The sequence below is a fragment of the Pelomonas lactea genome (genome assembly GCF_043555885.1).
Taxonomy (GTDB): domain Bacteria; phylum Pseudomonadota; class Gammaproteobacteria; order Burkholderiales; family Burkholderiaceae_C; genus Pelomonas; species Pelomonas lactea.
In genome coordinates this window covers 170,507-228,177 of the sequence record NZ_JBIGHX010000002.1, presented here as the reverse complement: position 1 = coordinate 228,177, position 57,671 = coordinate 170,507, and the positions used below count along the sequence as shown (strand labels likewise).

Genomic DNA, 57,671 nt, shown 5'->3' with positions numbered 1-57,671 from the left:
ACCGGCCAGTGGATCGCGCTGCTGCCCGGCACCATTGGCGTGAACGGCGTGGCGCTGCGTGACAACCCGAACTTCGCCGGCGCGAACGATGCCGAGGTGCTGGCCAAGATCCTCATCAAGGCCCGCATGGCCGGCGACGCCGTGGGCGCCACGATGATGGACCGCCCCGAGTGGACCGGCGCGCGCCCGCGCATCAATGGCTACAGCGACATCGAGATCTACTGCACGCTGACCAACAACAACCGCCGCGGCAGCAGCGCCACGCCCAGCGCCAACGCCGCCGACGGCTCCACCACGGCCGGCTCCGCCCGCCCCGCGGTGGATGCGGCCAACCCGCGCGCCAACAACCTGTACGGCCACATCCTGCGCTGGCGCGAGGACGGCAAGACCGTCACCGCCACCACGTTCACCTGGGACCTCTTTGCGCAGGCCGGCGACACCGCCACCAGCAAGACGCCCAAGGCCCAGTACGAGGGTGCCATCAACGACAGCCCCAACGGCAGCGCCGACTACGGCGCGCCGGACGGCCTGTGGTTCGACCCGTTCGGCCGCCTGTGGGTGCAGACCGACCAGATCGGCGACGGCAGCGGCGACTTCATCAACATCGGCGGCAACATGATGGTCTGCGCCGACCCGGCCACCGGCGAGACGCGCCGCTTCCTGACCGGCCCGAACAAGTGCGAGATCACCGGCATCACGATGACGCCGGACGGCCGCACGCTGTTCGTCGGTGTGCAGCACCCGGGCGAGGACGCGCCCTTCACCAACCCCACGCAGTTCTCCAACTGGCCGCAGAACCAGTGGAGCGTCGAGGCCGATGGCACCACGCCGCTGCCCGCCGGCCGCCCGCGCTCGGCCGTGGTCGTCATCACCAAGGACGACGGCGGCGTCATCGGCACCTGAGCCCCCTCCGATCCCACAACGACAAGGACACTCCATGAAACAGCATCTGATCGCCGCCGCCGTGCTGGCCGCCGCCGCGCTGCCCTCGCACGCCGCGCTCATCAACGCGCCCGCCGCCGTGGGCAGCGCGCTGACCGTCGTCGACTTCGAGGCCTTCGACGGCCTGCTGACCAGCGGCCCCGTGACGCTGTCCCCCGGCATCGTGTTCACCGGCGACAGCCGCGCCGAGCTGGGTGCCGCGTCGCGCGACCTGGGCGACAACGGCCTGTGGACCGTCGTCGGCAACGCCGACCGCAGCGGCCACTTCGCCGCGGGCGGCGTCGCGGGCGAACTGCGCTTCACGTTCACCGGCGCGCTGACGAGCGGCGCGGGCGCCTACGTGAGCCTGTACACCAACGCCGTCCTGCCCTTCCCGCTGACGCTGGAAGTCTCGGCCTACGGCCAGAACAACCAGATCATCGAGACGCACAACATCACGTTCAATGCCGCTTCGGGCAGCTTCGGCTACGACGAGGGCCTGTTCGTGGGCATCACGCGCGGCCAGGCCGACATCCGCTCCATCTCGTTCAAGGGCGTGGGCGTGGTGGCCGACAACCTGACCGTCTCGGCCGTGCCCGAGCCGCAGGGCTATGCGCTGATGCTGGCCGGCCTGGGCGCGCTGGGCCTGCTGGCGCGCCGCCGCCTCGGCTGATCCGGTTTCCACTCTCCCCGACGCCCCACGCCCGTGGGGCGTTTTCGTTGGTGCCGGTGCTGGGAACAAGAAGGCTCGTTGCGCACCAACTGGTGATCCCGGTCGCAAGCCCCTGCGAAGACTCGGTTGTGCCGGGACGCGGGGACGCGCAATTGCTTCGTGTCCCCCGGGCCGCTGCGCGGCCCTCCTCCTTTACCTGCGCAATTGCGCGTCCTCACATCCCGGCTTTTCCACCCTTTGGCTTTCGCAGCGCTAAACAGTTGCAACGCAAAGCAGGAGGCTGGGCCGGCCTGCTGCGAAGGTAAAGGAGGAGGCCGCGCAGCGGCCGGGGGACTGAGCCCGGACACAAACAGTCCTGAGGACTGTTTGAGCCTGGCGAAGGATCGGGCCTCTGGCCCGAGCAACGAAGCAGCAGGCCGGCCCAGCCTCCTGCGCTCAACCTCTGGCGCATGCTGCATCAAGAGACAACACGCAAAGCGCCCACAAAAAAGCCGGCTGCAAGCAGCCGGCTTTTTCACGGAGCGCGGTCGCTCAGGCGCGGCGGCGGCGGGCCATCAGCAGCGCGCCACCGGCCAGCAGCAGCGCGATGCTGCTGGGTTCCGGCACGGCGGCGATGTTGTCCAGCGCGGCGACGCCGTTCAGGCCGGTCAGGTCGAAAGACTGGGCCGAGCCGGCGAAGCTCAGCACCGCCTGCTTCCACGTCGAGTAGTCGCCCGTGGCCGACAGCGTGACGCTGCCCAGCAGCGTGCCGGTGCCGTTCAGGCCGGAGTAGGCGTTGATGACGGCCGCGTCGGTGCCTGCGTAATGGAAGCTCAGGCCGCCGGTGACGCCCGCAGCGACGTTCATGTAGGCGGCCGTGTTGACGACGCCGTCCAGCTGCACGAAGGCCACGCCCAGCGGCGACGGCGCGTTGGTGAAGTAGCTGAAGTCGACGTCGTTGGACAGGCCCAGCACGTTCGTGAAGCTCACGCCTTCGTAGGTGTTGGCAACTTCCTCGCCGTAAGACCAGTTCTTTTCGAAGTCCACGGACAGCGGGGCGGCAGCGAAGGCCGGGGAGGCGAGGCCGAGGGCCAGGGCGAGAGCGGCGAGCTTCATCAAAAACTCCAGGGATTGTGAGGTTGGGGCGGCCAAGGGAACCGCTGCGTTTGAGTCGGGCCGGAGTGTGGGGACGCAAGACGACAGCCGCGTGACGCAATGAAGGCAGCGGGCCGCCACCGCTGCCGCTTCACATCGCTGTCATCGCGCACTGCGATGGTCGCGAGCCCCACCTGCCCCCACGCCACCATGGATCGCCCCCCCCTGCTCCGCCGCCACCTGCTCATCGCGCTGGGCGCCGTCAGCCTGGCCCGCCCGGCGCGGGCCTGCGAATTCTTCAGCGAGCACCTGCGCATCTGGCACCCCTGGGCGCGGGCGACGCGCGTTGACGCCGATACCGCCAGGCTGTGCATGCGCTTCGACGAGGTGCGCCGCACCGACCGGCTGGTGGGCCTGGAGACCCCCGTGGCTGCGGGGGCGCGGCTGGCCGGGCCAGGCGCGCCGGAGCGGGCAAAAGACCTCTCCCTGCTGATCCGCGAAGGCAGCGAGCTGACGCTGACCGAGGACGGCCTGCACATCGAACTGCTGGACCTGCAGCAGCCGCTGCAGGTGGGCCGCAGCTTTCCGCTGCGCCTGCTGTTCGAGCACGCGCCGCCCGTGGAGGCGCTGCTCAACGTCGACTACGCGGCGCTGCGCTGACCCCTGCCGGGCGGCTCGCAAGCCGTCGCCATCCCGTCACGCCGAGGTCATCGCGGCTACCTAGCATCCGCCCCGTTTTTGGCCCTCCCCACCTCCTCTGGAGCCTCCATGTCTCACCTTTTCAGCAAGAGCCAGATCGCCCTGGCCGCCTTCGCCGCGCTGGGCAGCGCGGCGGTCATCGCGCCCAACCTCGCCACCGCCGCCGGCAAGACGCCCGGCAAGTACGTGTCCGGCGACTTCCACAACCACACCACCTGCTCGGACGGCGCCATCTCGATGCAGAAGCTGGTGAAGAAGGTCACCGACAAGACCACCGACTCGCCCTGGGGCCTGGACTGGTTCGTGCAGGCCGGCCACGGCGGCAACGGCAACCGCAACTGCACGCTGGTCGAAGACGCCTCGCTGTCCACGCCCGCCTACCCGTTCGTCGAGGGCAAGGGCCCGACGACGACCTGGGCCAACAGCATCGGCGCCGCCGCCATCAAGGGCAACAACACCGGCGGCACGACGATGTGGCGCTGGCAGTCGCTGCAGGAGTTCCAGTACCCGGTCGTGGAGTACCTCGCGGCGCAGAAGAACCTGCCGCTGTTCGTGGGCCTGGAGTCCGTCGTGGCGGGCCACGAGCACAGCTCGATGTCCGTCATCACGGGCCAGATGCCCACGTCGCTGGACAACGCCACGCTGCCCAACACGCCCGGCTACACGGCGCTGGGCAACGCCAACGCGCTGTCGCAGTGGTCGTACTGCTTCGACCGCGGCGACACCGACACCAGCCGCGGCAACGTGGCCGGCTCGAACACCGGCAACAACTGGAACTGCGCCGTGACGGGCAGCGCCAACGCGGCCGACCCGAGCTGGAACGCCGCCGCCCAGAAGCTCATGCCCACCGGCAGCGGCGTCGGTTCCGGCATCGGCACCAAGGGCCACCTGAAGACGCTGGAAGCGCTCAAGTGGATGAAGGAACTGCACGCCACCGGCAGCTACTACGTGCCCGCCCACCTGGAGCGCGCCGGCCCGTTCAACCCCGACGGCAACAACGGCTTCAACATCGAGCACCTGCGCAACTTCAACAACACCGCGCCGGACATCGCCTTCGGCTTCGAGACCCAGCCGGGCCACGGCGCCTCCGCCGAGCGTGGCGAGTACCGCCAGCTGCGCAACGGCTTCGCCGGCTCGCCCACCAACGTCGACTCCGTCGGTGGCACGACCTACGGTGGCACGGGCATCTACGGCGCCCAGGTCGGCGGCGTGTGGGACGCGCTGCTGGGCGAAGGCCGCAACTGGTGGTTCTTCGCCAGCTCCGACTGGCACAACCGCGGCAGCTTCGGCCCGGATGACCGCCGCTCCACGCAGGACTTCTACCCCGGCGAATACCAGCGCACCCACGTGCTGGTGCGCAACGGCAGCGACAAGATCCGCCCGCAGGCCATCGTCGACGGCCTGCGCAGCGGCAACGCCTGGGCTGCCAGCGGCCAGCTGATCGACCGCTTCGCCATCGTCGCCTGCGCGTCCTACGCCGGCGTCGGCGCGCGCAGCAACGCGTCCGTCGAAGCCCTGGCCGTGGCCGCCGCGGCCAATGCCACCGACGTGGACGCCGCCAACTGCGCCACGATGGGCCAGAAGCTCAAGGTGCGCCCGGGTGCCGAGATCGTCGTCAGCATCGCGCTGCGCGACCCCGCCGGCAACAACTTCGCGCCGTACAGCTTCCCGAACCCGTCGCTGGCGCAGATCGGCGTCAACCAGCCCATCAACCAGCCGGTGCTGGACCACGTGGACCTGATCCGCGGCATGGTCAGCGGCTACCGCGCGCCGGGCAGCGCCGACTACGCCGGCGAATGGCCGCGCAACAACAACTGGCTGAAGGCCGACGGCAGCACGGCCGGCCTGGACGCCGTGCCCGCCGCCGCCAAGAACACGACGGCCGCCATCATCCGCAGCTTCAGCGCCGCCGGCGCCAACCCGTGGGTGCAGGTGCAGTCGGGCGTGGACGGCAGCGGCTTCCTGAAGATGACCTACCGCATCCCTGCGGTCCAGGCCTCGCAGTACGTGCGCGTGCGCGGCAGCAACCTGCCCGCTGCCCTGCCCTACGAGACCGACGCCAGCGGCAACCCGCTGTCCGACATCTTCACGAACGCCACCGTCACGTCCAACCTGCGCATCCCCTGCACGACGGTCGGCACCAACGTGCCCGCCAACGGCGCGGCCTGGGCCAGCGGCACCATCGACGGCTGCCCCAACCACCTGCCCGTCGTGAACGGCAAGAAGATGGTGGCCTACGACGTGGCCGCCTGGTCGGACCTGTGGTTCTACAGCAACCCGATCTACATCGAGGTGAGCGGCTCCACGCTGGTGGCCGGCGTCAAGTAAGCCGCACCGTCGCACGCTGTCGCTGACGGCGTGACGACAACGGGGCGCCCCGCCGTCGGCCGATGGCGGGGCGCCCTTTTCCGTTTGTCGTCGTCCTGTCGCACTGTGTCACTAGCATGACCCGCAGCCCCTCTTCTGCCGTCATGTCTGCCCAGCTCCCCCTCACCCAGGACCGCCCCGCCGCCACCGCTACACGCCTGCCCGGCTGGCTGCGCGAACCGCTGCTGCACTTCCTCGCCATCGGCGCGCTGCTGTTCGCCGTCGACCACGCGCTGAACCGCGGCGCGGGCGACGCGAACACCATCGTCGTCAGCGCCGACGTGACGGCCGAGGCCGTGCAGACCTTCAAGGCCGCCCGCGGCCGCGAGCCCGACGCACAGGAACTGAAGGCCCTGCAGCAGATCTGGCTGGACAACGAGGTGCTGTACCGCGAAGGCATCGCGCTGCAGCTGGACAAGGGCGACAGCGCCATCCGCGAGCGCGTCATCTTCAAGGCACTCAGCATGGTGGACAGCGGCGTCAAGCCGCCCGCCATCGACGACGCCGGCCTGCGCGCCTGGTTCGAGGCGCGCCGCGCTCGCTATGACGAGCCGCCCCGCTTCGACTTCCAGGAAGCCGTGCTGGACGGCCCTGCCGACGAGGCCGCCGTGCGCACCTTCGTCGCCGCACTGAACGCCGGCACGCCGGGCGATGCCAAGGCCGGCCTGCGCCTGTTCAAGGGCCGCCCGCACGGCAACCTCGTGCAGAGTTATGGCGACGCCTTCGCCAAGGCGCTGGAAGCGGCCACGCCCGGCACCTGGCTGGCGCTGCAGGGCAAGGACGGCTGGCGCGCCGTGCGGCTGGAGTCCGCCACCGCCGCCCGGCCGGCGCAGTTCGAGGCGCTGCGTCCCGTCGTCATGCAGGACTGGACCGACGCGACGATGGCCGAGCAGCGCAGCGCCGCCGTCGCCATGCTGGCCCGCAAGTACAACGTCAAGGTCGAGGCTCCCGCCAAATGAAGCGCCTGCTGACCTGGTGGCGGGCCGCGCTGCTGCTCGCGATCGTGGCCATCGCCGCGCCGGCGCGGGCGCACGAGATGAGCATGGCCGAGATGCAGGTGCGCGAGGTGGCGCCCGGCGAGTTCATGTGGCAGTGGGGCGCCAGCGAGAAATACCACCCGTCGCAGGTGCTTCGCGTGACCTGGCCCGAGGGCTGCGAGGCCGACGCGACGCGGCTGCGCTGCAGCGGCCCGGGCCTGGCCGGCCGGCTGGCCATCAGCGGCGTCGGCGAGTCCTTTTCAGCCGCCCTCGTCAAGGTGCACTGGCGCGACGGCCAGGTGCGCGTCTACACGCTGACCAAGGCACAGCCCAGCGTGCAGCTGTACGGCGCCGCCGACGACCCGCGCGGCATGGGCGAGATCGCCAGCGCCTACGCGCTGCTGGGCGTGGAGCACATCCTCGGCGGCATCGACCACCTGCTGTTCGTCATCGGGCTGCTGTTCCTCGTCGGCTTCCGCCGTCACCTCGTCTGGACGATCACAGCCTTCACCGCCGCGCACAGCCTGACGCTGGCCAGCAGCGCCCTCGGGCTGCTGACGCTGCCGTCCGCGCCGGTGGAGGCCAGCATCGCGCTGTCCATCGTGCTGGTGGCGGTGGAGGCGCTGAACCGGCGCGACACGCTGGCGCGCCGCTGGCCGGCGCTGGTGGCCTTCCTGTTCGGCCTGGTGCACGGGCTGGGCTTCGCCGGCGCGCTGAAGGAGATCGGCCTGCCCGAGAACCATCTGTTCGTCGCGCTGCTGACGTTCAACGTCGGCGTGGAGCTGGGCCAGCTGATGACGGTGGCGCTGTGCTGGGGCCTGTGGCGCATCAGCGCGCGCTGGCCGGCCGTGCAGCGCGCGCGCACGGCGCTGCTGTACGGCATCGGCGGCGTGGCGGCGTACTGGTCGTGGCTGCGAGTGGCGGCGGTGCTGTCATGACCGACGAGGTCATCGGGCTGTTCCCCATTCCCGTGCAGCGCTCGCCCGGCGTGCTGCCGCCGCCGCTGGTCAACGCGCTGGTGGACCACTTCACGACCCGCGCGCTGCAGCCCAACAACAGCTCCGACGCGCTGTCGCACACCCGCATGCTGCAGCCGTCCGACAGCCCGCTGCTGGTGCAGGCCGCGGCCCTCATCACGCCGCGCATCGCCGAGTTCGGCCGCCACCTGTTCGGCGAGGCGCTGGGCTGGGCCATCAAGGAAATGTGGGTCAACGTGCTGGACACCGGCGGCCGCCAGGCGATGCACAACCATGCCAACAGCTTCGCGTCCGGCGTGGTCTACCTGACCGAGACGCACGACTCGGCGCGCACCGTGTTCATGAAGTCACCCGGCGGGCATGACTTTGCGCTGAAGAACGACCACGCGGGCGTGGCCACCGGCCCGTACAACGCCGAGAAGTGGGTCAGCCCCGCGCCGAGCCCGGGCGACCTGATGCTGTTCCCGAGCTACCTGATGCACGCCGTGCCGCCCAACGCCGGCAGGCGGCGCATCAGCCTGGCCTTCAACGCGATCCCGACGCGGCTGGAAAGCTGGGGCTACACGCTGAGCTTCTCCGCTTGAAGGCCATCGCGCTGCTGCTGATGGCCGCGTCCGGCTTTGCCGGGCTGGGTTACCAGATCGTCTGGACGCAGCAGTTGGGCCTCGTGCTGGGGCATGAATCGGCCGCCGTGCTGGCCGTCATCGCCGCCTTCTTCGGCGGGCTGTCACTGGGCGCGCTGGCGCTGGGCCGGCGCATCGAGGCCAGCGCCCGGCCGCTGCGCTGGTATGCCGGCTGCGAGGCGCTGATCGGCCTGTGGGGCGCCGTGCTGATGGCGGCCATGCCCGCGGCCAGCCACGCCGCGCTGGCGCTCATCGGCCCCGAGGCGTCGTCCGCCTGGCACTGGAGCGTGGCGTTCGGCGCCAGCTTCGTGCTGCTGCTGCCGGCCACCGCGGCGATGGGCGCCACGCTGCCGGCCATGGCGCGCCTGGCCACGGCCGGCGTGGCGCCGCTGTACGCGGCCAACACGCTGGGCGCCGTCATCGGCGTGCTGGCGACGGCGTTCTGGCTGATCCCGGACTGGGGCCTCACGCGCACCGCCGGGCTGTGCGTGGCGCTGAACCTCGGCTGCGCGCTGCTGGCCGGCACCGCGCTACGGGCCGGGCCGGCCGCGGCACTGCTGCCGAGAACGTCCACACGCCCGCTGTGGCTGCTGGCCGCCACCGGCCTGCTGGGCATCGCCTACGAGGTGCTGGCCGTGCGCGTGCTCAGCCAGGTGGCCGAGGACACGGTCTACACCTTCGCGCTGCTACTGGCCGTGTACCTCGCTGGCAGCGCCGGCGGCGCCGCGGCCTTCGCACGCTGGCCGGCGCTGCGCCACACGCCGCGGCTGCTGCAGGCGCTGGCCGTCAGCACGCTGCTGGGCATGGCCTCGCTGTGGGGCGCCGAGGCGCTGAAGCAGGCGCTGAACCCCGGGACGCTGGACGGCGCGCTGGCCACCGAGGCCTTGCTGGCCGCCGCCGTGTTCGCGCTGCCCACGGCGCTCATGGGCGCCCTCTTCTGCCAGCTCAGTGCCGACGCCGCGGCCGCCGGCCAGCCGTTCAGCCGTGCGCTGGGTGTCAACACGCTCGGCGCGATGCTCGCCGCACCGACCTTCGGCGTCGTGCTGGCACCGGCGCTGGGGCCCAAGCTGGCGCTGCTGCTCGTCGCGGCCGGCTACCTGCTGCTGATGCCCGCGTGGCGCAGCCCGGCCTGGTGGCTGCCCGCGGGCGCCACGGCCGCGGTGGCCGCGCTGGCGCCGCCGCTGGCCTTCATCGACCTGCCCGACGGCGGCCGTGTGCTCAGCTACCGCGACGGCGCGATGGCCGCCGTCAGCGTCGTCGAGGACGACGCCGGCGTCGCGCGGCTGCGCATCAACAACCGCCAGCAGGAAGGCAGCAGCGCCACGCTGCATGTGGACGGCCGCCAGGCGCTGCTGCCGCTGTTGCTGCATGGCGACGCGAAGCGGGCCTTGTTCCTTGGCGTGGGCTCCGGCGTCACGTCGGGCGTGGCCGCGCGCATGCCCGGCCTGCAGGTGGACGCCGTGGAGCTGCTGCCCGAGGTCATCGCGGCGTCGGCGCTCTTCCGGCCCGCGCTGGCGCTGCTCGGCGAAGGCCCCACGCCGCACCTCATCGCGGCCGACGCCCGCCGCTTCGTGCGCACCGCGCCGCAGCGCTACGACGTCGTCGTGTCCGACAACTTCCACCCCGCCCGCAGCGGCTCCGGCGCGCTCTACACGGTGGAGCACTTCCAGGCCGTGCGCGACCGCCTCGCGCCGCAAGGCCTGTTCTGCCAGTGGCTGCCGCTGCACCAGCTGGACATCGCCACGCTGCGCAGCATCACCGCCGCCTTCCTGCAGGCCTTTCCCGACGGCGCCGCGCTGCTGACCAGCAACAGCCTGGACACGCCCACCGTCGGCCTCGTCGGCCGCGCTGGCGGCACGCGATTCGCGCCCGGCACCGCCCGGCCGGCTATGGCCGCGGCCTTCGGCCTTGCCGACGAGTTCGCCGTGCTGGGCAGCCTCATCGCCGACAGCGCCTCGCTGCACCGCCTGGCCGGCGACGCGCCGCCCAACACCGACGACCGCCCCTGGGTGGCCTACCGCGCACCGCGCATCACCTACGCGCCCGACGCCGCGCCCCGCGACCGGCTGCTGGCGCTGCTGGGCCAGGTCAGCCTCGACGCCAGCACGCTGCTGGCGACACCCGAACTCGCCCCGCGCCTGAACGCCTACGCGCAGGCGCGCCGCGGCTACCTGGAGCTGGGCCGGCGCACCGTGCCCAGCGCCGACCCGGCCGTCATGCTGGCCCGCGTGGGGCCCCCGCTGCTGGCCGTGCTGCGCCAGAGCCCCGACTTCCAGCCCGCCGCCGAGCCGCTGCGCCGGCTGGCGCAAGCCCTGGCCCCGCGCGACCCGGCCGCGGCCCGCGCGCTGCTGGACACGCTGGCGCGCATCCGCCCCGATCTGGCAAGCCTCTGAACGCGTGTCCGGCTGACGTCAGCGGGCCGTGGCAAGCTGTCGGGCTATGCGCTGGGCTTTCATCACCGATATTCACGCCAACCGACAGGCCTTCGAGGCCGTCCTCGCCGACGCCCGCGCCCAGGGGGCGACCCGCATCGCGCTGCTGGGCGACTTCGTCGGCTACGGCGCCGACCCGGCCTGGGTCATGGCGCAGGTCATGGCGCTGGCCGCCGACGGCGCCATCGCCATCCAGGGCAACCACGACGAGGCCGTCGCCCACGGCAGCACGCCCGGCATGCACCCCGACGCCCGCGCCGTCATCGACTGGACGCGTGCCCAGCTCAGCGAAGACCAGCTGCGCTTCCTCGCCCGGCTGCCGCTGCAGGCGCACGGCGAGCCGGGCAACTGCCTGTTCGTGCACGCCAACGCCTTCCAGCCCAACGGCTGGGAGTACGTGCAGGGCCGCGCCGAGGCCGTCAAGAGCCTGCACGCCAGCAGCGCCCGCATCCAGGTCTGCGGCCACATGCACGAGCCCATGCTGTACCACCTGTCCGGCACCGGCAAGGCGGGCGACTTCCGGCCGCTGGCCGGCGTGCCCATGCCGCTGCCGGGCCATCGCCAGTGGCTGGCCATCCCCGGCTCCTGCGGCCAGCCGCGCGACGGCAACCCGGCGGCCTGCTACGCGCTGCTGGACCCGGCCAAGAGCGACCTCGACGACGCCCGCATCACCTTCCAGCGCGTGGCCTACGACGTGGAGGCCGCCTGCAACGCGCTGCGCGCCACCGACCTGCCGACACCGATCGTTGAACGTCTGGCCCGCCGCCTGACGCTGGGCGAATGAGCACCGCCCCCACCCCGGCACCGCCGGCCCCGCTGGAGGCCGGCCAGGTGCTGGACGGCTTCCGGCTGGAGGAGCGGCTGCACCAGGGTGGCATGGCCAACCTGTGGCGCGTGTCGCGCGTGGACGGCAGCGTCGACGACGGCCACGAGCTGCTGATGAAGGTGCCGCGCATCAAGGGCGGCGAGGACCCGGCCACCATCGTCGGCTTCGAGGTCGAGCAGATGCTGATGCCGCAGCTCAGCGGCCCGCATGTGCCGCGCTTCGTCGCCCGCGGCGACTGGACGCGCCAGGCCTTCATCGTCATGGAGCGCATCCCCGGCGACACGCTGCGCCCGCGGCTGGACGACGCGCCGCTGCCGCCCGAGGAGGTCGCCGACATCGGCGCCCGCGTGGCCACCGCGCTGGCCGCGCTGCACCGCCAGCATGTGGTGCACCTGGACGTGAAGCCCAGCAACATCATGTTCCGCCCGGACGGCACGGCCGTGCTGGTGGACTTCGGCCTGAGCCGCCACGAGCAGCTGCCCGACCTGCTGGAAGAAGAGTTCACGCTGCCCATGGGCACCGGGCCCTACATGAGCCCGGAGCAGGTGCAGTTCGTGCGCAGCGACCCGCGCAGCGACCTGTTCGCCTTGGGCGTCATGCTGTACCACCTGGCCACCGGCGAGCGGCCGTTCGGCCAGCCGAACTCGGTGCGCGGCCTGCGCCGCCGGCTCTACGTGGAGCCAGTGCCGCCGCGCGCCATCCGGCCCGAGCTGCCGCCGTGGCTGCAGGAGATCATCCTGCGCTGCCTGGAGGTGAAGCCCGAGAAGCGTTACCAGAGCGCGGCCCAACTGGCGCTGGACCTGCGCGAGCCCGGCGGCGTGGCGCTCACCGCCCGCGCCGAAAAGCTGCAGGCCAGCGGCGCGATGCGGCGGCTCAAGCGCTGGTTCTTCGCACTGGGCGCCGAGCCGGCGCCGGTGCCGGCCGTGGCCGAGCAGCTGGCGCGCAGCCCCATCATCATGGCCGCCGTCGAGATCGACCGCGGCACCAACGAGCTGCGCGCGCAGCTGTGCGAGACCGTGCGCCGCATCGTGCAGACCGAGGCCGGCGCGCGGCTGGCCTGCGTGTCGGTGATGAAGATCAACCGCATCGGCCTCGACGAGCTGACCGACCAGCACGGCCAGAGCCTGCATGTGAAGCACCTCATCGCGCTCAAGCACTGGGCGCGCCCCATCAGCAAGGCGCTGAACCTGGCCGACGGCCGGCTGACCTTCCACGTGCTGGAGGCGCCCGACGTGGCCGGCGCGCTGGTGGACTTCGCGCGCCGCAACGGCGTGGACCACATCGTCATGGGCGCCCGCGGCGCGTCGGCCATCCGGCGCTACCTGGGCAGCGTGTCGGGCGAGGTGGTGGCGGAGTCCGACTGCACGGTCACAGTCGTGCGCGAGCCGGCCAGCGGCAGCTGAAAACCCGGGTGCACAACCACCGGCTGCGCGCCCTCTTGAAACCTCGCGAGGCGCTCCTACTTCGGCGCTGATGCCCGCGGCAGCGCGGGCATCCCGACTTGAAAGGAGGCTCGCATGTACTCGTCACTCTGGACTTTTCCTTCCGGCTTCTTCTCCGACTTCGACCGCCTGCAGCGCGAGTTCGATGACAGCTTCGGCGGCTTCGGCGCGCCGTCCAGCATCCGCTCGACCGCGCCCGGCGCCTTCCCGGCCATCAACGTCGGCAACACGCCGACCAGCGTGGAGATCTATGCCTTCGCGCCCGGCCTGGACGCCGCCAGGCTCGACGTGACCGTGGACCGCGGCGTGCTGACCATCGCCGGCGAACGCACCGCGGAGCCGCAGGACGACAACGCGCGCACCTACAGCCGCGAGCGCTTCAGCGGCAGCTTCCGCCGCGCCGTCAACCTGCCCGACGACGCCGACGCGTCGCAGATCCATGCCAGCTACCGCGACGGCATCCTGCGCATCAGCATCGCCCGCCAGGCCGAGGCCCAGCCCCGGCGCATCGCCATCCAGTAACCGCCTGCCCAGGAGTTCCGACATGAGCACCACTGCTGTTCAGACCGACACCGGCCGCGACCGCAACGCGGCCCGCACGAGCGCCGACGGCGACGCCCGGCGCGCCCTCACGCCACGCGTGGACGTGCGCGAGGACGACACCGGCATCACGCTGCTGGCCGACCTGCCCGGCGTGGCGCGCGACCAGCTGGACCTGCAGGTCGAGGGCGACACGCTGCACATCGAGGGCAGCGTGGACGCCACCGCACCGGGTGGGCTGGAGCCGGTCTACGCCGAAGTCCGCCTGCCGCGCTACCGCCGCTCCTTCACGCTGAGCCGCGAGCTGGACGCCTCGCGCATCGAGGCGCAGCTCAAGGACGGCGTGCTGCGGCTGCGCATCCCCAAGCAGGCCCATGCCCAGCCGCGGCGCATCCCGGTAAACGCGGGCTGACATCCCGCGTCACGTCGACACTCACAGGCCCGGGTAATTCGGGTCGGCCGCCGGCGCAGCGCGCTTCTTGCGTGTCGACACGATCTGCGTGTGAACCGTCACCGCGCTGCCGCTGGCTGCAACCTGCACCAGCGTGGGCGTGCCGTCGACAAGCTGGTCCGGGTGCCAGATGCGCACGCGCGCCGGCCCTTCCGGCACGCCCTGAAGCTGGGCGCGGCCGTCGTCGCCGCCCAGCCGGGCCCAGGGCGTGTCGGCCACGTACACATGGCCGCGCATGGAGCCATGGATGTGGCAGCCCAGCAGGTAGGCGCCCGGCAGCGTCAGCACCTTGCTGTCGGTGGCCGGCGGCTTGCTGCCGACGCGGCCGGCCAGACGGAACTGCGTGTTCTGGCCCGGGTCCACGTAGACGCCGCCGGCGCCCATGACGCCCAGGATGACGTGGTGATCCCAGCTGTCCAGGTTGCTGAAGCTGACCTTGGCGCCCAGGCCCACGACGGTGACGGCCGGCACGAAGCGCAGCTTCTCCTGCGCGATGCCGGCCTCCAGCACCGGCGCGGGCCGCGGCCCCTGAACGCTGCTGTCCACGAGGACGACGGCATCGGGCAGCGGCTTGCCGTTGCGGTCCATCACGGTGACGGTGAGATCGGCGGCCTGCGCCGTGGCGGCGGCAAGCAGCAGGGCGACGGTGGAGGCGATGGTGCGCATGGCGGCAGTTTCACCCGCTGCCTACACTGGCGCGATGAGTAGCAACCCCTGTCTGAGCTGCGGCGCCTGCTGCGCGAGTTTCCGCGTCGACTTCGACCGCAGTGAGCTGGAAAGCGAGGGCGGCCGCGTGCCCGACGGACTGGCGGTGGAGTTGACCGGCCGCCTGATGCGGCTGCGCGGCACCGACCATGCGCAGCCGCGCTGCGCGGCGCTCAGCGGCAAGGTGGGCGAGCGGGCCAGCTGCGGCATCCACGAGTGGCGGCCGTCACCGTGCCGGGAGTTCGGCGAGCGCGCACCCATGGGCATCGGCGACGACGCCTGCGCCCGAGCCCGCGCCCGGCACGGGCTGCCGCCAATCTAACCCGCGGCGCGCGCCGCTAGGTGCCGGCCCGGTTCATCAGCGGCTCGCGGCGGCGCTGCTGCCGCTGCTGCTCCTGCTGCTGCTCACGCAGTTCGTTGAGCCAGGCCAGCTTGGCGCTGTACATCTGGCGGTCGTGCGAGGTGGCACTGTTCTCCAGCGCCTTGCTGATCTCGCCGCGTGCGCCGGGCAGGTCGCCCAGGCCGTAGCTGGCCAGGCCCAGCCAGAAGTGGAACTCCGGCACGTAGGCAGCGCGGGCCACCTCCTTGCGGAACAGCGAACGTGCGGTGGCGAACTCGCCGGCCTTCATGGCCGCCACGCCCTCGTCGAAGAACTTGTAGGGCGGCACCGGCTGCACCTGCGCCAGCTGGTTGACGTAGCTCTGCGCTTCCTCGCGGCGGCCCAGATCGCTGAGCACCAGCACGAGGTTGGACATGGCCTGCACGTTCAGCGGCTCGCGCTCCAGCACCAGGCGCAGCGTGTTCTCGGCGGGGCCGTACAGCCCCTTGCGCCGGTACAGCACGGCCAGCGTGTTGTAGGCGGCCAGCCAGCGCGAGTCGGTCAGGATGGCCGCGCGCGCCCACCAGTAGGCGTCATCCACCTTGTCCTGCAGCAGCGCCTCGGCGGCGCGGTTGTTCTGGAACATCGCCAGGATGGTGCTCTCGTCGATGACGCGGGCACGGTGGCGGCGCACCTGGTCGGGCGGCAGGAAGTCGATGGTGAGCATCTCCGGGTCGCCGTAGACCGTCATGCGCTGCAGCGAGGTCTGAGGCCGCCCCAGACTGATGTTGACGTGGCCGGCAACGAAGAAGATGCCGTTGTTGCGCGTCCAGTTCTCTTCGAGGTAGACGCTGTTGAAGCGCACCGGCAGCTTCAGGTGGCGGGCGAAGGCGGCGGTCATCATGACCAGCGACATGCAGTTGCCGCGCCGCGCGTCGAAGGCCTCGGCCGCGGTGCGGGTGATCTCGCTGTCGTAGTCCAGCTGCAGCCGGCCCTTGGTGTAGAGCGCGTCGATGAGGCCGTCGCGCACGCCCTTGGCGCGGATCTCCTGCGCCATCTCGTTCTCGGCGAAGCGCTGCATCGCCGGGCTGAGCCGCATCGCCTCGGCGGCATCCATGGCGACGCTGGGCGGCCGGAAGGCGGCGTCCAGGAAGACATCGGTGCGCGGCGGCGCGGTCGGCTCGACGGCACAGCCGCTCAGGGCGGCGCTGCCGGCCACGGCCAGCAGCACGATGAGGGCACGGATCAGCATGGCGGTCTCCTCGCTTGTCAAGGCCAGTCGTGCGCTGGCCCTGCAACCAGCTTAGTCCCGCCACGCCCTCCTGTCTCCAGTCACATCACCCAGGTCAGGGCAGGACAAACACCACCGCCGAGCGCCCCGGCAGCGTGAAGCGGCCGGTGGCGCTGTCAAAGCTGGCGCCGGTGGCGACGCGCTGGTCGGCCGCGCCGGCAGCCTTGTGCACCGGGTGCAGCTGCAGCGCCTGGCCCACCTCGCCGGGCACGGTCAGCTTCTGCGTGGTCTTGTCGACGTTGAACAGGTAGACGATGCGCTTGAAGCCCGCGCCCGCGTAGCCGTTGCCGTCCAGCGTGGCGGCCAGCACCACCGGGTTCTGGCCCGAGCCGGTGTTCAGGAACTTCAGGCGCGCCTTGATGTCGTCGGCCGTGCGCAGGCGGAACAGCGTGGAGCTGGCGCGGATCTTCAGCACGTCGCGGAAGGCGTCGCGCATCCACGCGATGTCGCCCGGCGCCGGCTTGATGGCGGCGTTGGCCAGGAAGGGCTTGAGCAGCGCCCAGTCCGCGCTGTTGTCCGCCGCCCGCGGCGCGCCGGTGCCGAAGTAGTTGTCCTGGTAGCTCCAGTCCAGCCGGTTGAACCAGTCGCCGCTGTCGTAGCTGTTCTTGTCCAGGCTCTTGCTGCGCAGCACGTCGGTGCCGGCGTGGAAGTAGGCCACGCCCTGGCTGAACGCGTTGACCGCGTTGGCCAGCAGTTGCACGCGGGCGCGGTCCTCGCGGCTGGTGGTGGTGGGCAGGCGCAGCGCCAGCACGTCGAACAGCGTCAGGTTGTCGTGGTTCTCCACGTAGTTGACGACCTCGTCCGGCTGCGTGCTCCAGCCGATGCTGTTGCCCAGGCTCTCGGCCGTGACGGTGGCGTCCCAGTGCGTCGTGAAGGTGTAGCTGCGCAGGCTGCCGGCCAGGCTGGCCTTGAGCTGGTCACCCAGCCACATCAGGTCGGTCTTGCTGCGCGTGCCGGCGGACGGGTTGGGGTCGTAGAACAGGCCGCTGACGAAGCCCTGGTTGCTGACGAGCGCGCTGCCGCTGTCGCAGCAGCCACCGCCGCGCACGGCGTCGCGGATGATGGGGTTGAAGCTGCCGATGCCCGAGCCGTTCAGGCTGTACAGCGTGGCCTGCACGAAGCGGGCGCCGTCGGTCACCTCGCCGAAGTTCCAGCCCTCGCCGATCAGCTGGATGTCGCGGCCCAGCGTGGTCTTCAGGCGGGTCTTCATCGCCTCCATGATTGCGCGCGGCTGGTGGCCCATGATGTCGAAGCGGAAGGAGTCGATCTTGTAGTCGCGCGCCCACTGCAGCACGGAGTCGCTCATGAGTTTGCCCATCATGAGGTGCTCGGTGGCGGTGTTGTCGCAGCAAGTGGAGGTCTCGACGCGGCCGCTGGCGTTCAGGCGGTGGTAGTAGCCCGGCACGATGCGGTCCAGCACCGACTTCTCGTTCTGGCCCGAGGCCGTGGTGTGGTTGTAGACCACGTCCATGCCCACGCGCAGGCCGGCGTTCTTCAGGCCCATCACCATCTGGCGGAACTCGACGATGCGCTTGGCGCCGTCGGCCGCGTCGGACGCGTAGCTGCCCTCGGGGGCGTTGTAGTGGTAGGGGTCGTAGCCCCAGTTGAAGCAGTCGGTGCCGGCCGTGGCGGACACCGCGGCCTGCTGGGTCTCGGCATCGGCGGCGCCGGCCGGCATCGGCGTGGTGCAGCCGCTCTCCGGCACCGAGGCCAGGTCGAACGTGGGCAGCAGGTGCACGTCGGTCAGGCCGGCGTCGGCCAGCGCCTTCAGGTGCTTCATGCCGTTGGAGCCCGTCTCGGTGAAGGCCAGGTACTTGCCGCGGTTGGCGGCCGTCACGGTGGCGTCGTTGGCCGAGAAGTCACGGATGTGCAGCTCGTAGATGGCCATGTCGGTCTGCGCGGCCACCTTGGTGGACGCGGCCAGCGCCTCCCAGCCCGCGGGCTTGAGGTTGGCGGCGCCCAGGTCGGCGATGTAGCTGCGCTTGGAGTCGGTCGTCAGGCTGATGGCATAGGGGTCGGTGACGAGGTTGCGCACCACGCCCACGCCGCGCACGAACACCTCGACGGCGAAACGGTAGTACTTGCCGGACAGGTCGCCCGGCTTGCTGACGCTCCACACGCCGGTGGCGGCGTCGAAGGCCAGCGCGTCCACGGTCTTGGCCTCGCCGGTGCCCGTGTCGTAGGTGAAGACGGAGACCTTCTGCGCCGTCGGCGCCCACAGCTTGAATGTGGTCTGGCCGCCGGCGATCTTCACGCCCAGGTCGTTGACGTTGGCGGCCGCAGCGTAGAGGTCGTCCAGCGCGCCGGGGGTCTGGGCGCTGGTGGCGTTCTGCACGTTGCCGGCGCTGTCTTCCTGCACCAGCAGCAGCTGCTTCTTGTGCAGCTCGCCCAGCTGGGCCAGGTCCGCCGCCTTCACGCCCAGCACGACGCCAGCGCCGATGAACTTGAAGCGCGTCGCCACGGCCGTGGGCAGGCTGCCGGTGAAGCGCTCCAGCGTCAGCGCACCGTCGGCGCCGGCGACCTTGCCGTCCTTGACCGCGGTGATCTGCGCGGTGGCCGAGTGGTAGAGCTTGAACGCGCCGCTGCCGTCCACCTGCGGCCACTGCAGCAGCTGCTTGGTCAGCCAGTAAGCCTTGGCATCGGTCGTGGAGACGCTGCGCGTGTCCGGCGCGGCCGGGTAGACCTGCGGGTCGCCCTGCACCAGCCACACCTCGGCCACCTGGCCCTTGATCGTGAACGCACCGAAGTCCACGCGGATGTTGTCGGCCCGGCCATCCTTGTTGGCCTGGTTGGGCGACATGCCGTGGATGATGAACTCCAGCGACTTGCGCGCGCTGTTGTCCTTGGGGTTGAGCACCGGGATGTCGAACACCACCTCGCCGGCATTCACCGCGGCGTAGCCGGGCATCTTGCTCAGCGCGACCGGGTTGTTCCAGTCGTCGATGGCGACGCCGGCGGGCACGCGAGCCGTGTCCAGGCCGCTGCTGCCCCACAGGTGCAGGCCCCAGCCGGCGAAGTCGCCGTCGAAGCGCTTGTAGTGCACGCGCACGGTCGTCACGTCCGGTGCCGCGCTGCCCAGCGGGTTGGCGGTGTAGGTCGTGCTGTCGCCCTCGACGCGCCAGATCTCGTTGACGCCGGCCTTGAGCACATAGCTCTGGTCGGCGCCGCCGTGATCCTTGGTGTCACCCTTGTGGAACAGATAGCCCACCGAACCCGTCTGCGCGGCCAGCGGCACGTTGTAGACCACGCCGAAGGCGTCGGTGCTGTCGGCGTTGCGGCCGGCGTTCCAGTCCACCGACGCTGCCGCGCCCCAGTGGTGCAGCTGCCAGCCGGTGTAGTCGCCAGCGGTGCGGCGGTAGTGGACGGTCAGCGTCGTCGGGGCGCCGCCGGTGGGCGCGCTCGCGGCGGGATTGGCGGCCTGGGCGCTCAGCACCTTCTGGAAGGCGGTGTCGTTGCCGATGTCCAGCCCCGCGGGCGGCGTGGGCACGGGGTCGGGCGCCGGGGTCGCGCCACCGCCGCCTCCACCGCCGCCGCAGGCCGTCAGGGCCAGGGCCACGAACAGGGTCCAGATGCTGTGTCTCAGGGATCTCATGGTGTCTCCGGGTGGCGCACTGCCCGCGAGTGCCGCGGCGCCATCACTTTTATACAAAGAAGCAAAACTACATTTTTCGCTTGAATTCTCGGGAATTCTCGCAAGGGCCGCGCATTCCCTCACGGCAAACCGCCGAAGTCCACCGGGATTCCACCAACTTCTGTTTGTAGTTTTACTTCAATAGCATTCGCCAACTTCGAAGGAGACAAGGCCATGGAGACTTGGGCGGTAGCTTTCGCGCGGCGTGCGCGACGGGTGGTCGGCGCGGCGGCGCTGGGCTTGATGGGGCTGCTGTCCGCCTGCGGAGGCGGCGCCGACGCGCCTTCGCCCGAACCGACGCGCAGCGTCAGCGCCGCGGCGGACGAGACCGGCGTGGAGCTGCTGGCCGGCGTGCCGGCCGCGCAGACGCCGCGCGCCCGCATCGCCGCGGTGGCCACGCCCGAAGCGCCGGCCACGTCGCTGCGCGTGCACTACCGCCGCGCCGATGGCAACCACACCGGCTGGCAGATCCACACCTGGAACGCGGCCCAGAGCCCGAACTGGAGCGCCGGCTGGAACGCCGCCGGCAGCGACGACTACGGCGTCTGGTACGACGTGCCGCTGGCCGCCACCAGCGGCACCGTCGGCTTCCTGCTGCACAACGGCGACAACAAGGACAACGGCGGCACCGACCAGAGCTACGTGCTGCAGGCCGGCGCCAACGAGATCTGGCGCCTGCAGAACGACAGCACCAACTACACCAGCAACCCGCTGCTGCTGGCCGCGCCGGACATCAAGACCGTGCGCGTGCACTACAAGCGCTTCGACGGCGGCTACAGCGCCTGGGGCCTGCACCTGTGGAACGGCAGCGGGCTGGACGCCGCCGCGCTGCCTGCCGGCACGGCCATCGACAACTGGGGCCAGCCGGTGCCGCTCAGCGCCATGCCCGGCTACGCCGCGGGCGACGGCGAGGTCGTCTTCGACATCCCGGTGCTGAACCCGCAGGGCGACGCCAACCGCAAGGGGCTGGAGTTCATCATCCACGGCCTGGCCCCCAACCAGAACGACAAGGACGGCCGCGACAACAACATCCGCGTCGAGTACGGCGCGCTGGCCATCCAGAACCAGGTGGGCCATGTCTGGCTCGTGGAGCGCGACGCCACGGTCTACACCGCCACGCCCGACCTGCGCCAGGTGTCCAGCACCGACGCCCGCGCCGTGTGGCTGAACAAGTCGCTCGTGAAGTGGCCACGCCTGGCCACCAGCGCGCCGGTGCGCCTGTACCACTCGGCCACCGGCCAGATCAACGTCATCGCTGGCGCCACCGTGCAGGGCGCGGACGGCTACATCACGCTGGACGCCTTCACCGGCACCGTGCCCGCGGCCGATGCGCTGCGCTTCAAGTACGTCGGCAGCGGCGCCGTCTTCAGCGTGCGCAGCGCCGACCTGGCCCGCCTGCCCGCGCTGCACCAGCAGCAGCTCGTGCTGGTGCAGGAAGACGCCGCCGGCAAGGTGCAGAACGCGACGACGGCACAGATCGCCGGCGCGCTGGACGACCTCTACGCCGCCGCTGCCAACGTGCCCGACCTGGGCGCCGTGGCCAGCAACGGCAACACCCGCTTCAAGCTGTGGGCGCCGACCGCGCAGAACGTGTCGCTGGTGCTGACGCAGGCGCTGGGCAGCTCCGGCCTCACCCGCACCACCACCGAGCTCATGGCCCGCGACGCCGCCACCGGCGTGTGGAGCCTCACCAAGCCCGGCCATCTGCAGGGCGCCACCTACCGCTACCAGGTGCAGGTGTTCGTGCGCGGCGTGGGCCTGGTGAAGAACCTCGTCACCGACCCCTACTCGCTGGGCCTGACGCTGGGCGGCCAGCAGAGCGTCGTCATGGACCTGCAGGCGCAGGCCACCAAGCCCATAGGCTGGGACCAGAGCGCCCCGCCCGCCACCGTCAACGCGCCGTCCGACCTCAGCATCTACGAACTGCACGTGCGCGACTTCTCCATCAACGACGCGACCGTGCCGGCCGCGCAGCGCGGCAAGTACCTGGCCTTCACGCAGCCGCAGTCAAACGGCATGAAGCACCTGAAGGCGCTGGCCGACGCCGGCCTGACCGACGTGCACCTGCTGCCGGTGTTCGACATCGCCAGCGTCAACGAGAAGGGCTGCACGACACCCTCGCCCGCCGGCGCGCCGGACAGCGACGCGCAGCAGGCCACGGTCGCCGCCACCGCCGGCACCGACTGCTTCAACTGGGGCTACGACCCGCACCATTTCACGACGCCCGACGGCAGCTACGCCAGCAACGCGGCCGACCCGCTGGCCCGCGTCGTCGAGTTCCGCCGCATGGTGCAGGCGCTGAACGCGGCCGGCCTGCGCGTGGGCATGGACGTGGTGTTCAACCACACCACGTCATCGGGCCAGCACGCGACGTCGGTGCTCGACAAGGTCGTGCCGGGCTACTACTTCCGCTACAACGCGACGGGCGGCATCGAGCGCTCCACCTGCTGCGAGAACACCGCGGCCGAGAACCTGATGATGGCCAAGCTGATGATCGACTCGGCCGTCACCTGGGTGCGCGACTACCGCATCAGCTCGCTGCGCTTCGACATCATGGGCCACCACCCGCGCTCGGTCATCGAGGCGCTGAAGGCCCGCGTGCAGGCCGCCGCTGGGCGCCAAGTGCAGATCGTCGGCGAGGGCTGGAACTTCGGCGAGGTCGCCAACGGCGCACGCTTCGTGCAGGCCGAGATGCTGAGCCTGAACGGCTCGGGCATCGGCAGCTTCAACCCGCTGATCCGCGACGCGGTGCGCGGCGGCGGCTGCTGCGACAGCGGCAATGCCGTCGTCGCCAACCAGGGCTATGTCAACGGCTTCTTCTACGACCCCAACGCCGCCGCCAGCGGCCAGACCCGCGGCGAGCTGATGTGGCAGGCCGACCGGATCAAGGCGTCGCTGGCCGGCTCCATCCGCAGCTTCCAGATGCAGACGAGCTGGGACGCCACGCTGCGGCTGGACCAGATCGACGTCGGCGGCATCCCCGCCGGCTGGGTGCTGGAGCCTGGCGAGGTCGTCAACTACGTGGAGAACCACGACAACCTGACGCTGTTCGACAACAACGCCTTCCGCCTGCCCACCGGCACCAGCAAGGAAGACCGCGCCCGCGTGCAGATCCTGGCCAACGCCATCAATGCCTTCAGCCAGGGCGTGGCCTATTTCCACGCCGGCACCGACACGCTGCGCAGCAAGAGCCTGGACAAGAACAGCTACGACAGCGGCGACTGGTTCAACCGGCTGGACTGGAGCTACCAGGACAACAACTTCGGCGTCGGCCTGCCGCCGTCGCGCGACAACGCCGACAACTGGGCGCTGGCCCGCCCGCTGCTGGCCAACCCGCTCATCAAGCCGCACGCCAACGACATCGCGTGGACCCGCGACGCCTTCCGCGACCTGCTGAAGATCCGCAAGAGCACGACGCTGCTGCGGCTGCGCACCGCCGAGGACATCAAGGCGCGGCTGACGTTCCTGAACACCGGCTCGGCGCAGGAGCCCACCGTGCTGGTGGGCCGTGTGAACGGTGTGGGCTACCCCGGCGCCAACTTCGACGAGCTGGTCTACCTCATCAACGTCGACAAGACCGCCAAGACGCTGACGCTGCCCACGCTGGCCGGCCACGCGCTGGAACTGCACCCGGCCCACACGGCCGACCAGCGCGCCCGCGCCGCCACCTTCGACCGCGCGACCGGCACCGTCAACGTGCCGGCCCGCACGGCCGTCGTCTTCGTCGCCCGCCCCGCCGCCAACTGAGAACTCCCACCATGAACAAGCCACTTCACCGCCTGGCCGCCACGGCCGCCCTCGCCTGCGCCGGGCTGCTGGCCGGCACCTCCGCCCACGCGGCCGACGTCGCCGTGGACGTGACCGGCATCAACAGCTTCGAGCAGGTCGGCGATCCCGCCAACACGGTGCTGTTCGTCAACATCGGCGCCAACGCGCTGGTGACCTGGCTGAGCTGGAACGTCACGCTGCAGGCGTTTGCGCCCAGCAGCGTCGACGAAATGCAGGTCAGCCTGGGCAGCGGCGCCAGCCAGTTGGACATCCCGCTGACGGCATTCAGCAGCTTCACCGGCACGGCCTACACCGGCACGCTGGACCTGACCGGCCTGGGTGTGGGCGCCGGCGCAGACGGCCAACTGCGCATCGAGTTCAGCGAGACCTTCAAGGACCGCGTCGGCGCCGCCGACGGCCAGTGGCTGTCGGGCCGGCTGACGCTGGGCGTCAGCCCGGTGCCGGAGCCGGCAAGCGCGCTGCTGGCGGTGGCCGGGCTGGCCCTGCTGGCGGGAGCACGCGGGCGCCGCGCCCTCTGAGCATCAGCCGGTCCACCGCCCCTGTCAGGGTGTCGGTGTGTGACACACCGCTTCGATGTTGTGCCCGTCCGGGTCGAGGACGAATGCCGCGTAGTAGTGAGCGTGGTACTTCGGGCGAAGCCCAGGGGCGCCGTGATCCTTGCCGCCTGCGGCCAGCGCTGCGTTGTAGAAGGCATCGACTTCTTGTCGAGTGGCTGCGACAAAGGCGATGTGCATCGGAGCCGGCGTGCCCCGCGCCTGGAACAGGCATAGCGAGGCGTTGTTGCGGCCGCATATCTCGATGCCATAGGAGGGATCCCCCTCGCCTCCCGCGGTCACACCAAGCGGCGCCAGCGCCTTCAGGTAGAACGCCTTGCTGGCTGCATAGTTGCTGACGCCAAACTTCACGTGATCAAACATGGGGGACGGTCGTAGACGCGGGCGATTGCGAGGCCCGACGAATGAAGGGGACTTGCCCGCCCGAATCAGCAGCGAGCCACAGGGAGCTGACATGGCGGCAAGGGCAGCCCCTCCTCCACGCCTTCGGAAGGAGAAGCCATGACCATTTTGTGCGTGGACCTGGATCTCGCCAACAGCGTGTTTGCCCGGCAAGGCGTCAGCGAGGCCGGCAAGATCGCGTCGGTGCGGCCGGCCACGCCGCGAGACCCGCTGCACGAGCTGCACCCACAGCCTGCCGCCGGGCGTCATCGGCCTTGAGGCTTGATCCAGCGCCCATCACCGGGCGCGGCTGCGCCAGGCCTTCGCCCACACCGTGCGGGTGCAGCGGCGGCTGGCCTGCGCGGCGCGACCGCAGGGTGGCGTTCACTGCCGCACGAACACCACCGCACTGCGCGCCGGCACCTCGAAACGGCCGGCCGCAAACCGCGCCTCGCGCTTCACCCGGTCGTCTGCGCCCTCGCGCTGCACCGGATGCAGCACCCACTTCGCGCCGCTCTCCTCGGGCAGCGCCAGCACCTGCGCCGTCGGCGCCACGTTGATGAGCGTCATCACGGCCTGGGGGCCGCCCAGGCCGCGGCCATCGATGCGCGTGGCCACCAGCACCGGGTTCTGGCCCGGGCCGCTGCCGGGGAAGCTGACGCGCTTGCCCACCTCCGCCGCGCTGCGCAGCCGCAGCGCAGGCGTCGTCGCGCGGATCTTCAGCAGATCGCGGAACACGTCGCGCGCCCAGGCGATGTCGGCCGGCGATGGCGCGATGGCGTCGCGCATCGCCAGCCGTTCGCGCGCCAGCGCCCAGTCGCGGCCGTCGGCGCCGACGTTGTCCTGCTTGGGCGGCAGGCCGGTGCCGAAGTGGTTGGCCTGGTAACTCCAGTCCAGCCGGTTGAACCAGTCGCCGCTGTCGTAGCTGTTGCGGTCCAGGCTCTTGCTGCGCAGGATGTCCTGCCCCGCGTGGAAATAGGCCACGCCCTGGCTGAAGGCCACCAACGCGGCGCCCAGCATCTGCACGCGGGCGCGGTCCTCGCGGCTCGTGGCCAGCGGCAGCTTCAGCGTGTTGACGTCGAACAGCGTCTGGTTGTCGTGGTTCTCCACGTAGTTGACGACCTCGCCGGGCTCGCTGGCGAAACCGGCCGGCTGGTCGCCGCCGTAGGGCATGGCGTCCAGGCGCCTGGTGGCGCCGCGCCAGGTCGTCAGCTCGACGCTGCGCAACGAGCCGGCCAGGCCCACGCGGATCATGTCGGCCGCGTCCAGCAGCGCCTCGGGCTTCGCCGGCGTGGCCGCGGCCAGCGCGTTGGGCGCGTAGACCAGGCCGTTGAGCCAGCCCTGGTTGCGCACGCTGGCGTCTCCGCCCTCGCCCGCGCCGCCGCCGCGGGCCGCGTCGCGCATGCGGTCGCTGAAGGCGCCGATGCCGCTGCCGTTCAGGCTCAGCTGCGAGGCCTGCACGAAGCGCGCGCCGTTGGCCACCTCGCCGAAGTTCCAGCCCTCGCCCAGCAGTTGCACCGGCCGGCCGGCCTCGGCGTCCACGCGCCGCTGCAGCCGCTCCATCGCTTCACGCGGCTGGTGGCCCATGAGGTCGAAGCGCATCGAGTCGATGCGGTACTCGCGCACCCACAGCGCCGCCGAGTCGATCATCAGCTTGGCCATCATGCGGTGCTCGGTGGCCGTGTTGTCGCAGCAGGTCGAGCGCTCGATGTCGCCGGCGGCGTTGAGCCGGTGGTAGTAGCCGGGCACGAGGCGGTCCAGCACCGACTTCGGCGCCTGGCCGGCCGCGGCCATGTGGTTGTAGACCATGTCCATGCCCACACGCAGCCCGGCCGCGTGCAGGGCCATCACCATCGCGCGGAACTCGACGACCCGCCGCAGCGGATCGGTTGCGTAGCTCCCCTCCGGCGCATTGAAGTGCCAGGGGTCATAGCCCCAGTTGAAGCAGTCGTCGGCGGCGTGTGCCATCACGGCGGCCTGCTGCGCGTCGCTGTCAGGCGCGGCATCGGGCACCACGGGTGTCTTGCAGCCGCGCTCGGGCACGCTGGCGAGGTCGAACACCGGCAGCAGGTGCACGTCCGTCAGGCCGGCCTTCGCGAGCGCCTTCAGGTGCCGCATGCCCTGGGACTGCGCCTCGGTGAAGGCCAGGTACTTGCCGCGCCACGCGGGGCGCACGCTCGCGTCGGTCAGCGAAAAATCGCGCACGTGCAGCTCGTAGATGAGCTGGTCGGTCGCGGCCTTCACGCGGCCGGGCGCGCGGGCCTTGTCCCAGCCGGGCGGCTTCAGCGCGGGCGACGCGAGGTTGGCGACGATGGTGCGCTGCGAGTCTGCCGTCAGCGCCACCGAGTACGGGTCGGTGACGAGGTTGCGCTGCAGCCCGTGCGTGGGCGTGACGACGTCCACCAGGTAGCGATATGCCTGGCCGCCCAGGTCCCCGGGCAGTGTGGCGCGCCAGACGCCGGTGGCCGCGTCGAACGTCATCGCGTCCACGGCCGCCGCGGGCGCGTCCGGGCCGGCGTAGCGGCACAGCTGCACCCGCTGCGCGGTGGGCGCCCAGACGGCGAAGGTGGTGCGCGCCTTTGCCGGGTGCGCGCCGAGGTCGGTCACGCGCTCGGCGGCGGCGTAGAGGTCATCCAGCGCGCCGGGCAGCTGCACGCCGGTGGCGGCGATGACGCGGCCATCCGCCGCCTCATGCACCAGCAGCAGCTGCGAGCGCAGCAGCGCCGCGACGTCGGCCCCGGCGGCGTCGAAGCGCGGCCCGTCGCCGATGAAGCGGAAGCGCGCCGGCAACGGCGCCGCACTCGGCCGCAGCGCGACGGCACCGTCGCCGCCGGTCACCACCTCGCCCGGCAGCGCCCGCAGCCCGGCCGCGCGGGCGTGATGCAGCCGCACCTGCTCGCCGGGCTGCAGCACCAGCCCCGGCCACTGCAGCGTGCGCGCGTCCAGCCAGTAGGCCTGGGCCGCCGGCCGGGCGGCGGGCGATGGCGCCGGCACCGGGGCATTGCAGTCGTCCAGGTCCGCGGCGCGGGCGGCCGAGGCCGCCAGCATCAGGCCCAGCAGCGCGAGCAGCGTGCGGCGAGTCATTCAAGTCTCCTTTGTTTAAGTGCATGGTAGCAAAACTACATTTACAGAAATCCAATCGGAACTCCCTCATGAAGACCGCTATGCTTCGCGCCAACTAGACGAGTAGTTTGATTACATGACTCGCATTGGAGACAAGATTTCGCAGACGGGCGCGGGCCTGGCGCTGAGCCTGCTCGCGGCCTGCGGCGGGGGCAGCGGCGGGGGCAGCGGCGGGGGCAGCGGCGGGGGCAGCGGCGGCATGGCCGCACCGGCGCCCGCGCCGGCCGCGCTGCCGACGCCGGACGTCAGCGCCGTCGCCGCGGCAGACCCCGGCAGTGCACTGCCCGAGGGCTGGCAGCGTGGCGCGTTCATGCAGATCTTCGTGCGCAGCTACCAGGACAGCGACGGCGACGGCATCGGCGACCTGCGCGGCCTGACCCGCCGGCTGGACTATCTGCGCGACCTGGGCGTCAGCGGCATCTGGCTGATGCCCATCACCAAGAGCCAGGACGGCGACCACGGCTACGCGGTGACGGACTACCGCGACATCGAACCCGCCTACGGCCGCCTGGCCGACCTGGACGAGCTGCTGAAGCAGGCCCACGCGCGCGGCATCGGCGTCATCCTCGACCACGTCATCAACCACAGCGCGGCGCGGCATCCGCTGTTCGTCAACGCCAGCAGTGCGCCCGGCAACGCCTGGCGCGACTGGTATGTGTGGCAAGACCCGGCCCCGGTCTGGTCGGTCTGGGGCGGCAACCCGTGGCGCGCCACGGTCAACGGCGCCTACTACGCGCTGTTCTGGGACCAGATGCCCGACTTCAACCTCAAGAAGCCCGAGGTCGTCGAGTTCCACAAGAACGCGCTGCGCTTCTGGCTGAACCGCGGCGTGGACGGCTTCCGGTTCGACGCCGTCGGCACGCTGATCGAGAACGGCCCCACCGCCGCGCTGGACCAGCCGCGCAACTACACGCTGATGAACGAGATGCGCCAGCTGCTGGACGGCTACGCGCACCGGCACATGGTGTGCGAAGGCCCCGACGACCCGCGCGGCTACGGTGCGGCGAGCGCCTGCGGCAGCGCGTTCGCGTTCGACCTCAGCGCCACGCTGATCGCGTCGGCCCGCGGCGACGCAGCCGCCGTCGCCCGGCTGGCCGCGTACTTCCAGACCGCGCCGGCCGGCATGGCGCCCTTCCTGAGCAACCACGACGGTTTCGCCGGCCTGCGCCCGGCCGACCAGCTGGGCGGCGACTTGGCCCGCCTCAAGCTCGCCGCCAGCGCCTACCTGCTGCTGCCCGGCACGCCGTTCATCTACTACGGCGAGGAAATCGGCCTGCGCACGGCCCTGGCGCTGGGCGGTGACGCCGCGCTGCGCACGCCGATGGCCTGGAGCGACGCCCCCAACGCCGGCTTCACGACCGGCACGCCCTACCGCCCGCTGGGCCCCAACGCCGCGGCGTCCCACGTCGCCGCTCAGCAGGCCGACCCGGACTCCCTGCTGCAGCACTACCGCACGCTGATCGCGCTGCGCCGCGCCGTCGTGCCGCTGCGCGACGGCGACTACGCCCACGCCACCACCAGCGGTGCGCTGCTGAGCTACCAGCGCCGCACTGCCGGCGCAGCCGCCACGGTCGCCATCAACTTCGGCGGCACGATGGCCGAGGCCGTCTTGACGGGGCTGCCCGCCCACGCGACGCTGCAGGCCGCCTACCCGGCCGGCGCCGCGCCCCTCACCAGCGACGCAGCCGGCCAGGCCCGCGTCACCGTTCCCGCGCAATCGCTGCGCGTCTACACCCACCCACGATGAACGCCCGCCCCAAGCACCTGCTGCTCACCCTCGCGCTGGCCGCCGCCGCCGCGCAGGCCCAGATCGACACCCGCCCGGTGCCCGCCCAGCCGCGCGCCAGCACGCTGCCCGCGAACTGGCAGCACGGCGTGTTCATGGAAATCTTCGTGCGCGGCTACCAGGACAGCAACGGCGACGGCATCGGCGACCTGAAGGGCCTCACGAAGCGGCTGGACTACCTGAAGCAGCTCGGCGTCAGCGGCCTGTGGCTGATGCCCATCACCGCCAGCGCCGACCACGACCACGGCTACGCGACCACCGACTACCGCGACATCGAGCCGCAGTACGGCACGCTGGCCGATTTCGACGAGCTGATCCGCGAGGCTCACAAGCGCGGCATCGGCATCGTGATGGACTACGTCATCAACCATGCCTCGCACGAGTTCCCGCCCTTCCAGGCCGCCGTCAAGGACCGCGCCAGCCCGTGGCGCGGCTGGTTCGTCTGGAACCCCGACCCCGGCCCCGGCTGGGACATCTGGGGCAAGCTGCCCTGGTACGACGCCAGCACCCAGCCCTGGACCTTCACCGGCGCACTGAAGGACATGCCGCCGCTGAAGCCCGGCTCGCCGGACATCTACTTCGGCACCTTCGGCCCGCAGATGCCGGACTTCAACATGCGCAACCCCGACGTGGTGGCGTACCACGAGGACTCGCTGCGCTTCTGGCTCAACCGCGGGCTGGACGGCTACCGGCTCGACGCCGTGCCGCACTTCATCGAGAACAGCGCCAAGGACTGGAACGACCAGCCCGAAAGCCGCGCGCTGACCAAGCGCTTCCAGGACCTCATCAAGAGCTACCCCGGCCGCTACGTCGTCTGCGAGGCCACGGCCGAGCCCATCGCCTACGGCAAGCCCGAGCTGTGCGGCGGCGCGTTCGCGTTCAACCAGAACTACGAGATCGTCAAGGCCGCCAAGGGCGAGCCGGCCGCCGTGCAGAAGATGGCCGACTACTACCGCACGATGGCGCCGACGATGGCCACCTTCCTGCACAACCACGACATCTTCACCGGCCGCCGGCTGTGGGAGCAGTTGCACGGCGACGAAGCCCGCTACCGGCTGGCCGCCGCCAGCTACCTGCTGCTGCCGGGCACGCCCTTCGTCTACTACGGCGAGGAGATCGGCCTGGCCGGCATCGACGGCAAGAACGCCGATGACGACGCGCCGCTGCGCGCACCGATGAGCTGGACACCCGCCGGCGGCTTCAGCACCAGCAACCAGCCCTACCGCCCGCTGTCGCTGAACCGCAGCCGCCACAACGCCGAGAGCCAGCAGCGCGACCCCGGCTCGCTGTTCAACTTCTACCGCGAGCTCATCGCGCTGCGCCGCGCGTCGCCCGCGCTGACGGTTGGCCGCTACGAGGCGGACCGCGTCGACGGCCTGGTGTGGCGCTTCGAGCGCGTGCACGGCAAAGAGCGCGTGCTCGTGGCCATCAACTACGGCGACACGCCCGCCACGCTGGACCTGCCGGCCCGCGCCCGCCCCCTGCTCCCCAAGACGGCTGCGCCACGCGCAACGCTGCCGCCTCTGTCCGTGCGCGTGTACCAGCTGGACGCGCCATGAAGCCCCTGATCACCCTAGCCACCACCCTGCTGATGAGCCTGAGCACCGCGGCCGCCCCCGGCCAACCCACCGCCGCCCCCCGAGTCGAGCCGCCCAACTGGTGGGTGGGCATGCGCGACACCTCGCTGCAACTGATGATCCACGGCGCCGGCATCGCCGATGCGCAGCCCGCGCTGGCGCCCTACCCCGGCGTCACTCTGAAGGCCAGCCACCGCACCACCAGCCCCAACTACCTGTTCGTCGACCTCGACGTCGCGCCCAGCGCCCAGCCCGGCGAGCTGACGCTGACCGTGGCCGGCCGCACGCTGCGCTACCCGCTGCTGGCGCGCGCACCGGGCTCGGCCGAGCGTCAGGGCTTCGGGCCCAAGGACGCCATCTACCTCGTCGTGCCCGACCGCTTCGCGCAGGCCGGCCAGTTCGGCCGCGCCGGCATGCTGGAAGGCACCGACCGCGCCGACCCCGGCGGCCGCCACGGCGGCGACCTGGCCGGCATGCGCAAGCACCTGGGCTACATCGCCGGCCTGGGTTTCACGCAGGTGTGGCCCACGCCGCTGGTGGAGAACAACAGCGCCAAGTACAGCTACCACGGCTACGCGGCGACCGACTTCTACAAGATCGATCCGCGCTTCGGCAGCAACGACGACTTCGGCGCCTTCACGGCCGAGGCCCGCGCCCAGGGCGTGGGCGTCATCCAGGACATCGTGCTCAACCACATCGGCGCCGGCCACTGGTGGATGGCCGACCTGCCGGCGCCGGACTGGGTCAATGCCTGGCCAGCCTACACAGAAACCCACCACGCCCGCATGACGCTGCAGGACCCGTACGCGTCGGCGAACGACCGCAAGCGCTTCACCGACGGCTGGTTCGTGCCCGGCATGCCCGACCTGAACCAGCGCCGCCCCGAACTGGCGACCTACCTGACGCAGATGACGCTGTGGTGGATCGAGCGCTACGGGCTGTCGGGCATCCGCACCGACACCTGGTCCTACTCCGACCGCGACTTCCTGACGCGCTGGTCCGCCCGCGTCATGCAGGAGTACCCGCGGCTGAACATCGTCGGCGAGGAATGGAGCCCGCATCCGGCCGTCGTGTCCTACTGGCAGCGCGGCAAGAAGAACCATGACGGCTACGTGTCGCACGCGCCCAGCATGATGGACTTCCCGATGCAGTCCAACCTGCTGGCCGCGCTGCTGGAGGACGACGGCGCGCACACCGGCCTGACCAAGCTGTACGAAGGCCTGGCGCACGACTTCGTCTATCCCGACCCGGCCAATCTCGTGCTGTTCGACGGCAACCACGACACGCCGCGCATCCACTCACTGCTCCGGCACGACGTGGGCCTCACGAAGATCGCACTGGCCTACCTGGCCACCACGCGCCGCATCCCGCAGCTGTTCTACGGCAGCGAGCTGCTGATGAGGAGCCCCACCGAGCGCGACGACGGCCGCGTGCGCAGCGACATGCCCGGCGGCTGGGCGGGCGACCGCGTCAACGCCTTCACCGGCGCCGGCCTCACGCCCGAGCAGCGCGACATGCTGGAATGGACGCGCCGCCTGTTCACCTGGCGCAAGGGCGCGACCGTCATCCACGACGGCGCGCTGATGCAGTTCGCGCCGCTGGAAGGCGTGTACGTATTCTTCCGCCACGACGCCGCCCGCACCGTGATGGTGGTGTTGAACAAGAACGCCAAGCCAGTGGAACTGGCGCTGGGCCGCTTCGCGGAGCGTGTGTCGGCGGGCCAGAAGGCACGGGATGTGCTGACCGGCGCGACGGCGACGCTGGGCAGCAGCGTCAAGGTGCCGGCACGCGGGGCGCTGATCCTGGAGATCGAGCGCTGAGGGGGCCGTGGTCGCGCGGGCCCTGCCGGTCCAGGCGCGATCGAATCACAACAAGGCCACCTGTGCGCTGGCCAACAAGCTCGCGCGCATCTGCTACGCCACGCTGCGCGACCATGAAACGTTCGATGAGAAGGCGGCTCTTGAAAGGAAAACTCGGCGCCAGAGCTTCGCCATGCCGGCCTGAGCGCCGGCCCTCGATCAACAACCCAGTTTCTTCCACCACTTGCGATGGGTCTGATCGACCCTCATGGCCAGCCGGGAGCCCTCCCACACCGCGCGACGCCGATAACTCTTCCGGCAGCTTTCTTGCCTGCCGCTTGCAGCGTGTGGCGCCGCGGTGACGCAGATTCCATGTCGGCACGGGACATCACCGATCCCACTCCAGATGCCGGATATACGACTGCAGGTGCCTCTCTCAGCCAGCCTACATCGATCAAGCCTTTGATCTTGTGGGGGAGTCCATATAGGAGTGGTTAGGCGTCTCCGCGGTGCTACCTGAAGTACCAAGCCTATGCACTACTGCGCCCGCAGCGGCGGCAAGCGCGGCCGGAAGGGCAAGGATAGCCAGGACCTGCAATGGTGCGCCCGAGTGCTTGCCGGTGCCTCCCGGAAACAGAACGAAGTACAAGAAAAACCAAGGGGCCGAGGTTGCAAGACCACAAGTTCCAGCGAACAAAAGACGGCTCTCTTTTCCGAACCGGCGTAGCAACCAGAGTGACGGGAGAACGAAGAAGAATAGGGTTGCGTAAGAGAGAGGTAGGAGCAGAACAATCAAGGAGATTGCTTCGCTACCTACACGGAGGGATGCCAGGCTAGCCACAGCGAGCGAAACGAGAAATGGCGCAGTGCCCACTGCGACTACCTGTTTGCTCTCTTCGGGTGACCACGATTTTGTCGACATGAATGACGCCTAACGCGAAAGCTCAGCGGGTGGCGAAGCCGTCCGCTGGAGCGAAGGGTTGGGCAGCACGGTGCTATTCGACATTGCTACCTTTCAGCCACCAACGCATCGTCTTTGCCGCAGCTTGGTGGCGAGAATCCTCGGCGCCCGTTTCGAGCCGGCGGAGCGCTTGAATAACGGCCTCCTCGCCGCACCGGTCAGCCAAGAAAAACGGAAGTTCCTCGATGCTTAGGTTGTACGCAGGCAGCACTGCTTCAAGCGCAGCTTGTAGATCTACAGATGCTTTCGGTTTGAGCTTTGCGAGCAGCCGTCCCGCGAGCTGTTGCTTCTGGTAGTTCGACTCGCCGACGGCACTTCGTGAGAACACAAGCAAGAGCCCATCCGCTACTTCCGCCGCATTGCAGGCCGCTAGCTGCTTGGCGAGCAGCTTGAATTCCTGCGTGTTGCCAGAGCCAAACCTCTCCGCGACGGCGACGACTCGATCGTGAATGAGCTCACTATTCATGCTGCCCAACGTGTTTTCGGGAGACACCCGACGCCGCCTAAGCAGGCAGGCTGCGCCCTAAAAACGCGGCCGCCCCCACGCGCAAGTGCTTGATTCATCAAAGCCCTCCCTGGCTTGACTGTATTTTTATACAGCATTAAATTTCCAGCAAAAGCGGCGCGCCGTTACAAGTTCTCGCCGAGGCTGCGCGCCCGCTAGGAGGCCGATGATGCCAGCCCCACTGCCCGCGTTGCCACCTCGCAAACACCTGCGACCCAAACGCGCCATTGAGCTGCCGCCATTGCGCTCGACGCGGGTGCTGGACCAGTTGCGCGAACGCCTCAGGCTGATGCACTACAGCCTGCGCACGGAAGAGGTATACGCCTACTGGGTCAAAGCTTTCATCCGCTTCCACGGCCTGCGGCATCCGGCGGAACTGGGCGGGCCGGAGGTGGAAGCCTTTCTGACCTATCTGGCGGACGTGCGCTCGGTGGCCCCGTCAACACACAACCAGGCGCTGTCGGCGCTGCTGTTCTTTTACGGCAAGGTACTCGGCCAGGACCTGCCGTGGCTGAAGGAGATCGGCCATCCACACCAGCATCGCCGGTTGCCGGCGGTGTTGACCGTGGAGGAGGTGCGCCAGGTGCTGGCCGGCCTCGACGGCGAGCACGGACTGCTGGCGCGCCTGCTCTACGGTACCGGCCTGCGCATCAGCGAGGCGCTGCAGTTGCGGGTCAAGGACATCGACTTCGGCCTGCGCGCGTTGATCGTGCGCGAGGGCAAGGGCGCCAAGGACCGCGTCGTCATGCTGCCGCAGTCGCTCGTGGCCGACCTGCATGAACAGTTGGCCAGGGCCCGCCTCGTGTGGGCGGGCGATGTGGAGGCCGGCACTGCGGGCGTCGAGCTGCCTCACGCGCTGGAGCGCAAATACCCCCGCATGGGCGCGAGCTGGCCGTGGTTCTGGGTGTTCCCGCAGGATCACCATTCCACCGACCCGCGCAGCGGCGTCGTGCGCCGGCACCACCTGTACGACCAGACCTTCCAGCGCGCGTTCAAACGGGCCGTGCTGGCCGCCGGCATCGCCAAGCCGGCGACGCCGCACACGCTGCGGCACTGCTTCGCGACTCACCTGCTGCAGTCCGGCAGCGACATCCGCACCGTCCAGGAACTGCTGGGGCACGCGGATGTGGCCACGACCATGATCTACACCCACGTGCTCAAGCTCGGCGGCGGCGCGGTGCGCAGCCCGCTGGACACGCTCTGAGCGCCGGCCGGCGCGGGGCTCAGGCCGGCAGCTTCAGCAGCTCGAACGGCCCGCGGCCAGCTGCGGCGGTGATGAGGCCCAGCACGCGGGTCGGCTCGGCGCCGATCCAGTCCCAGCGGAAGCGCCAGCCCCAGTTGCCGCCCAGCACGCCGGGCACGTTCATGCGGTGGTGGCTGTCGAGGCCGAGCACGTCCTGCAACGGGTAGACGGCCATGTTGGCCACCGAGTTGGCGCAGGCCCGGATCATGGCCCAGTGCACGTCGTGCTCGCCGCAGGCGAGGTAGGAGCCGGCGAACGCGCGCTCCCTCGGCTTGGCCTGGTTCCACCAGCCGCGCACGGTGTCGTTGTCGTGCGTGCCGGTGTAGGCCACGGCTGCGGTGGGCCACATGTGCGGCAGGAACTCGTGGTCGCCCTCGGCACCGAAGCCGAACTGCAGGATCTTCATGCCGGGGAAGCCGCAGCCGTCGCGCAGCGCGTGCACGTCGTCGGTGATGAAGCCCAGGTCTTCGGCCACGATGGGCAGCGGGCCCAACGCCTTCCTGATGGCGTCGAACAGCGCCATGCCGGGGCCGGTCTTCCACTCGCCGCGCTTGGCGTCGGGGCTGTCGCCGGGGATCTCGTAGTAGCCGGCGAAGCCGCGGAAATGGTCGATGCGGAAGACGTCGGCCTGGGACAGTGCACGTTGAACGCGCGCCGTCCACCAGGCGTAGTTCTCTTCGGCCATCTTGTCCCAGCGGTACAGCGGGTTGCCCCAGCGCTGGCCCAGCGGGCCCAGGTCGTCGGGCGGCACGCCGGCAACGACGGTGGTCTGGAAGTTCTCGTCCAGGTAGTACAGGTCGGGGCGCGACCAGCAGTCGGCGCTGTCGTGCGCGACGAAGATGGGCAGGTCGCCCATGATGTGCACACCGCGCTCGTTGGCGTAGGCCTTCAGCGCACCGATCTGCACGTCGAACTGCCACTGCACGAACTGCCAGAAGGCGATCTCGTCGGCGTAGTCCTTGCGGGCCTGGGCCAGCGCGGCGGGGTCGCGGCGCTTCAGGCCCTCGCTCCATTCCCACCAGGGCTGGCCGTTCAGCGGCGAGCGGATGGCCATGAACAGCACGTAGTCGTCCAGCCAGCTCTGCGCCTCCAGGCACCACTTGGCAAAGGCGATGCGGTCGGCATCCGCGGCGTTGGCGAAGAAGCCCTTGGCCGCGGCGCGCAGTTGCTGCTCGCGCCACGGCGTGACCTCGCCGTAGTTGACCAGCTCGGCGTTGAAGGCCGGCACGGTCGGTGCGCTGAGCCAGCCTTTGGCGATCAGCGGCTCCAGCGCCACCATCCACTGGCTTCCGGCAAAGGCGGACACGCCCTGGTAGGGGCTGTCGCCGGGGCCGATGGGCGTCGTCGGCAGCAGCTGCCACACGCGCTGGCCGGCGGCCTGCAGCCAGTCGACGAAGCGGTAGGCGTCGGGGCCGAAGTCGCCCATGCCGTGCGGGCCGGGCAGCGAGGTGATGTGCAGCAGCACACCGGAAGAGCGTTGATTCAGGTTCATTGGTGTCTCAGCACGAGAAGCGAGCGGGCCGGCACGTTGAGCGGCTGGCCGGGAAGGACGAGCGGCGCGGCGGATTCGCCGCTGCTGTCGAGGATGAGCTGCCACGGCCCGTTGCACAGCAGGAAGGGCAGCGGCGTGGGGTCGGGGTTGAAGACGATCATCAGCCGCGGCGCACTGGCACCGGCCTCGCGCAGCTGGGCGCCGAAGGCGCGCTGGCCGGCGTCGTGCCAGTCGTTGGGCGTCATCTCATGGCCGCTGGGGGCGTACCAGGCGATGCTGGCCTCGCCCGGGCCGCCGGCGAACCAGCGCGGGTGGCGCAGCAGCGGCTCCTGCGCGCGCAGCGCCAGCAACTGCGCGACGAGCTCGGTCAGCCCGCCGTCGGCCTCGTCCCAGTTCAGCCAGGTGGTCGGGTTGTCCTGGCAGTAGGCGTTGTTGTTGCCGCCCTGGCTGTTGCCGATCTCGTCGCCGGCGCACAGCATGGGCGTGCCCTGGGCCAGCAGCGTTGTCGCCAGCAGCGCGCGCCGCACGCGCTGGCGGGTGGCGTTGATGGCCGCGTCGTCGGTGGGGCCCTCGGCGCCGAAGTTGGCGCACAGCTCGCCGTCGCGGCCATCGCGGTTGTCTTCGCCGTTGGCGTGGTTGTGCTTGGTGCTGTAGCTGGTCAGGTCGGCCAGCGTGAAGCCGTCGTGCACGGCAACGAAGTTCACCGACGCGGTGGGCTGGCGCTGGCCGTGGTGGAACACGTCGCTGGACGCCATGAAGCGCCGCGCGAATTCGCCACGGCCGACGCCCTGCCCCGCCTTCAGCCAGTAGCCGCGGGCGGCGTCGCGGAACTTGTCGTTCCACTCGAGGAAGCGGCCGGGGAAGCGGCCCACCTGGTAACCGTCGTAGGCGGCGTCCCAGGGCTCGGCGATGAGGTGCACGCCGGCCAGCACCGGGTCTTGCCGCAGCGCGGTGAAGAAGGCGGCGTTGGGGTCGAAGCCGTGCGAGCTGCGGCCCAGCACGGGCGCGAGGTCGAAGCGGAAGCCGTCCACGCCCATCTCCGCCACCCAGTAGCGCAGCGAGTCCAGCACGAACTGCGTGATGCGCGGGTGCGAGGCGTGCAGCGTGTTGCCGCAGCCGGTGAGGTTCTCGTAGCGGCTCCAGTCGCCCGCCACGAGGCGGTACCAGGACTTGTTGTCCAGGCCGCGGAAGCTCAGCGTGGGGCCGAACTCGTTGCCCTCGGGCGTGTGGTTGTAGACGACGTCCAGCACCACCTCCAGCCCGGCCGCGTGCAGCGCATCCACCATCTGGCGGAACTCGGCCGTCACGGCGCTGGGGTCGTCGCGATGGCGGGCCTGGGCCCAGCGCGGGTCGGGGCAGAAGAAGCCCAGCGTGTTGTAGCCCCAGTAGTTGTGCAGGCCGCGCTCGGCAAGGTGGGGCTCGGCGATGCAGTACTGCACCGGCAGCAGCGACAACGTCGTGACGCCCAGGCGCTTGAAATGCGCGATGGCGGCGGGGTGCGCCAGGCCGGCATAGGTGCCGCGCAGGTCTTCGGGCACCCCGGGCAGCAGCCGGGAGAAGCCCTTGACGTGCATCTCGTACAGCACGACCTCGGCCGGCGCCCGGCGCGGCCTGTGCGGCAACGCCTGCGCCACGGGCGGCGGCGCCACGCGCGCCTTCAGCGCCTGCGTGGCGTTGTCGCGCGTGTCCAGCGAACGGGGCCCGTCGGGGTGGCCCAGCTCGTAGCCGTGGTGCTCGGCGCGCCAGCCGAAGTGGCCCACGATCTCGCGGGCATAGGGGTCCAGCAGCAGCTTGTGCGGGTTGAAGCGGTGGCCCTGCTCGGGCGCGTAGGGGCCGTGCGCACGCAGGCCATAGACCAGCCCCGGGCCGACGCCCTGCAGGAAGCCGTGGAACACGCCGTCGTGCGGGCCCGCCAGTTCGTAGCGGCGCAGTTCGCGCTGGCCTTCGGCATCGAACACGCACAGCTCGATGCGCGTCGCCCCGTCGCTGGCCACGGCGAAGTTGACGCCGCCATCACGCGCGAAGGAGCCCAGCGGCTCGTGCCAGCCGGGTTGCAGATCAGGCAGGTGAGCCATGGACGACAGACTCAGATCGGAACAAAGAAGACGGTCGCGAGCGGCGGCAGGTTGATCGTGATGGACAGGCGCTTGCCATGCGCCGGCTGCGCCTGCACCGGCAGGCCGGCGGCCGCCACGCCGTTGCCCATGTTGCTGCCGCCGTAGTAGGCGGAGTCGGTGTTCAGCGCTTCCTTCCAGGCGGTCACGCCGTCGGGTACGCCCAGCGAGTAGCCCTCGCGCGGCACCGGCGTCATGTTGCAGACCACCAGCACCATGCGGCCTGTGCCGTCGCGGCGCACCCAGGCGTAGATGGAATGCTCGGCGTCGTGCGCGCTGATCCACTCGAAGCCGCCGGCCTCGCAGTCCAGCCGGTGCAGCGCGGAGTGCTCGCGGTACAGCTTGTTGAGGTCGCGCACCAGGCGCTGCACGCCGGCGTGGCGGTCGTCCTCCAGCAGCCCCCAGGGCAGGCTCTCGGCATGGTTCCACTCGTTGCGCTGCGCCAACTCCTGGCCCATGAACAGCAGCTTCTTGCCCGGGTGGCCCCACATGAAGCCGTAGTAGGCGCGCAGGTTGGCGAACTTCTGCCAGTCGTCGCCCGGCATCTTGGCGAGCATGGAGCCCTTGCCGTGCACCACCTCGTCGTGCGAGATGGGCAGCATGAAGTTCTCGCTGAACGCGTAGATCAGGCCGAAGGTCATCTTGTCGTGATGCCAGCGGCGGTTGATCGGGTCCTCGGCCATGTAGCGCAAGGTGTCGTTCATCCAGCCCATGTTCCACTTGTAGTGAAAGCCCAGGCCGCCCGCGTAGGTGGGCGCCGAGACGCCGGGGAAGCTGGTGCTCTCCTCGGCCACGGTGATGGCGCCCTCCACCTCGCCGACATGCTCGTTCATCTCGCGCAGCAGCGAGATGGCTTCGAGGTTCTCGCGGCCGCCGCGGATGTTGGGAATCCACTCGCCCGCGGGCCGCGAGTAGTCGCGGTAGAGCATGCTGGCGACGGCGTCCACGCGCAGGCCGTCCACGCCCCAGCGCTCGATCCAGTACAGCGCGCTGCCGATCAGGAACTGGCGCACCTCGGTGCGGCCGAAGTTGTAGATCAGCGTGTTCCAGTCGCGGTGGAAGCCTTCCTTGGGGTCCGCGTACTCGTAGATGCGCGTGCCGTCGAACTCGGCCAGGCCGAAGGCGTCCACCGGGAAATGCGCCGGCACCCAGTCCAGCAGCAGGCCCAGGCCCTGGTCGTGCACCGCCTTCACGAAGCGCGCGAAGCCCTCCGGCGGGCCGAAGCGGGCGCTGGGGGCGTACAGCCCCAGCGTCTGGTAGCCCCAGGAGCCGTCGAACGGGTGCTCGCTGATGGGCATCAGCTGCACATGCGTGAAACCCAGGTCGGCCACGTAGGCGGGCAGATGCTCGGCCAGTTCGTCCCACGTCGGGAACTCGCCGGACACGCCGCGCCGCCACGACGCCGCATGCACCTCGTAGACGCTGATGGGCGACTCGCGCCGGTTCGCGCGCTCGCGCTGGCGCGGCAGCGGCGTGGGCTCGGGCAGAGGTGCCACGATGCTGGCGTTGTCGGGCCGCAGCTGGGCCTGGCGGGCGTAGGGGTCGGCCTTCAGCGGCAGCAGCGCGCCGTTGCCGTTGACGATCTCGAACTTGTAGAGGTCGCCCACGCCGGCGTGCGGCACGAAGATCTCCCACACGCCCGCGATGTGCCGCAGCCGCATCGGGTGGCGGCGGCCGTCCCAGTTGTTGAAGTTGCCGACGACGCTGACCCGCTTCGCGTTCGGTGCCCACACGGCGAAGCGCACGCCGCTGACGTCGCCGTGCTGCACCAGGTGCGCGCCCAGGCTCAGGAAGGGCCGGAAGTTGCGCCCCTCGGCAAACGCCTTCAGCTCGTCGTCGCCGAGCTGCGGGTAGAAGTTGTACGGGTCGGCATAGACGCCCTCCCCGCCGCCGGCCCACCGCACCGCGAGCCGGTAGTCGAACCGGTGCTTGCGGCGCGGCACCTGCGCCTCGAAGAAGCCGCCGCGGCGCTGCGTCAGGTCGACGATGTGCTTCTTGCTGCCGGCATCCAGCAGCGCCACCTCGGACGCGCCCGGCAGCAGCGCGCGCACCCACAGCCGACCCGAGTCGTCCGCATGAAGGCCGAGCCGACCGAAGGGGTCGGTGTGGCGGCCGGCGAGAAGGGCGTCGAGGTCGGCTTCGGTGAGCATCGTCAGGTGTTCAGACTCTTCACGGACCAGACACGGTCCACGTACTCGGCGATCGTGCGATCGGACGAGAACGGGCCCATGCCGGCGATGTTGCGCAGGGCTCGCTCGGCCCAGGCGGCACGGTCGGCGAACAGCGTGTCGACCTTGGCCTGGGTGGCGACGTAATCGGCGAAATCGGCCATCAGCAGGTAGACGTCGCGGTGCAGCAGGCTGTCCACCAGCGCGCGGTAGCGCTCGGTGTCGCCGTTGCTGAAGACGCCTGCCGAGATGGCATCGATGACTCGCTTGAGCTGGCGATTCTCTTCGACGTACAGGCGCGGGTCGTAGCCCAGCTGCTTGATCTTGGCGACCGCGTCGGCGCGCAGGCCGAACACGAACATGTTCTCCACGCCCATGGCCTCGGCCATCTCGATGTTGGCGCCGTCCCAGGTGCCGATGGTCACCGCGCCGTTCATGCCGAACTTCATGTTGCCGGTGCCCGAGGCCTCGGTGCCGGCCGTCGAGATCTGCTCCGACAGGTCGGCCGCCGGGATGATGCTTTCGGCCAGCGTGACGCTGTAGTTGGGCAGGAATACGAGCTTGAGCTTGTCGCCCACGCGCGGGTCGCTGTTGATGACGCGGGCCACGTCGTGCGCCAGACGCACGATGCTCTTGGCCATCTGGTAGGCGGAGGCCGCCTTGCCGGCGATGATGACCGTGCGCGGCACCCAGTTGGCGTCGGGGTTGTCGCGGATGGCCTGGTAGCGGCTGATGACGTGCAGCAGGTTCAGCAGCTGGCGCTTGTACTCGTGGATGCGCTTGATCTGGATATCGAACAGGCTGTCCACGTTGACCGTGATGCCCAGCTCGCGGCGGATGACGGCGGCCAGGCGCTCCTTGTTGGCGCGCTTGACGGCGAGGAATTCCTCGCCGAGCTCGCGGTTGGCGGCCAGGGGGCTGAGTTCACCCAGCTCTGCCAGGTTCTTGCGCCAGCCGTCGCCGATGCGGCTGTCCAGCAGGTTGGACAGCGCCGGGTTGGCCTGCTGCAGCCAGCGCCGCGGCGTGACGCCGTTGGTGACGTTGTGGAAGCGCTCGGGCCAGATGCGCGCGTAGTCGGCAAAGATGGTTTGCACCATCAGCTCCGAGTGCAGCGCGGCAACGCCGTTGACGCGGTGCGACGCCACCAGCGCGAGCGACGCCATGCGCACGCGGCGCTCGCCGTGGCCGTGGCCACCCTCGTCGATCAGCGAGACGCGAGCGGCCAGCGCATGGTCGCCGGGGAAGCGCTGCTGCAGCTCTTCCAGGAAGCGGTGGTTGATTTCGTAAATGATCTCGAGGTGGCGCGGCAGCAGTTGCTCGAACATGCGCACCGGCCAGGTCTCCAGCGCCTCGGGCATCAGCGTGTGGTTGGTGTAGGCCACCGCCTGGCGCGTGATCTTCCAGGCTTCGTCCCAGCCCAGGCCATGCTCGTCCAGCAGCAGGCGCATCAGCTCGGCGGGCGCCAGCGCGGGATGGGTGTCGTTGAGGTGGATGGCGTTGGTCTTGCCGAGGTTGTGCAGCGTGCCGAACTCGCGCAGGTGGCGCGCGATCAGGTCCTGCAGCGACGCGCTGACGAGGAAGGCCTCCTGCTTCAGGCGCAGCTCGCGGCCTTGCTCGGTGGAGTCGTCGGGGTACAGCACCCAGTTCAGCGCGTCGGCCAACACCTGGTGGCGCGCGGCGCGGGCGTAGTCGCCCTCGCAGAAGGGCTTGAACGCGATGGGCGCGGCCGTGGCCTGCCACTGGCGCAGCGTGGAGACGCGGTCGCTGTGATGGGCGGGCACGATGAAGTCGAAGGCCTGGGCCTCGATGCTGTCGGCCGGCAGCCAGCGGCGCACGCCGGAGGCATCCACCTCCACGCGGCCGCCGAAGCCGACGTGGAAGCGCACGTCGTGGCGCGGCAGCTCCCAGGCGGGCGAGTCGCGCGTCCAGTCATCGGGCTGCTCCAGCTGGCGGCCCTGGCTGATGACCTGGGCAAACGTGCCGTAGCGGTAGCGCAGGCCGTAGCCGAATGAGGGCAGCTCCAGCTCGGCGAACGAGTCCAGGAAGCACGCCGCCAGGCGGCCCAGGCCGCCGTTGCCCAAGGCAGCGTCGGGTTCGCGCTCCAGCACGTCGCCCAGCGAGGTGCCCTGCTCGGCCAGCTTGGCCTCCAGCGGCTGCGTCAGCTTCAGCGCCGCGAGCGCATTGGACAGCGCGCGGCCCATCAGGAATTCCATCGACAGATAGTGCACGCGGCGCACCGGGGCCCCGTCGCCGCGCTGGGCGTCGGCCGCCTGCGTGGCGGCCCAGCGGCGGGCCAGCGTCTCGCGGCAGGCAATCGCCGCGGCATGCAGCGCGGCCTGCGGCGTGGCGCCATGGCTGGATTGAGACAGCTCGCGCTCGTAGGCAGCCTCGAACGCGGCGCACAACGCCTGGTGTTCGGCCTTGTCTGCAGCGGAGAGGGCAGTTGTCTTCTTCATCGCGGTGGACGCCTTGGGGCTGGGCTTGCGTTGAACGGAAGTTCGGGTTGGGGTGTTCATCAGTGCCGACCCCCGGCAACGGGGGCAAGAATGCTACTCGACGGGCAGCGTTGGACGAAGTATCGGCCAGCCAGGGCCAGTTGTGTAGTTTGACTACATCGGGAAAACCCGGTGACTTTTATAAATCGTTGATTTGCAAGGGTTTCATGAAGGTTCAGCCGGGCTAACGCTGTTGTTATCAGCTCTTCACGAATGTATATTGTCTACAAACACGGGCAAAGACGCGAAATTTGAGCCCGATTTGGCGAGACAAGCGGGCGTAGTTGGACGACACGTCGCCCGCCGACTGAAAGGTTAGAAGTGGCAGACGTTCGACTGACCGGGGTGGAGAAGGCCTACGGCGACATCCGCATCCTTCACGGCATCGACCTGGAGATCCGCGATGGGGAGTTCATGGTCTTCGTGGGCCCCTCGGGCTGCGGCAAGAGCACGCTGCTGCGCTCCATCGCCGGCCTGGAAGAGATCACCGGCGGCGAGCTGACCATCGGCGGGCGCGTCGTCAACGACGTGCCGCCGGCCGAGCGCGGCATCGCCATGGTGTTCCAGAGCTATGCGCTGTACCCGCACATGAACCTGTACGACAACATGGCGTTCGGGTTGAAGCTGGCGAAGGTGCCCAAGGCCGAGATCGACACGGCCGTGCGCAACGCCGCCAAGATCCTGCACATCGAGCACCTGCTGGACCGCAAGCCCAAGGACCTGTCCGGCGGCCAGCGCCAGCGCGTGGCCATCGGCCGCGCCATCGTGCGCAAGCCCGAGGTGTTCCTGTTCGACGAGCCGCTGTCCAACCTGGACGCCGCGCTGCGCGTGCGCATGCGCTACGAGTTCGCGAAGCTCCACGAAGACCTCAAGACCACGATGATTTACGTGACCCACGACCAGGTGGAGGCCATGACGCTGGCCGACCGCATCGTCGTGCTGTCCGCCGGCAAGGTGGAGCAGGTCGGCTCGCCGCTGGAGCTGTACGAGCACCCGCGCAACCTGTTCGTCGCCGGCTTCATCGGCAGCCCCAAGATGAACTTCATCGACGGCGAGCTGGTCGCCATCGAGCCGGGCCATGTCGACGTGAAGCTGGTGGGCAGCGGCGTGGTGCTGCGCGCCCGCGTGGACGGCAGCGCGGCGCAGCTGGGCGACAAGGTCAAGCTGGGCGTGCGCCCCGAGCACATCCGCCGCGGCGACCACGGCCAGGGCAACCTGCTGCACAGCACGGTGGCCTTCGTCGAGTCGCTGGGCGGCATCACCTTCGCCTACTGCCCCTACCCGGGCGTCGAGGAAGCCCTGACCTGCCAGTTCGAGGGCCGAAACGGCGTGGACCGCCTGCGCAGCAACCAGGACCTGGAGCTGCACCTGCCGCCCGAGGCGCTGTACGTGTTCAACGCCGACGGGCTGGCGCTGCGCCGCCTCGCCGCCCCGGAGCTGGGCGCATGAAGCTCAAGCACCTGTGGGCTGCGGCCCTGCTGGCCGCGGCACCGGCCTTCGCCGAGTCGCCGCGCCTGCTCGTCTGGATCAACAGCGACAAGGCCTACAACGGCCTGCAGACGGTGGGCAACGCGTTCGAGAAGGCCTCGGGCGTGAAGGTCGTCGTGGAGCACCCGGTGGACCCCACCGACAAGTTCCAGCAGGCCGCGGGTGCCGGCAAGGGGCCGGACATCTTCTGCTGGCCGCATGACCGCGTCGGCGAATGGGCCAAGGCCGGCCTGCTGACACCGCTGCGGCCGTCGGCACGGCTGCGGGCCGAGTCCGAGGAGACGGCCTGGGCAGCGCTGACCTACCGCGGCCGCGTGTGGGGCTACCCGATCGCCATCGAGACGACCGGCCTGATCTACAACAAGGCCCTCGTGAAGACGCCGCCCGCGACCTGGGACGAGGTCATCGCGCTGGACAAGCAGTTGCAGGCGCAGGGCAAGCGCGCCATCCTGTGGCACTACAACAAGAGCTTCTTCACCTGGCCCATGGTGGCCGGCGCCGGCGGCGAGATCTTCGGCCGTGATGCGCAGGGCGACTTCGACGCCGGCCAGGTCGGTGTGAACACGCCCGGCGCGCTCAAGGCCGCCGAAGTGCTGGACCGCCTGATCCGCGACGGCCACATGCCCAAGGGCGCCAACTACGCCGAGATGGAAACGGGCTTCGCCCGCGGCGAGGTGGCGATGATGATCTCCGGCCCCTGGGCCTGGGACAACGCCCGCAAGGCCAGGATCGATTTCGGCGTGGCGCCCATCCCCGCCGTCGTGGCCGGCAAGCCCAGCAAGAGCTTCGTCGGCGTGCTGGGCTGCATGATCGCGGCGCCCAGCAGGAACAAGGACCTGGCCAAGGAGTTCATCGAGAACCACCTGATGCGGCCCGAGGCGCTGAAGGTGCTGGACGCCGACGTGCCCATCGGCGTGCCGGCCAACAAGGCCTTCTACGCCCAGCTGTCGGTCAACCCGCTGATCGCGGCCAGCATGGTCAACGCCCGCAACGGCGCCCCCATTCCCAACATCCCCGAGGTGGGCCGCTTCTGGACCGCGATGGACGCGGCGCTGGAAGCCATCACCAACGGCCTGCAATCCCCGAAGGACGCGCTGGATGGCGCCGCCGCACGGATGCTGCTGAACAAGAAATGAACGCGTTGTCCTCCTCCCTCGGCCAGGGCACGTACTCCACGCTGCCCCCGACCACCGCCGACAAGCTCGGCCGGCTGCTGTACTGGCCCGCCGTTGCGGCGCTGATCGTCGGCGCCCTCTACTTCGTCTTCGTCGTCTACGCCACCGGCCAGGCCGCCTGGGCCACGGGCCTGCTGGTGTTGTTCACGGCGGGCTTCTACGTCTACCTCAGCCGCGGCGGCTTCGCGTGGCGCTACCTGTTCCCCGGCATTGCCGGCATGCTGGTGTTCATCGCCTTCCCGCTGGTCTACACGGCGCAGATCGGCTTCACGAACTACTCCAGCACACACCTGCTGAGCGAGAGCCGCGTGCGCGAGTACCTGCTGGAGCAGCACGACGCGGTGGAAGACCAGGTGCTGGCCTACAGCCTGCACGCCAGCGGCGCCGAGTACCGCCTGGCGCTGGCCAAGGAGGGCGAGCCGGCGCCGCGCTGGGTGTCGCCGCCGCTGGCGCTGCGGGCCGGCAAAGCGCTGCGCGTGGACGCCACGGCGCCCGACGCGGCCACCGCGCCCACGGGCCCCGCCCTGCCCTTGCCCGAACTCGTCAAACACCGTGACGCGCTGGCCAAGCTGGTGCTGGTGCTGCCGGACAAGTCCGAGCTGCACTACCTGGGCCTGCGCGAGTTCGGCCCCGTCAAACCGCAGTGGACCGCGGCGGCCGACGGCAGCCTGACGCGCACTGCCGACGGCGTCGTGTTCAAGCCCAACCGCGACACCGGGTTCTTCGAGTCCGCCGCCGGCGAGACGCTGCAGCCCGGCTTCAAGGCCTTCATCGGCGCGGGCAACTACGCCCGCATGCTGTTCGACGCCGAGTTCCGCGGCCCCTTCCTGTCCATCTTCACGTGGACGGTGGTGTTCTCGGCGCTGACGGTGTTCTTCGCCACGGCCATCGGCATGCTGTTCGCGGTGATGCTGAACTGGGAAGGCATGAAGTACCGCACCACCTACCGCACGCTGCTGTTCCTGCCGTACGCGGTGCCCGGCTTCATCTCCATCCTCGTCTTCAAGGGCCTGTTCAACCAGAACTTCGGCGAAATCAACGCCATCCTGGATGCGCTGTTCGGCGTCAAACCGGCGTGGTTTGCCGACCCGTTCCTCGCGAAGACGATGCTGGTCATCGTCAACGTCTGGCTGGGCTACCCCTACGTGATGATCCTGTGCTCGGGGCTGCTGAAGGCGATTCCCGCGGACCTGTACGAAGCCTCGGCGCTGGCCGGTGCGTCCCCGGCCACGAACTTCTTCAAGATCACCGCGCCGCTCATCATCAAGCCGCTGGCGCCACTGCTGGTGAGTGCGTTCGCGTTCAACTTCAACAACTTCGTGCTGATCGCGCTGCTGACCGACGGCCGGCCGGACTTCCTGTCCACCAAGCTGCCGGCGGGCCAGACCGACATCCTCGTCAGCTACACCTACCGCATCGCTTTCCGCGACTCGGGCTCCGACTTCGGCCTCGCCGCGGCGATCTCGACGCTGATCTTCTTCCTCGTGGCGGCGCTGTCGCTGATCAACCTGCGTCTGTCTGCCAAGGCGCAGAAGTAAGGAACCCGACATGGCCATCGTCCTCGGCAAACAAGCGCGCTGGCGCACCTTCGCGGCTCACGCCGTGATGTGGGTGTTCATCGCCATCACCCTGTTCCCGCTGCTGGCGGTCGTCTCCATCTCGCTGCGGCCCGGCAACTTCGCCACCGGCAGCCTGATCCCGACCGAGATCAGCCTGGAGCACTGGAAGCTTGCGCTCGGCATCCCCTACCAGGCCGCCGACGGCAGCCTGGTGCAGCCGCCCTTCCCGGTGCTGACCTGGCTGTGGAACTCCATCAAGATCGCCACCGCGTCGGCATTCCTCATCGTCGCCATCTCGACGACCGCGGCCTACGCCTTCGCGCGGCTGAAGTTCAGCTTCAGCAAGCCCGTGCTCAACGGCATGCTGCTGCTGCAGATGTTCCCGCCGGTGCTGGCGCTGGTGGCCATCTTCGCCATCTTCGAGACCATCGGCACCTACGTGCCGGCGCTGGGCGTCGAGACCCACGCGGGCCTGGTGCTCGCCTACCTGGGCGGCATCGCCACGCATGTGTGGACCATCAAGGGCTACTTCGAGACGATTCCCGTGGAGATCGAGGAGAACGCCAAGGTCGACGGCGCCACGCACTGGCAGGCCTTCAGCCGCGTGCTGCTGCCCATGGCCGTGCCCATCCTGATGGTGGTGTTCGTGCTGGCCTTCATCGGCTGCATCATCGAGTACCCGGTGGCCAGCATCCTGCTGCGGGAAGAGTCCAACCTCACGCTGGCGGTGGGCTCCAAATACTTCCTGCACGACCAACGCTTCCTGTGGGGTGACTTCGCGGCCGCGGCCGTGCTGTCGGGCCTGCCGATCACGCTGGTCTTCCTGTTGGCGCAACGCTGGATCGTCTCCGGCCTGACGGCCGGTGGGGTCAAGGGATGAAAGCGATGCGCCGCGATCTTCTTGCTCTGGGGGCCGCACTGTTCGCGCTCGTCCCGGCGGCCCAGGCCGCTTCCTGCCAGCCCGCACCGCTGGGCGACGCCACGCTGTACCTGCGCGGCAGCCTCAACAACTGGGCCGCCCAGGACGAACAGGCCTTCGAGTACCGCTGCAACGCCTACTTCCTCAACCTCAAGGCCAGCGGCCCGCAGGAGTTCAAGCTGGCCGACGAGGACTGGACGCCCGCCCTCACCTTCGGCGGCAATGCGAAGGGCCAGCCGGCTCGTGGCGCTGGTGGCAACCTCCAGCGCAGCTTCCAGGGCGAGCACACGCTGCGGCTCACGATCGCAGCCGACGGCAGCGCCACGCTGACGGTCGGCCCCAAGACGTTCAAGCCCACACCGCCACGCCCCATCACCGACCGCGCCGCCCTCACGGTCCACTTCAGCTCGCGCGTCGAGGAATACAAGCGCCCCTTCGGCGCGCAGCCCGCCGGCACCGAGATCAGCTTCAGCATCGGCAACGACGCACCGGGCCTGAAGAGCGCGACGCTGGTCATCGAGCGGCGCCGCATGAGCGGCAACCAGGAGCGGCTCGCCTACGAGCCGCTGACCCGCATCGCCATGACGCCCCGCTCGCGCGGGCTGGGCGTGGGCTTCACGGCCCGCCACCGCTTTGCCGATACCGGCGTCTACGGCTACTGGTTCGAACTGGAGATGTACGACGGCAGCCGGTACGCGCTGCAGAACAACACCGACACGGTCTACTGGACGCGCGAGAAGGGCTCCATGGGGCACGCCAGCATCGAACGACTGCCGGCCAGCACCCAGCGCATCCGCCGCTACCGCCAGACCATCTACGCGCCCGACTTCAAGGTGCCGGACTGGGCGCGCGACATCGTCTACTACTACGTCTTCCCCGAGCGCTTCCGCAACGGCGACAAGAGCAACGACCCGCGCCCCGGCGGCGGCCGGCCGCAAGACCGCTACCAGGATCGCGACGTGGAGCGCCACGCGACGTGGAACGAAAAGCCGTTCAAGCCGGGCACGGGCGACGGCTCCGACGCGCTCTTCAACAACGACTTCTTTGGCGGAGACCTGCAGGGCCTCATCGACAAGCTCGACTACATCAAGAGCGTCGGCGCCAACGCGCTGTACCTGACGCCCGTCTTCCGCGCGCCCAGCAACCACAAGTACGACGCGGCCGACTACAAGCAGATCGACCCCGCCTTCGGCACCAACGACGACTTCGTGCGCCTGTGCGCCGAGGCCGCCAAGCGCGGCATCCGCGTCATCCCCGACACGTCGCTGAACCACGTCGGCGCGGACTCGCCGTACTTCAACCGGTTTGGGAACTTCCCGGCGGGCGGCGCGTTCGACAACGGCAAGATCAACCCGACCTCGCCCTACGCCAGCTGGTTCAAGTTCAAGCCCGACGAGAAAGACCCAGCCAAGCAGTACCAGGGCTGGGTGGGCGTGGCAGACCTGCCGGAGATCGACAAGAGCAGCCCCGCCTTCCGCGCCTATGCCTACCGCGACAAGGACTCCGTGACCAACCTCTGGCTGGACCGCGGTGCCGCCGGCTGGCGCATGGACGTGGCGCCCTGGGTGCCCGACGACTTCTGGCGGGAGTGGCGCCAGGCCGTGAAGGCGAAGAAGCCCGATGCGCTGACGGTGGCGGAGACCTGGTTCGACAGCTCCAAGTACTTCCTCGGCGACATGTTCGACAGCACGATGAACTACATCTTCCGCAACGCCGTGCTGGACTACGCAGCTGGCAAGAGCGGCAGGACGATGGCCGCCAACCTGGAGCTGATGCGCGAAGCCTACCCGCCGCAGGCGTTCTCGGCGCTGATGAACCTGCTGTCCACGCACGACCAGCCGCGCGCGCTGCACCACTTCGGCGAAGACCGCGACCGCGCCCAGGCCAAGCAGCGCCTGCGCCTGGCCGTGTTCTTCCAGATGACCTACCCCGGCTCGCCCACCATCTACTACGGCGACGAGGTGGGCCTGGGCGGCGGCGACGACCCGTTCAACCGCGCGCCCTACCCCTGGGCCGACGAAGGCGGCCAGCCAGACGAAGCGCTGCTGGCCGACTTCAGGCGCTTGACCAAGCTGCGACACGAGTTGCCCGTGCTGCGCCACGGCACGCTGCAGGCGCCGTTGCACGTGGACGAACAGGTCGTCGTGCTGGCCCGCCAGGACGGCACGACCTGGGCGCTGACCGCCACCAACAACAGCAACACCGCCAGAACCGTCAGGTTCTTCGTGCCGCTGGACAACGGCACGCTGCGCGACGCGCTCGGTGGCAGCGACGTGACGGTCAAGAACCACGAGGTCCAGCTGACCGTGCCGCCGCTGTTCGGCCGCGTCCTCGTCCACGCGCCATGATCCGCAACCCCCTTGGCCACACGGGCCTGAAGGTGTCCGCGCTGGGCTTCGGCGCCATGCACCTCAATGACGAGCGCACGACCGAGGCCGAAGCCGGCGCGCTGCTCAATGGCGTGCTCGATGCCGGCATCACGCTGATCGACACGGCCCGCGGCTACGGCCTGAGCGAGCAGCGCATCGGCCGCCACATCGCGCACCGCCGCCACGAGTTCCTGCTGTCCACCAAGGTCGGCTACGGCGTCGAGGGCGTGCCCGACTGGAGCTACGACTGCATCGTGCAGGGCGTGGAACGCGCGCTGCGGCTGATGAAGACCGACGTGCTGGACATCGTGCACCTGCACTCCTGCCCGCTGCCGGTGCTGCAAGAGGGTGACGTCATCCGCGCGCTGCTGGACTGCCGCGCGGCTGGCAAGCTGCGCGTGCCCGCCTACTCGGGCGACAACGCCGAGGTCGACTTCGCCATCGCCTGCGGCGCCTTCGGCAGCCTGCAGACCTCCATCAGCCTCTGCGACCAGGCCCACCTCGCGCAACGCGCGGCGCTGGCCGACCACGCCGGCATCGGCGTCATCGCCAAGCGCCCGCTCGCCGGCGCCGTGTGGCGGCTGGCGCAGCGCCCCGACGATCATGCCGAAGGCGCCTACTGGGACCGCTTCAAGGCCATGGGCCTGATCGGGGCCGAAGACTGGGCCGACGTGGCGCTGCGCTTTGTCGCCTTCCACACCGGTGCTGCCAGCGCCATCGTCGGCACCGCCAGGCCCGCCAACCTGCACCGAAACCTGACCGCGGTAGCGCGCGGCCCGCTGCCCGCAGACCTCGCGGTCGCCATCCGCGACGCCTTCCGCCAGCACGGCGGCGCGGCCTGGCCGGGCCTGACCTGAACGCCCCCTCGGCCGCGCGGTTAGCCCCGCAGCCGCTGCGGCCGGCATGGCGCATGATGCGGGGGTGACGCCGCCGCCCACTGCCCGACTGCATCGCCGCCACTGCCTGGCCCTGCCGCTGCTGCTGGCAGGCGGCACGCTGCCTGCGCAGCCGGCGGACGCCGTGCGCCTGCCGCGCCACATCAGCATGCCGGACCCGCAACTGGCCTATGTGCGCCGCCTCGTCGAACTGGCGCTGGCCCGCGCCGGCAGCCGGCTGGAGGTGCGGCCGGTGGACCTGGACATGGCGCAGGGCCGCACGCTCGTCGAACTGGCCTCGGGCCGCAGCCCGGTGGATCTGCTGTGGACCGTGACCGACCGCCACCGCGAGGCCAGCGGCCTGCTGCCGGTGCGCATTCCCATCGACCGCGGGCTGATGGGCTGGCGACTGCTGCTGGTGCGGCGCAACGAACTGGCGCAATGGGCGCATGTGCGCAGCCTCAGCGCCCTGGCCGGGCGGCTGGCCGGCCAGGGTCATGACTGGCCGGACACCACCATCCTGCGCGCCAACGGCCTGCGGGTGGGCACCAGCAGCGTCTACGAGGCGCTGTTCCGCATGCTGGCCGCCGGCCGCATTGACTACTTCCCCCGCTCCATCCTGGAGGTGGACGCCGAACTGGCCGGTGGACGACATCCCGACCTCGCGATCGTCCCCGACCTGATGCTGCACTACCCCGCCGCGGCCTACCTGTTCGTCAGCCCCACGCGACCCGAGCTGGCCGCCGAGCTCAGGGCCGGCCTGGAGGCTGCGGTGGCCGATGGCAGCTTCCAGCGTCTGCACCGCGAGCAGTACGCGGCCGTGCTCAAGGCCCATCCGGTGACGGCGCAGGGCGTGCTGAAGCTCAGCAACCCCCTGCTGCCGGCAGAGACGCCGGTGCAGCGTCGCGAGCTCTGGCTGCAGCCGGGTGACGCCGGCTGACAACGCGACGGCGTGCCGCCGCTGGCATGATGGGCCACATGACCCGCGCGCTGCCCCAGGTCCTCAGCCGCCGCACGATGCTGCTGGCGGCCGGCGCCGGCCTGATCGCGCCATGCGCCCGCGCCCAGCCGGTGAAGGTCTGGCTGCCGCGCAGCATCGGCGCCACGGACCCGCAGCTGCTGTACGTCCGTCGCCTCGTCAGCCTCGCGCTGGAACTGACCGGCATGGAAATGGCGCTGACGCTGGTGGACATGGAGATGGCCCAGGGTCGCAGCTTGATGGAGCTGGCGCGCGGCGATGGCCCGCTGGACCTGATCTGGACCATGACCACGCGCCAGCGCGAAGCCTCGGGCCTGCTGACCGTGCGCATTCCCATCGACCGTGGCCTGATGGGCTGGCGGGTCCTGCTGGTGCGCCGCAGTGACCTGCCCCGCTGGCGCCCGCTGCAAAGCCTGGACGACCTGCGGCCGCTGCTGGCGGGCCAGGGCCATGACTGGCCCGACACCGAGATCCTGCGCGCCAACGGGCTGAAAGTGCTGACCAGCAGCACGCACGATGCGCTGTTCCGCATGCTGGACAGCGGCCGCTTTGACTACATGCCGCGCGCCATCATGGAGGTCGACGCCGAGCTGGCCGACAACCGCCACCCCCAGCTCGCCGTCGTGCCCGACCTGATGCTGTACTACCCCACCGCGTCCTACCTGTTCGTGTCGCCGCGCAGGCCCGACCTGGCCCGGCTGCTGCAGGCCGGGCTGGAGAAGGCCGTCGCCGAGGGCAGCCTGCAGCGCTTGCACCACGAGCATTTCGGCGCGGCACTGCGCGCCCACCCGGTCATGCGGGAGCGCATCGTCCACCTCCGCAACCCGCTGCTGCCGTCGGACACCCCCCTGCAGCGCCGCGAACTCTGGCTGCAACCCGGCGGCGCCGGCTGACCTGACCTGCGCCGGCGCGCGGCCGCCTCGCGCCGCCGGCAGCATCGACCGTGGCCGTCGCCACATCGCTCCCCGCCGCGGCTGGAACATATTTCACACATTTCGGTATTCGCTTGCGCCAGCCACGCCCAAAGATATCTTTTTTATCAATTTAAGGGTTCAATTCAATCACTTGTCCGGCCGCACGCAGACAAAAACGCCTGAAGCGGCCTCCCGAACCCTGACCGAAGGAGAGTGGCGATGTCGCTGGTGATGAAAAACAAGGATGCCCTGCAGAGCTCGGCGCCGCCGGCCGTCGTGGCCAAGGGCCTGAGCCGCACGACGAACCGCGATGCCGAGGTCTACCGGCGGCGCGCACGCACACTGGCCAAGCAGCAGCAGGCTGCCGAGCGCATCGCCAGCGCCAGCACACAGCTGGCCAGCGGCATCAACGAGGCGGCCTCGGCGGCCGAGGAGCTCAAGCGCGCAGCCGACCAGATCTCCAGCGGCGCCGAGGAGGCTGCGGGCGCCGCTCAGGAGTCACTGGCGGCCATCACGCAGGTGAACGTCGCGCTGGAACGCCAGCTTGGCGCCAGCCGCGACGCGCAGACACGGGCCGAGGGCATGCGCGATCTCGCCGGAGGCATCAATACCGAGATCAGCGCCACCATCCAGGCGCTGGGCGTCGCCGCGGAGCGGCAGGCCGCCTCGGTCGAGATGGTGGCCGAACTGGAACGACAGGCCGCCAACATCGGCGACATCGTCAAGGCCGTCGCCCGCATCGCCGATCAGACCAACCTGCTGGCACTCAATGCCGCCATCGAGGCGGCGCGTGCCGGCCAGCATGGCAAGGGCTTCGCCGTCGTCGCCGACGAAGTGCGCACGCTGGCCGAGACGAGCGAGAAGAGCGCCAAGCAGATCCAGGACCTCGTCGGCCAGATCCAGACCGAGGTCACCGGCATCGCCTCGGGCATCAACTCGTCCGCGCAGGCCATCCAGGCCGAGGTCGGCAAGAGCCAGGTCATCAGCGAGCAGCTCGAACGCATCCGCACCGATGCGGCCGAGATCGTCACCGGCGCCACCACCATCGCCGCCGCCGCGGCGCAGGCCAGCACGGCCGCCCAGCAGGCATTGCGCGGAACGGAGCTGATCGCGTCGGCCGCCACCGAGCAAAGCTCGGCCTGCGAGGAATCCGCCAAGACCGTGGCGGAGCAGTCCGCGGCCCTTGCCGAGTGCGAGCAGACGGCCGCCAGCCTCTCCGAGATCGCCGATGAGCTGAAGAACTCCACGGACATCTCCAAGAGCGCCGAGGAAGTGGCCTCCGCGGCCGAGGAGCTGTCCAGCACCGTGCAGGAGATCACCCGCTCCGCCAGCCAGATCATGGTGGCGCTGGAGCAGATCCGCAAAGGCGCGCAGACCCAGTCCAGCGCCACCGCCGAATCGGCCGCGGCCATCACGCAGATCGGCCAGTCGGCCCAGATTGCCGAACAGCGCGCCACCGACGCACGCGACCGCGCCAGCGCCATCCGCGCGCTGATGGGCGAGAACAAGGGCCACATCGACAGCCTGATCACCAGCATCGGCGCCGGCGTGGACACCACCCGCACCAGCATGCAGCAGATCAAGGACCTGGAGCTGGTCAGCCGCAAGATCGACAAGATCGTCGACGCCATCACCCAGGTCTCGGTGCAGACCAACATGCTGGCCGTCAACGGCAGCATCGAGGCCGCGCGGGCCGGGGAGTACGGCAAGGGCTTCGTCGTCGTCGCCACCGACATCCGCAACCTCGCGCACGACTCGGCCGAGAACGCGGACCGCATCAAGGACCTGGTGAAGAGCATCCAGGACCAGATCGCGCTCGTCGGCCGCGACCTGGGCGAGATCATGGCCGCCGCACAGACCGAGGTGGAAAAGGCGCGCGGTGTGACGCAGAACCTGCTGCACATGGAGCGGGACGTCATCGCGGTCGAGGCCGGCAACACGGCGGCCGCGCAGTCCGCCGTCGAGATCGCCACGGCCCTGACCCAGGTGCGCGCCGGCGTGGAGCAGATCTCCGCAGCAGCCACCCAGGCCGAGAAGGCCGCAGAGCAGGCCGCTGCCGCGGCCAGGCAGCAAAGCCAGGGGGCGGACGAACTGAGCGCCGCCATCGAGGAGATCTCGTCCCTGGCCGACGAGCTGCAGAGCAACTGACGCTGCGAGGAGCTGCCATGGACACCCTGGACCCACGGGCCGCAGACGTCACGGCGCCCACGCCGGACGCACAGGCCAACGGCCAGTTCGTCAGCTTCGAGCTGGCCGGCGAGAAGTTCGCCGTGCCGATGGGCCCGGTGCAGGAAATCATCCGCCTGCCCGACGTCGCGCGGCTGCCGCTGGCCCCGCATGCGCTGCTGGGCCTGGCCAACCTGCGCGGCCGCGTGCTGCCGCTGCTGAGCCTGCGCCGCCTCGTCGGCCTGCCCGACCTGGCCCAGAACGACGCCGCGCGTGCGCTGGTCATCCACTGCGGCCAGGCGCTGGGCTTCCTCGTCGACACCGTGCTCAGCGTGCTGCACGTGGAGGCGGGCGAGCTGCAGCCGGCGGCCGGCATCCAGTCGGTGGTGCAGACGGACTGCCTGACCGGTCTGATCCGCCGCCCGGGCGCCGACGGGCACGACGAACTGCTGATGGTGCTGGACTTCAACCAGCTGGTGCAGCGCGCGTTCGACACGCTGCGGTGCGCCGCCAGGGCCGCGGCCGAGGACACGAGCCGACGCGATCCACCGGGCATGCCGCACGGCACGGCCATCGATGCCGCCGACGCCCTGGCGCAGGACTTGCGCATGGTCAGCTTCACCGTCGCGGGCCAGGAGTACGCCCTGCCCATCGAGGACGTGCAGGAGATCGTGCAGCTGCCCGAGACCGTCACGGCGCTGCCGCAGGCACCCGCCCATGTGCGTGGCGTCATCTCGCTGCGCCAGCGCCTGCTGCCGCTGGTGGACCTGCGCAGCCTGTTCCGCCTGGGCGCCCCGGCGGCGGACGCGCACCAGCGCATCGTCGTCGTCAGCCCGCGCGGCTGCGGGCCGGTGGGGTTGGTGACCGACGCGGTCAAGGAGGTCCTGAGCGTTCCCCGCCAGCACAGCGACCCGGTGCCCGAGCTGCTGACGCGCGACCAGCAGCTCGGCGAGCTCGACGCGATCTGCCGGCTGGACGATGGCCGACGCCTCGTCTCGGTGCTGTCCACGACACGGCTGCTCGGGCTCGACAGCCTGCGCGAAGCCGCCGCCCTGGCCGCCGACCTGCAGACCGCCCCCCACGACGACACGGAGTCCGCCATGCGAGAACTGCCCGAACACGGCCAGGTGCAGGACGACCTGCAACTGGTGATCTTCCGCCTGGGCGCCGAGGAGTTCGGCGTGCCCATCATGTGCGTGCAGGAGATCGTGCGCGTGCCCGAACAGCTCACCAGGGTGCCGCGCACACCGGCCTTCGTCGAAGGCGTCATCAACCTGCGCGGCGCGGTGCTG

Annotated in this window: 42 protein-coding genes (2 of these 42 running past the window's edge); 31 read left to right on the top strand and 11 right to left on the bottom strand. The window is 70.1% G+C overall.

Annotated elements, in window-relative coordinates:
• Together ACG04Q_RS05355 and ACG04Q_RS05350 are read left to right on the top strand one after the other, a co-directional pair.
• Positions 1-903: the final stretch of a PhoX family protein gene (locus tag ACG04Q_RS05355; RefSeq protein WP_394509843.1), read on the top strand. It extends 1,296 nt beyond the left edge of the window; only the last 903 of its 2,199 coding nucleotides appear in the window; its start codon lies off the left edge, out of view; its stop codon occupies positions 901-903.
• 34 nt (positions 904-937) lie between these two features.
• Positions 938-1,594, top strand: a complete 657-nt coding sequence (locus tag ACG04Q_RS05350) for a PEP-CTERM sorting domain-containing protein (RefSeq protein ID WP_394509841.1) — start codon at positions 938-940, stop codon at positions 1,592-1,594.
• Between the two features lie 531 nt (positions 1,595-2,125).
• Here the strand turns inward: ACG04Q_RS05350 and ACG04Q_RS05345 are convergent.
• The gene (locus ACG04Q_RS05345; protein WP_394509840.1) at positions 2,126-2,689 is read right to left on the bottom strand and encodes a PEP-CTERM sorting domain-containing protein; all 564 of its coding nucleotides are present in this window, start codon (positions 2,687-2,689) and stop codon (positions 2,126-2,128) included.
• A 189-nt stretch (positions 2,690-2,878) separates the two neighbouring features.
• Here ACG04Q_RS05345 and ACG04Q_RS05340 point away from each other — a divergent pair, with 189 nt between their 5' ends.
• The 10 genes from ACG04Q_RS05340 (at position 2,879) to ACG04Q_RS05295 (ending at position 13,963) form a co-directional block, all read left to right on the top strand.
• The gene (locus ACG04Q_RS05340; RefSeq protein WP_394509839.1) at positions 2,879-3,328 is read left to right on the top strand and encodes a copper chaperone PCu(A)C; all 450 of its coding nucleotides are present in this window, start codon (positions 2,879-2,881) and stop codon (positions 3,326-3,328) included.
• Between the two features lie 108 nt (positions 3,329-3,436).
• Complete coding sequence (locus ACG04Q_RS05335) at positions 3,437-5,695, top strand: hypothetical protein (RefSeq protein ID WP_394509838.1); 2,259 nt, start codon at positions 3,437-3,439, stop codon at positions 5,693-5,695.
• A 143-nt stretch (positions 5,696-5,838) separates the two neighbouring features.
• Complete coding sequence (locus ACG04Q_RS05330) at positions 5,839-6,693, top strand: peptidyl-prolyl cis-trans isomerase (RefSeq protein ID WP_394509837.1); 855 nt, start codon at positions 5,839-5,841, stop codon at positions 6,691-6,693.
• The gene (locus tag ACG04Q_RS05325) at positions 6,690-7,649 is read left to right on the top strand and encodes a HupE/UreJ family protein (protein WP_394509836.1); all 960 of its coding nucleotides are present in this window, start codon (positions 6,690-6,692) and stop codon (positions 7,647-7,649) included. Before ACG04Q_RS05330 ends, ACG04Q_RS05325 begins: the two co-directional genes overlap by 4 nt.
• A complete protein-coding gene (locus ACG04Q_RS05320) occupies positions 7,646-8,272 on the top strand; it encodes a TIGR02466 family protein (RefSeq protein WP_394509835.1) in 627 nt (208 codons plus the stop codon). The genes ACG04Q_RS05325 and ACG04Q_RS05320 overlap by 4 nt, the downstream gene beginning before the upstream one ends.
• On the top strand, positions 8,269-10,704 hold the full coding sequence (locus tag ACG04Q_RS05315) for a spermine/spermidine synthase domain-containing protein (protein ID WP_394509834.1): 2,436 nt from the start codon (positions 8,269-8,271) through the stop codon (positions 10,702-10,704). The genes ACG04Q_RS05320 and ACG04Q_RS05315 overlap by 4 nt, the downstream gene beginning before the upstream one ends.
• Positions 10,705-10,750: 46 nt before the next feature.
• The gene (locus ACG04Q_RS05310; RefSeq protein WP_394509833.1) at positions 10,751-11,527 is read left to right on the top strand and encodes a metallophosphoesterase family protein; all 777 of its coding nucleotides are present in this window, start codon (positions 10,751-10,753) and stop codon (positions 11,525-11,527) included.
• Entirely contained in the window at positions 11,524-12,972 is a 1,449-nt protein-coding gene (locus tag ACG04Q_RS05305) for a protein kinase domain-containing protein (RefSeq protein WP_394509832.1), read from the top strand. The genes ACG04Q_RS05310 and ACG04Q_RS05305 overlap by 4 nt, the downstream gene beginning before the upstream one ends.
• A gap of 114 nt (positions 12,973-13,086) precedes the next feature.
• Entirely contained in the window at positions 13,087-13,533 is a 447-nt protein-coding gene (locus ACG04Q_RS05300; protein ID WP_394509831.1) for an Hsp20/alpha crystallin family protein, read from the top strand.
• Between the two features lie 22 nt (positions 13,534-13,555).
• Entirely contained in the window at positions 13,556-13,963 is a 408-nt protein-coding gene (locus ACG04Q_RS05295; protein ID WP_394509830.1) for an Hsp20/alpha crystallin family protein, read from the top strand.
• A 21-nt stretch (positions 13,964-13,984) separates the two neighbouring features.
• On the opposite strand, the gene ACG04Q_RS05290 is transcribed toward ACG04Q_RS05295, so the two are convergent.
• A complete protein-coding gene (locus ACG04Q_RS05290; protein WP_394509829.1) occupies positions 13,985-14,668 on the bottom strand; it encodes a cupredoxin domain-containing protein in 684 nt (227 codons plus the stop codon).
• A 34-nt stretch (positions 14,669-14,702) separates the two neighbouring features.
• Between ACG04Q_RS05290 and ACG04Q_RS05285 the strand changes: the two genes are divergently transcribed.
• Positions 14,703-15,029, top strand: a complete 327-nt coding sequence (locus ACG04Q_RS05285) for a YkgJ family cysteine cluster protein (protein ID WP_394509828.1) — start codon at positions 14,703-14,705, stop codon at positions 15,027-15,029.
• A 16-nt stretch (positions 15,030-15,045) separates the two neighbouring features.
• Here ACG04Q_RS05285 and ACG04Q_RS05280 read toward each other — a convergent pair whose 3' ends face one another.
• Positions 15,046-16,278 carry a tetratricopeptide repeat protein gene (locus ACG04Q_RS05280; RefSeq protein ID WP_394509827.1) on the bottom strand — a complete coding sequence of 411 codons (1,233 nt, stop codon included), beginning with the start codon at positions 16,276-16,278 and terminating at the stop codon, positions 15,046-15,048.
• Between the two features lie 94 nt (positions 16,279-16,372).
• Positions 16,373-19,909 (bottom strand): alpha-1,6-glucosidase domain-containing protein, encoded by a 3,537-nt coding sequence (locus ACG04Q_RS05275; RefSeq protein WP_394509826.1) that lies wholly within the window; start codon positions 19,907-19,909, stop codon positions 16,373-16,375.
• Between the two features lie 213 nt (positions 19,910-20,122).
• Between ACG04Q_RS05275 and ACG04Q_RS05270 the strand changes: the two genes are divergently transcribed.
• Complete coding sequence (locus tag ACG04Q_RS05270) at positions 20,123-23,695, top strand: alpha-1,6-glucosidase domain-containing protein (RefSeq protein WP_394509825.1); 3,573 nt, start codon at positions 20,123-20,125, stop codon at positions 23,693-23,695.
• An 11-nt stretch (positions 23,696-23,706) separates the two neighbouring features.
• Positions 23,707-24,255 carry a PEP-CTERM sorting domain-containing protein gene (locus ACG04Q_RS05265; RefSeq protein WP_394509824.1) on the top strand — a complete coding sequence of 183 codons (549 nt, stop codon included), beginning with the start codon at positions 23,707-23,709 and terminating at the stop codon, positions 24,253-24,255.
• 24 nt (positions 24,256-24,279) lie between these two features.
• Here the strand turns inward: ACG04Q_RS05265 and ACG04Q_RS05260 are convergent, their stop codons facing one another.
• Positions 24,280-24,654: a VOC family protein gene (locus ACG04Q_RS05260; RefSeq protein ID WP_394509823.1), complete on the bottom strand. Its 375-nt coding sequence runs from the start codon at positions 24,652-24,654 to the stop codon at positions 24,280-24,282.
• A gap of 138 nt (positions 24,655-24,792) precedes the next feature.
• Between ACG04Q_RS05260 and ACG04Q_RS05255 the strand changes: the two genes are divergently transcribed.
• Positions 24,793-24,951, top strand: coding sequence for a hypothetical protein (locus ACG04Q_RS05255; RefSeq protein ID WP_394509822.1), 159 nt, complete (start codon positions 24,793-24,795; stop codon positions 24,949-24,951).
• A gap of 105 nt (positions 24,952-25,056) precedes the next feature.
• On the opposite strand, the gene ACG04Q_RS05250 is transcribed toward ACG04Q_RS05255, so the two are convergent.
• A complete protein-coding gene (locus ACG04Q_RS05250; protein ID WP_394509821.1) occupies positions 25,057-27,756 on the bottom strand; it encodes an alpha-1,6-glucosidase domain-containing protein in 2,700 nt (899 codons plus the stop codon).
• Positions 27,757-27,871: 115 nt separating this feature from the next.
• Here ACG04Q_RS05250 and ACG04Q_RS05245 point away from each other — a divergent pair, with 115 nt between their 5' ends.
• From ACG04Q_RS05245 to ACG04Q_RS05230, 4 genes are read left to right on the top strand one after another with little or no spacing between them, the layout of a single operon-like run.
• On the top strand, positions 27,872-29,542 hold the full coding sequence (locus tag ACG04Q_RS05245) for an alpha-amylase family glycosyl hydrolase (RefSeq protein WP_394509820.1): 1,671 nt from the start codon (positions 27,872-27,874) through the stop codon (positions 29,540-29,542).
• Positions 29,539-31,140 (top strand): alpha-amylase family glycosyl hydrolase, encoded by a 1,602-nt coding sequence (locus ACG04Q_RS05240; RefSeq protein ID WP_394509819.1) that lies wholly within the window; start codon positions 29,539-29,541, stop codon positions 31,138-31,140. The genes ACG04Q_RS05245 and ACG04Q_RS05240 overlap by 4 nt, the downstream gene beginning before the upstream one ends.
• Positions 31,137-32,978 carry a glycoside hydrolase family 13 protein gene (locus ACG04Q_RS05235; RefSeq protein WP_394509818.1) on the top strand — a complete coding sequence of 614 codons (1,842 nt, stop codon included), beginning with the start codon at positions 31,137-31,139 and terminating at the stop codon, positions 32,976-32,978. Before ACG04Q_RS05240 ends, ACG04Q_RS05235 begins: the two co-directional genes overlap by 4 nt.
• Before the next feature lie 7 nt (positions 32,979-32,985).
• Positions 32,986-33,162: a hypothetical protein gene (locus ACG04Q_RS05230; RefSeq protein WP_394509817.1), complete on the top strand. Its 177-nt coding sequence runs from the start codon at positions 32,986-32,988 to the stop codon at positions 33,160-33,162.
• A 790-nt stretch (positions 33,163-33,952) separates the two neighbouring features.
• Here ACG04Q_RS05230 and ACG04Q_RS05225 read toward each other — a convergent pair.
• Positions 33,953-34,384: a hypothetical protein gene (locus tag ACG04Q_RS05225; RefSeq protein ID WP_394509816.1), complete on the bottom strand. Its 432-nt coding sequence runs from the start codon at positions 34,382-34,384 to the stop codon at positions 33,953-33,955.
• 208 nt (positions 34,385-34,592) lie between these two features.
• Between ACG04Q_RS05225 and ACG04Q_RS05220 the strand changes: the two genes are divergently transcribed.
• The gene (locus tag ACG04Q_RS05220) at positions 34,593-35,627 is read left to right on the top strand and encodes an integron integrase (protein ID WP_394509815.1); all 1,035 of its coding nucleotides are present in this window, start codon (positions 34,593-34,595) and stop codon (positions 35,625-35,627) included.
• A gap of 19 nt (positions 35,628-35,646) precedes the next feature.
• On the opposite strand, the gene malQ is transcribed toward ACG04Q_RS05220, so the two are convergent.
• Genes malQ through ACG04Q_RS05200 form a run of 4 tightly spaced genes read right to left on the bottom strand, consistent with a single transcriptional unit; the run spans position 35,647 to position 43,896 of the window.
• Positions 35,647-37,158, bottom strand: a complete 1,512-nt coding sequence (gene malQ / locus ACG04Q_RS05215) for a 4-alpha-glucanotransferase (RefSeq protein ID WP_394509813.1) — start codon at positions 37,156-37,158, stop codon at positions 35,647-35,649.
• Positions 37,155-39,233 carry a glycogen debranching protein GlgX gene (glgX, locus tag ACG04Q_RS05210; RefSeq protein ID WP_394509812.1) on the bottom strand — a complete coding sequence of 693 codons (2,079 nt, stop codon included), beginning with the start codon at positions 39,231-39,233 and terminating at the stop codon, positions 37,155-37,157. Before glgX ends, malQ begins: the two co-directional genes overlap by 4 nt.
• Before the next feature lie 11 nt (positions 39,234-39,244).
• Positions 39,245-41,422, bottom strand: coding sequence for a 1,4-alpha-glucan branching protein GlgB (gene glgB, locus ACG04Q_RS05205; protein ID WP_394509811.1), 2,178 nt, complete (start codon positions 41,420-41,422; stop codon positions 39,245-39,247).
• A 2-nt stretch (positions 41,423-41,424) separates the two neighbouring features.
• A complete protein-coding gene (locus ACG04Q_RS05200; protein ID WP_394509810.1) occupies positions 41,425-43,896 on the bottom strand; it encodes a glycogen/starch/alpha-glucan phosphorylase in 2,472 nt (823 codons plus the stop codon).
• Between the two features lie 360 nt (positions 43,897-44,256).
• Here ACG04Q_RS05200 and ACG04Q_RS05195 point away from each other — a divergent pair, with 360 nt between their 5' ends.
• The 10 genes from ACG04Q_RS05195 to ACG04Q_RS05150 form a co-directional block, all read left to right on the top strand.
• Positions 44,257-45,384 carry an ABC transporter ATP-binding protein gene (locus tag ACG04Q_RS05195; protein ID WP_394509809.1) on the top strand — a complete coding sequence of 376 codons (1,128 nt, stop codon included), beginning with the start codon at positions 44,257-44,259 and terminating at the stop codon, positions 45,382-45,384.
• Entirely contained in the window at positions 45,381-46,559 is a 1,179-nt protein-coding gene (gene malE, locus ACG04Q_RS05190; RefSeq protein WP_394509808.1) for a maltose/maltodextrin ABC transporter substrate-binding protein MalE, read from the top strand. Before ACG04Q_RS05195 ends, malE begins: the two co-directional genes overlap by 4 nt.
• Positions 46,560-46,564: 5 nt before the next feature.
• The gene (gene malF, locus ACG04Q_RS05185; RefSeq protein WP_394509807.1) at positions 46,565-48,136 is read left to right on the top strand and encodes a maltose ABC transporter permease MalF; all 1,572 of its coding nucleotides are present in this window, start codon (positions 46,565-46,567) and stop codon (positions 48,134-48,136) included.
• A gap of 10 nt (positions 48,137-48,146) precedes the next feature.
• Positions 48,147-49,037 (top strand): maltose ABC transporter permease MalG, encoded by an 891-nt coding sequence (gene malG / locus ACG04Q_RS05180; protein WP_394509806.1) that lies wholly within the window; start codon positions 48,147-48,149, stop codon positions 49,035-49,037.
• A gap of 5 nt (positions 49,038-49,042) precedes the next feature.
• A complete protein-coding gene (locus ACG04Q_RS05175) occupies positions 49,043-51,424 on the top strand; it encodes a glycoside hydrolase family 13 protein (RefSeq protein WP_394509805.1) in 2,382 nt (793 codons plus the stop codon).
• Positions 51,421-52,302, top strand: a complete 882-nt coding sequence (locus tag ACG04Q_RS05170; protein WP_394509804.1) for an aldo/keto reductase — start codon at positions 51,421-51,423, stop codon at positions 52,300-52,302. The genes ACG04Q_RS05175 and ACG04Q_RS05170 overlap by 4 nt, the downstream gene beginning before the upstream one ends.
• A 64-nt stretch (positions 52,303-52,366) precedes the next feature.
• Positions 52,367-53,260 (top strand): substrate-binding periplasmic protein, encoded by an 894-nt coding sequence (locus ACG04Q_RS05165; protein ID WP_394509803.1) that lies wholly within the window; start codon positions 52,367-52,369, stop codon positions 53,258-53,260.
• A gap of 38 nt (positions 53,261-53,298) precedes the next feature.
• The gene (locus tag ACG04Q_RS05160) at positions 53,299-54,192 is read left to right on the top strand and encodes a substrate-binding periplasmic protein (protein ID WP_394509802.1); all 894 of its coding nucleotides are present in this window, start codon (positions 53,299-53,301) and stop codon (positions 54,190-54,192) included.
• Between the two features lie 240 nt (positions 54,193-54,432).
• A complete protein-coding gene (locus tag ACG04Q_RS05155) occupies positions 54,433-56,361 on the top strand; it encodes a methyl-accepting chemotaxis protein (protein WP_394509801.1) in 1,929 nt (642 codons plus the stop codon).
• A 17-nt stretch (positions 56,362-56,378) separates the two neighbouring features.
• Positions 56,379-57,671: the 5' portion of a chemotaxis protein CheW gene (locus tag ACG04Q_RS05150; protein WP_394509800.1), read on the top strand. It continues 339 nt past the right edge of the window; only the first 1,293 of its 1,632 coding nucleotides appear in the window; it begins with the start codon at positions 56,379-56,381; its stop codon lies off the right edge, out of view.

Excerpts from the sequence above, each read along its gene's own strand:
- ACG04Q_RS05265 (WP_394509824.1), top strand. The coding sequence starts at position 23,707 with ATGAACAAGCCACTTCACCGCCTGGCCGCCACGGCCGCCCTCGCCTGC.
- ACG04Q_RS05295 (WP_394509830.1), top strand. The coding sequence starts at position 13,556 with ATGAGCACCACTGCTGTTCAGACCGACACCGGCCGCGACCGCAACGCG.
- ACG04Q_RS05335 (WP_394509838.1), top strand. The coding sequence starts at position 3,437 with ATGTCTCACCTTTTCAGCAAGAGCCAGATCGCCCTGGCCGCCTTCGCC.
- malE (WP_394509808.1), top strand. The coding sequence starts at position 45,381 with ATGAAGCTCAAGCACCTGTGGGCTGCGGCCCTGCTGGCCGCGGCACCG.
- malQ (WP_394509813.1), bottom strand. The coding sequence starts at position 37,158 with ATGAACCTGAATCAACGCTCTTCCGGTGTGCTGCTGCACATCACCTCG.
- ACG04Q_RS05350 (WP_394509841.1), top strand. The coding sequence starts at position 938 with ATGAAACAGCATCTGATCGCCGCCGCCGTGCTGGCCGCCGCCGCGCTG.
- ACG04Q_RS05250 (WP_394509821.1), bottom strand. The coding sequence starts at position 27,756 with ATGACTCGCCGCACGCTGCTCGCGCTGCTGGGCCTGATGCTGGCGGCC.
- ACG04Q_RS05270 (WP_394509825.1), top strand. The coding sequence starts at position 20,123 with ATGGAGACTTGGGCGGTAGCTTTCGCGCGGCGTGCGCGACGGGTGGTC.
- ACG04Q_RS05155 (WP_394509801.1), top strand. The coding sequence starts at position 54,433 with ATGTCGCTGGTGATGAAAAACAAGGATGCCCTGCAGAGCTCGGCGCCG.
- ACG04Q_RS05340 (WP_394509839.1), top strand. The coding sequence starts at position 2,879 with ATGGATCGCCCCCCCCTGCTCCGCCGCCACCTGCTCATCGCGCTGGGC.
- ACG04Q_RS05200 (WP_394509810.1), bottom strand. The coding sequence starts at position 43,896 with ATGAAGAAGACAACTGCCCTCTCCGCTGCAGACAAGGCCGAACACCAG.
- ACG04Q_RS05280 (WP_394509827.1), bottom strand. The coding sequence starts at position 16,278 with ATGCTGATCCGTGCCCTCATCGTGCTGCTGGCCGTGGCCGGCAGCGCC.
- ACG04Q_RS05160 (WP_394509802.1), top strand. The coding sequence starts at position 53,299 with ATGACCCGCGCGCTGCCCCAGGTCCTCAGCCGCCGCACGATGCTGCTG.
- ACG04Q_RS05175 (WP_394509805.1), top strand. The coding sequence starts at position 49,043 with ATGCGCCGCGATCTTCTTGCTCTGGGGGCCGCACTGTTCGCGCTCGTC.
- malG (WP_394509806.1), top strand. The coding sequence starts at position 48,147 with ATGGCCATCGTCCTCGGCAAACAAGCGCGCTGGCGCACCTTCGCGGCT.
- glgB (WP_394509811.1), bottom strand. The coding sequence starts at position 41,422 with ATGCTCACCGAAGCCGACCTCGACGCCCTTCTCGCCGGCCGCCACACC.
- ACG04Q_RS05325 (WP_394509836.1), top strand. The coding sequence starts at position 6,690 with ATGAAGCGCCTGCTGACCTGGTGGCGGGCCGCGCTGCTGCTCGCGATC.
- ACG04Q_RS05225 (WP_394509816.1), bottom strand. The coding sequence starts at position 34,384 with ATGAATAGTGAGCTCATTCACGATCGAGTCGTCGCCGTCGCGGAGAGG.
- ACG04Q_RS05305 (WP_394509832.1), top strand. The coding sequence starts at position 11,524 with ATGAGCACCGCCCCCACCCCGGCACCGCCGGCCCCGCTGGAGGCCGGC.
- glgX (WP_394509812.1), bottom strand. The coding sequence starts at position 39,233 with ATGGCTCACCTGCCTGATCTGCAACCCGGCTGGCACGAGCCGCTGGGC.
- ACG04Q_RS05300 (WP_394509831.1), top strand. The coding sequence starts at position 13,087 with ATGTACTCGTCACTCTGGACTTTTCCTTCCGGCTTCTTCTCCGACTTC.
- ACG04Q_RS05220 (WP_394509815.1), top strand. The coding sequence starts at position 34,593 with ATGCCAGCCCCACTGCCCGCGTTGCCACCTCGCAAACACCTGCGACCC.
- ACG04Q_RS05255 (WP_394509822.1), top strand. The coding sequence starts at position 24,793 with ATGACCATTTTGTGCGTGGACCTGGATCTCGCCAACAGCGTGTTTGCC.
- ACG04Q_RS05240 (WP_394509819.1), top strand. The coding sequence starts at position 29,539 with ATGAACGCCCGCCCCAAGCACCTGCTGCTCACCCTCGCGCTGGCCGCC.
- ACG04Q_RS05320 (WP_394509835.1), top strand. The coding sequence starts at position 7,646 with ATGACCGACGAGGTCATCGGGCTGTTCCCCATTCCCGTGCAGCGCTCG.
- ACG04Q_RS05285 (WP_394509828.1), top strand. The coding sequence starts at position 14,703 with ATGAGTAGCAACCCCTGTCTGAGCTGCGGCGCCTGCTGCGCGAGTTTC.
- ACG04Q_RS05275 (WP_394509826.1), bottom strand. The coding sequence starts at position 19,909 with ATGAGATCCCTGAGACACAGCATCTGGACCCTGTTCGTGGCCCTGGCC.
- ACG04Q_RS05260 (WP_394509823.1), bottom strand. The coding sequence starts at position 24,654 with ATGTTTGATCACGTGAAGTTTGGCGTCAGCAACTATGCAGCCAGCAAG.
- ACG04Q_RS05310 (WP_394509833.1), top strand. The coding sequence starts at position 10,751 with ATGCGCTGGGCTTTCATCACCGATATTCACGCCAACCGACAGGCCTTC.
- ACG04Q_RS05170 (WP_394509804.1), top strand. The coding sequence starts at position 51,421 with ATGATCCGCAACCCCCTTGGCCACACGGGCCTGAAGGTGTCCGCGCTG.
- ACG04Q_RS05345 (WP_394509840.1), bottom strand. The coding sequence starts at position 2,689 with ATGAAGCTCGCCGCTCTCGCCCTGGCCCTCGGCCTCGCCTCCCCGGCC.
- ACG04Q_RS05245 (WP_394509820.1), top strand. The coding sequence starts at position 27,872 with ATGACTCGCATTGGAGACAAGATTTCGCAGACGGGCGCGGGCCTGGCG.
- ACG04Q_RS05330 (WP_394509837.1), top strand. The coding sequence starts at position 5,839 with ATGTCTGCCCAGCTCCCCCTCACCCAGGACCGCCCCGCCGCCACCGCT.
- ACG04Q_RS05235 (WP_394509818.1), top strand. The coding sequence starts at position 31,137 with ATGAAGCCCCTGATCACCCTAGCCACCACCCTGCTGATGAGCCTGAGC.
- ACG04Q_RS05290 (WP_394509829.1), bottom strand. The coding sequence starts at position 14,668 with ATGCGCACCATCGCCTCCACCGTCGCCCTGCTGCTTGCCGCCGCCACG.